This window comes from Streptomyces sp. ISL-43 (genome assembly GCF_018614195.1).
GTDB lineage: Bacteria > Actinomycetota > Actinomycetes > Streptomycetales > Streptomycetaceae > Streptomyces.
Map to the genome: position 1 here is coordinate 1 of NZ_JAGGOT010000008.1, position 55,823 is coordinate 55,823.

Sequence of the window (55,823 nt, forward strand, 5' to 3'; positions counted from 1 at the left end):
GACCGTCACGACGGAGGCGCGGAGAACTCCGGCGCTCCGCGCCTCCGGTCTTAGGATGCGTTTCCCTCCCCAGCCAAAGCAGGGGATACCCACGCAAGATCAGTGATGGTTGGGCGTCGCGCGCCGCTCCATCCGGCAGCCGGGACGGTCGCCCTGGGGCCAGCCCCACCCCGGCACCGGGAGCCGACCGGCGGGCGGGCCACCGGGGCTCGCCGCGAACCCGCCGCGAACCCGCCGCTACACCACCACGAACACGACGGCCGCCGCACCCATGAGTGCGGCGGCGGTGTGGATGGCCGGGTGGCCGTAGTCACCCGACCAGAGGTGGCGGGCCAGGCCGCCTAAGGCCGCCAGGCCGGCGATGATGCCGAACTGGGCGAGCAGGGTGGCGCTGGTGAAGGGGGCCAGGAGCAGCAGGATCGAGTTGAGCCAGAACGGGGCGGCGCCCGTCCAGCCGCGCCACGCCCGCAGTTCCCGCACCCCGCGCGGGTACCAGGGCTCCTGGTACTTCCGGTGCTCCCGGATCACCGTCGCCATTGTGCCGCCACCGGCCCTTCAGTCACCTGTACGAGCACTCAACTCGCAGGCTGTACAGCCTCCTTGGGTGCGGCGGCCGGGACAAGGGCCCGTTCGGCAAGAAATCCGAAAGCCAGGCCGAAAGTGGTCCACATCGCGGCCTGGATGGCCAGCGAGGCGAGCCGGAACTGCCAGACGAGCGCGGCCGGGAAGCCCGCCGGTACCTCGTTGACGCCCGGCAGGAACGCGTAGGCGATGCCGACCGCCGCCACGAAGGCGAGGGAGGCGACGACCGAGGCGTTCCAGTTGCCCATGGCCGGCGCCAGGCGCCGGCCCAGGATCAGCGCGCCCGCGGCGAGCAGCACGCCGAGCACGAGCATCAGGACGTAGAGGGTGGTCCGCTGGACCGCGGTCTCGGGGTCTCCGACGGCCGGCGGGTTCGCGGGGTACTTGAAGAACGGCACCAGGCTGACGGTGACGAACAGACCACCGGAGACCAGCAGCGCCGTGGCCCGGGGGCCGAAGCGCCCGATGCGGCCGAGGGCGTAGCAGAAGACGAGCGCGGCGATACCGCCGAGCGCGATCCCGTAGAGCAGGGTTCCGGTGCCGAGGCCGGCCGTGGCCTGGAGGGCCCGGCTGACCGGGGCGGCCTCGTCGCCGTGGTCGTGGGCGCCGGCCTCCTCGATGGCGATGGCCGCGTCCACCTGGGACTCACCCAGGAGGTACGCGACGAGGAAGGCGGCGACTCCGGCCAGCAGACCGGCGATCATGCCCCGGATGAGGAGCACGCGGGGGGAAATCGGGTTCATGGTGTGACTCGCCCTTGCGGATCGATGGATCAGTGGCAGGGGAAGCCGAGGAGGTGACGGCCGTCGTGCATCCACTCGTGGACGGTGTCGCCTTCGAAGATCGCGGTGGCGCCCTGCTCGGCGCCGACGAGGTAGAGCAGGACCAGCATGAGGACGCCGACGAACAGCGCCCAAGGGGCCAGTGCGGAGAGGGAGATGGGTGCGACGGCCACGGGGGCGGCAGTCGTGGGCACGGCGGAGTGGGTCATGGCAGGAACCTCCAGAGGGAACACGCGTCCCGGTCATTGGTGCTCGCGACGACGGTGGCGGGTCTGACTTGCCTCCCCCTCCGGGAGGTTTCACAGTGGCGCGACCGTGCCGGATTCTCACCGGTGCTTCCGTCATACCGTCGTCTTGTCGTCCGACACCGTACCGCTCTTTACGGCCGTCTTACAGCGCCCGACGTTCACCCCGTGAGACGGCGATGGACCTCGTCTCGAAGCCGGGGCCGGGGCCGGCATCACAAGACGTCCACACGGACCATCCGCGACAATCGAGCGGTGTACGTGGAAGAGCCACCGAGACGGCCACGCGGCCGTGGCAGGAGTCCCGAGCCATTGACCGGGGAGCACGTCAAGAGGACCCCCCTCGTACGAGTCCATCTCGTGAGAGCTCCGCTGGGTGAGGCGGAGCGCCGGCACCGGTTCCCGTACGGGGATTCCCGCCCCGGGTACGAGGGGCTGCGCGGGCAGGATCACGGGGCGTGGGCGGGGCGGACGATCGATGAGGTGGCGGCCGAGGATCCGGTCGCGCTGGGGCGGTGGACGGCCGACACCTCGTACGCGCCCCCGGGCGGCGGGGAGTCGGTGGACGCGCTGATCGCGCGGGTCGGGCTGCAGCTGGCCGGGCTGGCCCCGGGGACGCACCGGGGCGTGGTCGAGCAGGGCGTCGTACGGGCGGCCGTGGTGTGGGCCCTGGAGCTGCCCGCGGCGGCCTTCTGGCGGCTCGACGTGCGCCCGGAGTCGGTGACGACCCTGACGGGGCGCTCGGGGCGCTGGAACCTGCTGGTCGGAGCGCCCGAGTAGGCACGGGTACGGCACGCGGCCCGGACCGCGTGGCGCGGGCCGGGCCGGGGTGTTCAGAGCGGGCGGGAGGTCAGGCGGCGATCCAGTCGGACGTCGCGATCACCGGCTGCACGCCGTCGCGGTGGACGGTGCCCTCGATCAGGCCGTACATGCGGTCCGCCGCGAAGTAGACCTCGTTGTCGTTCTTGAGGCCGAAGGGCTCCAGGTCGACGAGGAAGTGGTGCTTGTTGGGGAGGTTGAGGCGCACCTCGTTGACCTTGGGGCAGTTGTCGAGCACGCGCTCGGCCATCTGGTTCAGGGTCTGCTGCAGCGAGTACGAGTAGGTCTCGGCGAAGGCTTCCAGCATGTGCTTGCGGACCTTCTTGTACGACTGGTCCCAGTCGTACTCCGGGTCGTCGGCGGCGAGCGCCGAGTGCGCCCAGCGCGAGGTGACCTTGGTCGCCAGGATGCGGTCGTACGCCTCCTGCAGGGTCGTGTACTTGTCCTTGATGTAGCCGTGGAACTCGGAGTTGGTCGAGTTCATCACGGTCAGGTCCTTCAGACCCGAGATGACCTGGAGGCCGGTCGTCTCGCTGTACGTGATCTGCGCGGTGCGCACCTCGTTGCCCTTGAGGGCGAAGGAGTGCTGCTCCTTGCGGGTCGGGACCGGGATCCGCTCCCAGGCGTACTCCTCGATGCGGATCTGCGCCTCGCGGATCGGCTGCTGGGAGGAGACGAAGTGCTTGGCGAGCAGGATGCCGAAGGCCTCCGGGGAGGCGATGCCGTGCTCCTTGCCGAAGGCGTACACCGTGTTCTTGGTGGTGTCGGTGGGCAGGCAGTTGGCGTTGTCCCCGGTGAGGTGGACGTCGCGGAACTCGCCGCGCAGTGCGACCGAGACGTTCAGGTCGCGGATCTCGTGCCAGGAACCGTCGCTGCCCTTGCGGGTGACCTTGACGATGCGGTTCTCGGCCTTGCCGTACTGGTTCTGGGCGAGGATGTGCTTGCTCATGCGCTGTCTTCCTTCGGTCTCGGGAACACGGAGTCCGGTCGTCTGGATCCCGTACGCCCGGCGTCCGGCGGACGCGCAGCCCGCCCCCCGCCGTTCGGTCACGTAGTCACGTGATCACGTGGTCACGCCTCATGTGGACCGCCCCGGGACTGACGTGCATCCCGGTCCGTAGGTGCTTGTTGATTCCCGTTGATTCCAGCACGTTTGCATGCTGTTCGGAATGGAGCGGATCCTCCGAGAACAGGCACCCACGGCTTGGGCAACCGTACGATCCGTGCAGGTCAGACGGTGTGCGTGTCGGCGACCGCCAGTGCTTCGTCGAGGATCGCCAGGCCCTTGGCGACGTCCTGCGGCGTGATGTTGCAGGGCGGCGCGACGTGGACGCGGTTCCCGGCGAGCAGCGGCCACAGGCCGCCCTTCTTCAGGGCCGCCCCGAGCTCCGCCATCGGCGCGTTGTCGGCGCCGGCCGCGTTGTACGGGACCAGCGGTTCGCGGGTCTGCCCGTTCCGTACGAGTTCCAGGGCCCAGAAGGTGCCGAGCCCGCGGACCTCGCCGACCGACGGGTGGCGCTCGGCGAGCGCGCGCAGGCCCGGTCCCAGCAGCTCGGCGCCGGTGCGGGCGGACTGCTCGACGATGCCCTCCTCCTCCATGACGTTGACGGTCGCGACGGCGGCGGCGCAGGCCAGCACGTGCCCGGAGTACGTCAGCCCGCCCGGGTAGGGGCGGCGGGCGAAGGTCTCGGCGATGGCGGCCGAGATGGCGACGCCGCCGAGGGGGACGTAGCCGCTGGTGATGCCCTTGGCGAAGCAGATCAGGTCGGGGGTGACGTCCCAGTGCTCGGAGGCGAACCACTTACCCGTGCGCCCGAAGCCGACCATGATCTCGTCGAGGATGAAGACGATCCCGAAGCGGTCGCAGAGCTCGCGGACGCCGGCCAGGTAGCCGTCCGGGTGCACGAGTACGCCCGGGGCGCCGCCGACGGTCTCCAGGATGATCGCGGCGATGGACTGCGGGCCCTCGAAGACGATGGTGTCCTCGAGGTGGCGCAGGGCGCGCTCGCACTCCTCGGCGGGGGTGGCCGCGTAGAAGGGCGAGCGGTAGGCGAACGGGCCCCAGAAGTGGACGACGCCGGCGGTCGCGGTGTCGTTGCCGAAGCGGCGCGCGTCGCCGGTGAGGTTGATCGCGGTGGAGGTGGCGCCGTGGTACGAGCGGTAGGCGGAGAGCACCTTGGGGCGGCCGGTGTGCAGCCGGGCCATGCGGACGGCGTTCTCCACGGCCTCGGCGCCCGCGTTGGTGAAGAAGACCTTGTCGAGGTCGCCGGGGGTGCGCTCGGCGATCAGCCGGGCGGCCTCGGAGCGCACGTCGACGGCGAAGCCGGGGGCGACGGTGCAGAGCTTCGCGGCCTGCTCGGCGATGGCGGCGGCGACCTTCGGGTGCTGGTAGCCGATGTTGGTGTAGACGAGGGCGCTGGAGAAGTCGAGGAAGCGGTTGCCGTCGTAGTCCCAGAAGTAGGAGCCTTCGGCGCCGGCGACGGCGAGCGGGTCGATGAGCTCCTGGGCGGACCAGGAGTGGAAGACGTGCTTGCGGTCGGCTTCTTTCACTGCCGCCTTGGTGGCTGCGGCGGCGCGGGCGTCGGCTTCTGCGTTCATATTCCGAGGGTAGTTGTCCACGATGTGGAATCGGCGGGGGATCTGCGGGGCGGGCGCGGCCGGCGGTCAGACGACGTGCCGGCCGCCGTCGACGGTCAGGACGTCGCCGGTCGTGTAGGCGGCGTTCACGAGGTAGAGCGCGGCCTCGGCCACGTCGTCGGGCGTGCCCACACGGCGCAGCGGGGTGTTCTCGGTGATCCACTCGCGCGAGCTCTCCCAGACCTGGTCCTCGCCCTGGTACCAGGGCGTGTCGATCAGGCCGGGCGCGATGGCGTTCACGCGGACGTCGGGGCCGAGCTGGGAGGCCAGCAGCCGGGTCATGTGGTTGACCGCGGCCTTGCTGACGGCGTAGGGGATCGAGCTGCCGAGGGCGCGCGTGGCGGAGACCGAGGAGATGTTGACGATCGAGGCCGTCGCGGAGCCGTTCGCCGCGGACGCCCGCAGGTGGGGGGTGGCGGCGGTGATCATCTGCCAGGTGCCGACGACGTTGACCTCGAAGATCTCGCGCCAGGCGTCGGCGTCGGCCGCGTCCAGGTCGCCCAGGGGGATGAAGCGGGTGACGCCGGCGTTGTTGACCAGGATGTCGAGCCGCCCGTAGGTGTCGATCGCGGTCCGTACCATCCGTCGCGCGTCGTCGGCGTCGGCGACGTCGCCCTGCACGTAGACGGCGTCCGGCAGCTCGGCGGCGAGGGCCTTGCCCGCGCTCTCGCTGCGCGCGGAGTTCAGGACGACGCGGATGCCGGCCGCGGCCAGCCGGCGGGCGATGCCGGCGCCGATCCCGGAAGAAGAGCCGGTGATCAGGGCTACGCGGGTCTCGGTCATGTCGTTCCTCCTGGGGCCTTCGGGGCCTTCGCGCGGGGCGGGACCGCCGGAGCATAGCGCGAATGTCGCATGCCGGAAATGAATTTCCGGTATCCGGAATATGAGCCCTCAGGGGAGACCCCGAGGGGCTCCGCGTTAGAGACCCGTCAAAGCCGCGCCACCAGGCGTATGGGCCCCGTCAAGGGAGCCTGGAATGCCCCGAAGAGGCGTTCCACTCGGAGGTGTCCGAAAAACACCCTCCGAATCCTCTGGGAGTCACGATGGCCGACCTGGCCTTCGTCTTCGTCACGATCGCGGTCTTCTCTCTGGTGGTCCTCGCAGCCAGAGGGGTGGCCAAGCTGTGAACGCCGAAAACGTCATCGGCCTGCTGGTCGCCGCCGGGCTGCTGGGATACCTCGTCCTCGCCCTTGTGTTCCCGGAGAGGTTCTAGCCCCCGATGACTCCCGTTCTTGCCGGGGTGCTCCAGCTGCTCGCGCTCATCGCGGCCCTGGCCCTCGCCTACCGCCCGCTGGGCGAGTACATGGCCCGCGTCTACTCCTCGAAGAAGCACTACGCCCCCGAGAAGTGGATCTACAAGGCCGTCGGCGCCAACCCGAACGCCGAGATGCGCTGGCCCGCCTACCTGCGCGGCGTCCTCGCCTTCTCGGCGGTGAGCGTCCTGTTCCTCTACCTGCTCCAGCGCCTGCAGGGCCACCTGCCCGGCTCGCTCGGCTTCGCCTCCATCAAGCCGGACCAGGCCTTCAACGCCGGCGCGTCCTTCGTGTCGAACACGAACTGGCAGTCGTACGCCGGCGAGCAGGCCATGGGCCCGCTCGTCCAGACCGGCGGCCTGGCGGTGCAGAACTTCCTCTCGGCCGCCGTGGGCATGGCCGTGGCCGTGGCCCTCGTACGGGGCTTCGCGCGCTCCCGGACCGGCGAGCTCGGCAACTTCTGGTCGGACCTGGTGCGCGGCACCGTCCGCATCCTGCTGCCGCTGGCGACCGTCGCCGCGATCGTGCTGGTGGCCTGCGGGGTCATCCAGAACCTCACCGGGATCCACGAGGTCGGGCAGTTCTCGGGCGGGCAGCAGCAGTGGAACGGCGGGGCGGTCGCCTCGCAGGACGCCATCAAGCAGCTGGGCACCAACGGCGGCGGCTACTTCAACGCCAACGCCGCCCACCCCTTCGAGAACCCGACACCCTTCTCGAACCTCTTCCAGATCTTCCTGATGCTCCTCATCCCCTTCGCGCTGACCCGCACCTTCGGCCGCATGGTCGGCTCGGTGCGGCAGGGCTACGCGATCCTCGCCACGATGGTCACCATCTGGATCGGGTTCACCGCCCTGATGCTGTGGACCGAATTCAGCCACCACGGCCCGGCGCTCCAGGCCGCCGGCGGTGCGATGGAGGGCAAGGAGACCCGCTTCGGCATCGGCGCCTCCGCGATCTTCTCGGTCGCGACCACGCTGACCTCGACCGGCACGGTCAACTCCTTCCACTCCTCGTACACGGGCCTCGGCGGCGGCATCCAGCTGCTGGGCATGCAGCTCGGCGAGGTCGCGCCCGGCGGCGTCGGCTCCGGCCTCTACGGCATGCTGATCATGGCGATCATCGCGGTGTTCATCGCGGGCCTGATGGTCGGCCGGACCCCCGAGTACCTGGGCAAGAAGATCGGCACCCGCGAGATCAAGTTCGCGGCCTGCTACATCCTGATCACCCCGGCGCTCGTCCTCGGCTTCACCGCCCTGGCGATGGCCCTGCCCACGCCCGTCACTTCGATGTCCAACGGCGGCGCGCACGGATTCACCGAGATCCTCTACGCCTACACCTCGGCCGGCAACAACAACGGCTCGGCCTTCGGCGGCCTGAACGCCGACACCCAGTGGTTCAACACGACCACCGGTCTGGCGATGCTCCTCGGCCGCTTCCTGCCGATGGTCTTCGTCCTGGCGCTGGCCGGCTCGCTCGCCGAGCAGCAGCCCGTCCCGGCGACCGCGGGCACCCTGCGCACCGAGAAGCCGCTGTTCACCTTCCTCCTCGTCGGCACGATCCTCATCGTCACCGGCCTCACCTACTTCCCGGCCCTCGCCCTGGGTCCGCTCGCCGAAGGGCTCGCCTCATGAGCACCGTCACCCCCACCCGTGCCCCGCACGGCGATCTGCCCACCGGCCACAAGCCCGAGGAGGCCCGGATCGGCGGCGGTGTCTTCGACCCGAAGCAGCTGCTGAAGTCCTTCCCGGACGCGGTCCGCAAGCTCGACCCCCGGGTGATGGTCAAGTCCCCGGTCATGTTCGTGGTGCTGATCGGTTCCGTACTCACCACCGTGCTGGCGATATCCGACCCGGGCGACCTCTTCGGCTGGGCGATCACCGTCTGGCTCTGGCTCACCACGATCTTCGCGAACCTCGCGGAGGCGGTGGCGGAGGGCCGCGGCAAGGCCCAGGCAGACACCCTGCGCAAGGCCAAGACCGACACCGTCGCGCGCCGCCTGAACGGCGCCGCCGAGGAGCTGGTCCCGGGCACGGAGCTGCGTATCGGCGACCTGGTCGTGTGCGAGGCCGGGGACGTCATCCCCGGTGACGGCGACGTCGTCGAAGGCGTGGCCTCGGTCGACGAGTCGGCGATCACCGGTGAATCGGCCCCGGTCATCCGGGAGTCCGGCGGTGACCGCAGCGCCGTCACGGGCGGCACGAAGGTGCTCTCCGACCGGATCGTCATCAAGATCACGACCAAGCCCGGCGAGACCTTCATCGACCGCATGATCGCCCTGGTCGAGGGCGCGGCCCGGCAGAAGACGCCCAACGAGATCGCGCTGAACATCCTGCTCGCCTCCCTCACCATCGTCTTCCTGCTGGCCGTCGTCACCCTCCAGCCCTTCGCGATGTACGCCCACGCCGAGCAGTCGATGATCGTGCTCACCGCACTGCTGGTCTGCCTGATCCCCACCACCATCGGCGCGCTGCTCTCCGCCATCGGCATCGCGGGCATGGACCGGCTGGTCCAGCGCAACGTCCTGGCCATGTCCGGGCGCGCGGTCGAGGCCGCGGGCGACGTTTCCACCCTCCTCCTCGACAAGACCGGCACCATCACCCTCGGCAACCGCCAGGCCTCGGAGTTCGTCCCCGTGAGCGGCGCCGCCGCCGCCGAACTGGCCGACGCCGCCCAGCTGTCCTCGCTGGCCGACGAGACCCCCGAGGGACGCTCCATCGTGGTCCTCGCGAAGGAGAAGTACGGGCTGCGCGAACGCCACCAGGGCGGGCTGGCGGGCGCCGAGTGGATCCCCTTCACCGCCCAGACCCGGATGTCCGGCGTCGACGTGGACGGCCGCAAGGTCCGCAAGGGCGCCGCCTCCTCGATCACCGCGTGGGTCGGCGAGCAGGGCGGGACCGTGGCCCCGGACGCGAGCGCGAAGGTGGACGAGATCTCGGGCGCCGGCGGTACGCCGCTGCTCGTGGCCGTGGAGGACGGGAAGGGCGCCCGGGTCCTGGGCGTCATCCACCTCAAGGACGTCGTCAAGGAAGGCATGCGCGAACGCTTCGACGAGCTGCGGCGCATGGGCATCAAGACCGTGATGATCACGGGCGACAACCCGCTGACCGCCAAGGCGATCGCACAGGAGGCGGGCGTCGACGACTTCCTCGCCGAGGCCACGCCCGAGGACAAGATGGCCCTCATCAAGCGGGAGCAGGCGGGCGGCAAGCTCGTCGCGATGACGGGCGACGGCACGAACGACGCCCCGGCCCTCGCCCAGGCGGACGTGGGCGTCGCGATGAACACCGGCACCTCGGCCGCCAAGGAGGCCGGGAACATGGTGGACCTGGACTCCAACCCCACCAAGCTCATCGAGATCGTCGAGATCGTCGAGATCGGCAAGCAGTTGCTGATCACCCGAGGTGCGCTGACGACCTTCTCCATCGCCAACGACGTCGCCAAGTACTTCGCGATCATCCCGGCCATGTTCGCGGTGGTCTACCCGGGCCTCGACAAGCTCAACATCATGGGCCTGCACTCGCCGAACTCGGCGATCCTCTCGGCCGTCGTCTTCAACGCGCTGGTCATCATCGCCCTCGTGCCGCTCGCCCTGAAGGGCGTCCGGTACCGGCCGACCAGCGCCGACAAGATGCTCCGCCGGAACCTGGGCATCTACGGACTGGGCGGCCTGATCGCCCCGTTCGTCGGCATCAAGCTCATCGACATGATCATCTCCCTCATCCCCGGGCTGGGCTGACACATGAACAACTCCGTGGGCAACACCGCCCGCCTCCTCGGCGCCGGCCTCCGGGCCCTGCTCGTCCTGACCGTGCTGTGCGGGGTCCTCTACCCCCTCGCCGTCACCGGCGTCGCCCAGGCCGCCTTCGGCCACCAGGCCAACGGCTCCGAGATCGAGGACGCGGGCGGCCGGGTCGTCGGCTCCTCCCTGATCGGCCAGCCGTACGGGGACGACCCGCGCTGGTTCCAGGGCCGCCCGGCGGCGGGACTCTCCGAGAACACCCTCAACACGCGGTACGGACTGCTGGTCTCCGGAGCCACCAACAAGGCGGCCGACAGCCCGGAGCTCCTGAAGGCGGTGCGCGAGGCCAAGGCCGAGGTCGTCCTCGACAACACCGTCCCCGGATACACCCCGCAGCCCTCCCGGATCCCGGCCGACGCGGTCACCTCCTCCGGCTCCGGCCTGGACCCGAACATCTCCCCGGCGTACGCGGAACTCCAGACCCACCGCGTCGCGGCCCGCAACCACCTCCCGGTGGCGGAGGTCACGAAGCTGGTCGAGGCCCACACCGAGGGCCGCACCCTCGGCTTCATGGGCGAGCCGCGCGTCAACGTCCTGGAACTGAACGTGGCCCTGAAGGCGCTCGCGGAGAAGTAGGCGGTCCGGAGGCGGGAGCGGACGGGCGGGCTCCCGCTCCCGCTCCCGCCGACGACCCGTCAGATCGTCCCGCTTGACGGGTTTTCTCACGTGGCAGAACGTGCCGTCGGCCCGACACGCCCGAGTCCCGCCCTTGACGTTCTCACCCGTTCGGGCGCATGGCTTCCACAAGCCGGTCCACCCCGGCCCACCGCCCGCGAGCTGCGAAGACGTACCGGTCGGCGGGTGATACGGCAGTGACGTGCCGTCAGTTCGACGTGTTACACAGGGTGCCCGGCACCGCGGAAGGGTCCACTGCTCTCAGGACCCGGCCGCCCGAGCCGGACCAGGAGGGATTCCCATGCCCCGCGCCAAGTGGGTCGTCGGCGTACTGACGGTGACTCTGCTGTTCACCGGCCTAGGGGTGTTGCGCACCACCGAAGGAGGCCGCCCGGCCGCTCCGACCGCCGGCGACGCCCTGCCCTCGCGCGTGCTGGGCCTGTCCGGCCCGCGCCGGCTGGCCCGGCAGCTGGAGAACTCCGGCGGGCACACCACCGGCAAGGGCGCCCGCCGGCCCGTGCGGTCGAGCGTCACGCCGCTGCCGCGGGCCCTGCCGCTGCGCCTCGTCATCCGGAGCCTGCAGGTGGACGTACCGCTGACGGGCGCCGCACCGGCCGACGGGGCAGACGGCGGGTCGGACGGCGGGCCGCCCTTCACCGGGCCGCCCGAGACCGGGCCGTCCGGCGGCAGCACACCGTCCGCCCGCCAGGACCGCGCGGACGGAGCCGTCTGGGACTCCACCGGCCCCACCCCGGGCTCGGCCGGTACCGCCGTCGTCTCCGGGGACTTCTTCCGCATCTCCGAACTCCGGCGCGGGCAGACGATCGAGATCCCCCGCGCTGACGGGCGTACGGCCGTGTTCACCGTGTACCGGGTCTCGCCCACCGAGGTCTCCGGAGACGGCGGCCCGTCCGGCAAGGCCCAACTGCGGCTGCTCAGCGGTGAGACAGCGCTCCTCGCCCGCCTGACCGGCCACCGCCGCGCACCCCGCTGAGCCGCCCCGGAACGGCCACCCCCAGTGGCCACCTGTCAGCCGTGGGGGGTGACTTCGTCCCCCGGTCGGGGGACGAAGTCACCCCGACCGGGGAGTCGGCCCGCGTGTCGGGGCACACCCTTCGCATGAGCGGGACGCAGCGTGCGCGGACGGCACTGGGCAGGGCCCTGAGGGTGGCCCTGACGGTGCTCTGCGTCGTGCTGCTGTGCGTGCTCGGCACCGGGCAGTCCGGGCCGTCCCCCGCGACGGCCGACGGCGCCCGCCCCTCCCCCACGGCGCCGGCCGAGCCCACCGAGGCACCGGCCGACCCGATCGGCGATCCCGAAGTGCGCCAGGCGGTACGGGTGACCGTGCGCGGCTTCCCCGGCCTGCGGCGACCGGTGTTTCACGTGAAACACCCCGGCTTCGAGGAGCTGGGCCCCCGCCCGGCGGGCACGACCGCCGCAGCGGCGCCCCCGTGGGTGGTCCGGAGTGTGGTCCTGCGCTGCTGAGCGGGCCGAGAGCCGAGCAGCAGCAGTAACGCGCCCCGCGCGCGTCCCCCCACACCCCCGAACACCGTGAGGTTCCGCCATGCCCTTCGACCCGTACCTGGCCCTGAACGCCATGCTCCGAGCCGAGGCCGCGCGCTTCTCCCCGCCGGCACCGCCGGCACCGCCGGTCCGCCAGACCGAGCCCGAACCCGCCCCGGCCGCCGAAGTGCCGGCCGCGGACGGCAAGGCCGAGTAACCGGACCGATCCGCGAGCCGACGCAGCGAAGACGTAGCGATGACGTAGCGAAGACATCAGGAGGCACCGGTTCCCGCGCCCTCGGCAACGGAGGAGTGGTCACGTGAGGTTCGACCACGGAGCACGGGAACCGGCGCCTCCTCCAGTCTCAGCCACCCACCCCCTCATTCACGTAGGTCTTTTGTCCGCGTTCGCCCGGCCGAAAGTACCGATCCGGCGAAACATCCCCGGTGACAGCAGCTCCCCCGGGGAGGGATCATGGGCCGCGTCTATGGGTTCGCGTGTGCCCGACCGTTGCCGGGGGGAACAGCCGTGCACCAGTCGTGTGGCACCGCGCTTCCCGCTCGACCCCATCGCTTCTTCGCCGAAGGAACTCCGCTGGTGCGTCCCACTCGTGCGACGGTCCTGCTCACCGCAGGTCTCGTCACCCTTCTCGGCATACCGGCCGTCGCCGCCGCCGACACCCCGACCGACCTCTACGTGAACAGCCGTGAAGGCTCCCACTGCTCCGATGCCGCAACGGGCACCCCGACCGCCCCGTTCTGCTCGGTCTCGGCGGCGGCCAAGGTGGTCGAGCCGGGCCAGACCGTGCGGATCGCCTCCGACAACAGGTACCCCGAAGCCGTCACGATCGACCGCTCGGGAGAGCCCGGGAAGCCGATCACCTTCGTCTCCGATTCGGAAGCCGTCAACCCCACGGCCCATGTGGACAAGGGCCTGACCATCAGCGGTGCCTCCCACGTGGTGATCCGCCGGCTGGATCTCCGCGGCGGCGTCACGGTCAGCCGTTCCACCGACGTGGTGATCGAGAAGTCCGACATCACGAAGGGCATGCTCAACGGCCTCGTGGTCGGCGACGCGAGCACGGACGTGCGCGTCAGCCAGAGCAGGGTCAGCAGTCCCCGGATCGAAGGCGGTTCCCGGCGCACCGTACTCAGCCGCAACGAGATCACCGGGCCGAAGGCCACGGCGGCGGCCGTCGTGGTGGACGCCCCCGGTACGGCGCTCACCAACAACTCGATCTCCGGCTCGTGCGAGACGACCGTCTCGGTCGGTGGCGGCTCCACCGGCTCGTCCGTGGTCAACAACGTGTTCTTCACCGTGACCCCCAACACCTCGTGCCCGCAGGACAAGCCCCGCAACTCCGTCGCGGTCGCGCAGAGCGCGACGGAGGGCACCCGCGCCGACTACAACGTGTTCGCGAACAGCCCCCTCGCCACCCAGCTCCCGTACACCTGGTCCGGCACGAGCTACAAGGATCTGGCGGCGTTCCAGGCCGCGACGGGCCAGGGCGGCCACGACATCGTCGCCCCGGACGACCGCGTCAGCACGGTGGACGACTCCCTCACCATCGACTCCGGCGACCCGACCGCGCCGGGTGCCCTCCTGACCGCCGACATCGACGGGAACCCGGTCGCGGACGACCCGCGTGTCCCCAACACCGGCGGGAACGGCGGGTTCGTCGACCGCGGCGCCTACGAGACCGGCGACGGCCTGAGCAGCGTCTGGATGTCGGTCGACAACGAGTGGGCACCGCTCGGTACGAAGGTGGTGGTGCAGAGCGTCTCGAACAGCCGCTGGCCCACCGCGATGTCGTTCAGCGTGGACTTCGGCGACGGGACGACCCCCCTTGTCATCCGCCAGGGCACCGCCTCCCAGGCAACCGCGACGCACGTCTACGGTTCCCCCTGCTCCTGCGTGGTCAAGGTGACGGCCTTCAACGGCGTGGGGGCGAAGGTCGTCACGTCGAAGCGGATCACGGTGGGCCCGGCGGCACTGACCGCCGACTTCACCACCGAGCCCGTCATACCGGTCCCCGGCGACGAGGAGGGCGCCGTCCGCCCGCTGACCGTCGAGTTCGACCCGCGGGCCACCAAGGGGCCGTGGCCAGTGGCATCTGTCGATGTCGAATTCGGTGACGGTGGCCGCGGGCTCCTCGGTCTCAGTCCTTTCAGGCACACCTACAGGGAGCCCGGCAACTACCAGGTGACCGTCACCGCTTACGACATCCACGGCGCGCAGTCCACGGTCGTCAAGACCGTGCGGGTCGGCTACACCCCGTCCGGGTACGTGGCGACCGACCCGTTCCGGCTGCTGGACTCCCGCACCACCAACACCACCCTCCGGGGTGGCTTTGCCTTCAACGTGACCCTTCCGGTCGGCGAGGCCGTGCCGGAGCACCCCCTTTCGGGGAGCATGGCCGCGGCGGTCCTGAACGTGACGGTCACCGGTGCGACGGAGGACACCCACCTGAGCGTCTGGCCCTCCGGGCCGACAGGTCCGAACACCTCGACCGTCAACGTCAACGCCGGTGGTACCGCGTCCAACACGGTGACCGTCCCGGTCGGTGCCGACGGACAGATCTCCGTCCTGCTCAACTCGGGCCGGGCCTCACTCATCGTGGACTTCATCGGCTACTACCAGCCGAACATCGGCCAGCGCTTCTCCCCGCTCACCCCGACCCGCGTCGCCGACACCCGTACGGCCGGTGGCGCGCTGGGCGGCGGCAAGACCCGCACGGTCAAGGTCGCCGGCGTCAACGGCATCCCCGCCGACGCCACGGCGGTCGCGCTCAACCTGACCGGCACCGGCGCGACGGAGCAGGCCCACGTCATCGCGTACCCGGACCCGGCGAAGCGTCCGTCGACCTCGAACCTGAACGTGGAGCCCGGCAAGGACAAGTCCAACCAGGCCATCGTCCCGGTCGGCCCCAACGGCACCATCACCCTGTTCGCCAACTCGGGCTCCACCCACCTGGTGCTCGACGCGGTGGGCTACTACGGCAAGGACGGCAAGGCCCTCTTCACCCCGGTCGTGCCCAAGCGCCTCGCCGACACCCGTACGACCGGCAAGGTCGCTCCCGGCGCCACCACGACCGTCGGCGGTCTGCCCGCGGGCGCCCTCGGCGCGGTCCTGAACGTCACCGCGACGGACTCCACCGGTCCCGGCTTCCTGACCGCGTACGGCTACGGCGGCACGCTCCCCGGGGCCAGCAGCCTCAACACGCTGCCGGGCCGCACGGTCCCGAACCACGTGATCAGCCCGGTCGCGTCCGGCAAGGTCAGCATCTTCAACAGCTACGGCGGCGGCAACCACGTGATCACCGACCTCCTCGGCTACTTCACCCAGGGCTGACCCCCACCGCACCGGACGTCCGCACCGGACGACACCGCCGCCCCGGCCGCCCGCGCAGTGCGCGCGGTGGCCGGGGCGGCGGTGTTCGCGGGCGGTGTTCGCGCTGACGGGAGCTATTCCTCGCGGGTGTAGTAGCGGTAGAACGCCGCGATTCCGACGCCCGCGCCGACGGCGAGGCCGAGGGCGCAGCTCTTGAGGACGCTCTCCTCGGCGAGGCTGTAGAGGTAGCCGAAGGCGATGCCCGCGAAGACCCCGTACGCCGCCGCGTGCGCCTCCCGCTTCAGCCGGGGGCCGATGCGGGCCAGGGCGAACATGCAGGCGGCGAAGATCGCGCCGCACAGGATCCCGTAGAAGACGTTGCCGGCGTCGACGGGCCCCGTCTGGCGCTTGATGAAGGCGGCGTAGACGCCGTAGACGAGACCCATGAGCAGGGGGCGGGTCAGGGCGGCCTTGCTCAGGTGGGTCGTGTCGGCCGCCGTCTGCCGGTGCCGCCGGGGGGCGGTGGGTGCCGCATGTGCCATGACGGGCTCCTCTCTCCCATCATCCAGGGCACACCCGCCGCCCCCGACCGGCAACTGGATCACCCAGGCCGGGGCACTCGGCGGGTACCTGGCGGGGCACGCTGAGGGGTACTCGACGGGTCACTCGACGGGTCACTCCGTGGGGGTCGCCCGCACCGCCACCGCGTCGATCTCGAAGAGCATGTCCGGCAGCGCGAGGGCGGCCACCCCGATCAGTGTCTGGGCGGGCAGTCCGGTGCCCCAGGCGGCGTGCAGGTGCTTGAGGAGGACGTGATGCTTCGCGTCATTCCAAACTCCTGAGTCAGTTGTCCGAAGGCTGTGCGGCCGGTGCGGGGGCTCTAGCGAGTGGCGGCGAGCCAGGCGCGGAGCCGGTCGGGGGCCCCGGGGGCCTGCCGTTCGGCCTGCTGCCGGATCTCGTCGAGGTTCTGGCCGGCCAGGGCGTGGCGCCAGGCCAGTTCGGCCCGGCCCATCGCGTGCCCGATGGCGCATTCGGCGGCGGGCGGCCCCTCGCCGCCGCCGGGCCCCTGCTGCCGGATCTCCGCGCACCGGAAGGCCTCGTCCGGCCCCTCGACGGCGGCGACCACGTCCATGAGCGAGATGGCGTCGAGCGGGCGGGCGAGGCGGAAGCCGACACGCGCCACCCGCCCGCAGTACCCCCGCTCGCGCCGCGCGTCCGGCCGCCTTTCCCTGGTGACGTGCGGACCTTCCTCTCGGCGGTACTCATCGCGCTCGTGGCCCTCCTGGTGCCCGCGAGCGCCGTCGCGTACTGGGCCGATCGCGAGCTCGGCAACGCCGACCGGTACACCGCCGCCATGTCCCCGCTCGCCTCTGACCCCGCCGTACAGAACGTCGTCGTCACCCAGGCCGGCCGGGCCCTCTCCGGACAGATCGACGCCGGCCCCTTCCAGGTCGGGATCGACACCCTGCTCGCCGAGGCCCTGCGCTCCTTCGTCGGCACCTCCGCCTACCAGACCGCCTGGGACGCGGCCAACCGCGCCGCCCACGGCGCGTTCCTCGAAGCGCTCACCACCGGCCACGGCAACGCCGTCAGCATCGATCTCGAGCCCGTCATCGCGCAGGTCAAGGGCGATCTCGTGGACAACGGGGTGCCGCTCGCCGACCGCATCCCGGTGACCCACCTCTCGGTGAAGGTCATGGAGTACGACAACCTCGGCGCGCTCCGGAAGGGCTTCCGCATGCTGCAGATCGCCGGGGTCTGGCTCCCCGTCCTCACCGTGCTGCTGGCCGCGACGGCCATCGCCGTCGCCGTCCGGCGGCGCCGCGCCGTACTGGCCACCGGGCTCGGGCTCGCGGCCGGGGCCCTCCTGCTGTGGGCGGCCGTGGCGGTGTGCCGCCGCCTGACCCTGGACGACCTGCCGGCCGACATCGACCGGGCGGCCGCCGAGGCGGTGTACGACGCGCTCACCGCGTTCCTGCGCACCACCACCTGGGTGGTGTTGGCCGTCGGGCTCGCCGCCGCACTGGCCGCCTGGCTGGCGGGCCGACTGCGCCGCACCCCATAAGCTCGGAAGGTACAAAGGCGCGAAAATCCGTAGAACAGCGCAGAAGAACCGATTCGCGAGCGGCGGCACGGAAGCGGGAATGAGTACCGAACGCACCGAAGAGATACCGTCCGGGCGGGCCCGGCACACACGGGGCCGATCCCACCCGCTGACCCCGCCCGCCTGGCTGCTGAAGGGGCTGCGGCCGAGCGCCGCGCCGATCCCCTGGGCCGCCGTGCTCCGTGCGGGCATCGCCCTGGCCGTTCCGCTGGCGGTCGGCTTCGCCATCGACGAGCCCGAGTACGGCGCGCTCGTCTCGATGGGCGCCCTGTCCGGGGTCATCGGTGACACCGCCGACGCCTACCGGATGCGGATCCTGAACATCGCCGTGCCCCAGCTGTTCGGCGCCGTCGGCGTCGCGCTGGGCACCCTGGTCTTCGGGCACGGCTGGCTCGCCGTCGCCGTCCTCACCCTGATCGCCCTGGTCTCCGGGATGATCTCCTCCATCGGCACGGTCGCGTCCGTCTCCGGGCTGATGCTCCTGCTGTACGGCGTGGTCGGCGCCGGCCTGCCGATGCCCGAGCCCTGGTGGACGGCCCCGTTGCTGCTGAGCACGGGCGGGCTGTTCGTCCTCGCGCTGACCCTGCTGGGCTGGCCGCTGCGCGGCCGGCAGCCGGAGCGGGCCGCCGTCGCCGCCGCCTACCGCGCGCTGGCCGACACCCTGGAGGCCGCGGGCGGACCGGGGCCCGCCTACGAGGAGCGGCGCCAGCAGGTCACCCAGGCCCTGAACGAGGCCTACGACCTGGTGCTGGGCCGCCGGGCCCGGGTGCACGGGCGCAGCCCCTCGCTCGTGCGGATGCTGGCCCAGCTCAACGTGCTGATCCCGCTGGTCGAGGCCGCACCCGCCGCGCACCTGCGCCAGAGGCCCCTCGCCCCCGAGATCCCGGCGGCCGTACGGGAGCTGGCGGCCGCCGTCGAGGAGGGCCGCACGGGGACCCCCGTACTGGACCTGCCCCCGCCGGACGGCCAGTCCGAGCGGGCCATCGACGCGGCGCTACGGCACGCGGCGACCATCGTGCTGCTGGCCGATCCCGACCCGTACAACGTCGACGACCGGCTCGGCCGGCCCGCCGCCCTGCGGGTCCGGGTCCGCCGCGCCGTGCGCGACATGATGTTCTCCGAGGCCTCCTGGCGGTACGGGCTGCGGCTCGCGCTGTGCATCGGGCTGGCGCAGGCGCTGGTCTCGGTGGTGGAGATCGAGCGGTCCTACTGGGTCGCGCTGACCGTCACCTTCGTCCTCAAGCCCGACTTCGGCTCGGTGTTCTCCCGGGCCGTGCTGCGCGCGCTGGGCACCGCCGGCGGGCTGGTCGTCGCGGCCGCCGTGCTCGCGGAGGTGCCGCGCGGCTGGTGGGACGTGCCGGTGATGGTGCTCCTCGCCGCGCTGATCCCCGCCTTCTCGGTCAAGGGCTACGCCTTCCAGACCGCCGCGATCACCCCGGTGATCCTGCTCCTCTCGGACCTGCTCAACCACCAGGGCTTCGACCTGGTCCGGCCCCGGCTGCTGGACAGCCTGATCGGCTGCGCCATCACCCTCGTCGCGGGCTATCTCCTCTGGCCCGAAAGCTGGCACACCCGGATCGGGGACCGGCTCGCCGACACGGTGGACGACGCGGCCCGGTACGTGGAGCGGGCGTTCGGCGCCGACCCCGGCACGGAGGCGGGACTGCGCGCGGCGCGCACCGCCCGGCTCCAGGCCCGGCGGCGGATCTACCGGGACCTGTCGGGCGTGCGCAGCGAGTTCCAGCGGGCGCTGACCGAGCCGCCGCCGACCGGCGAGCGGGCCGCCGCGTGGTGGCCGCTGGTCGTCGCCGTCGAGCGGATCGTCGACGCGACGACGGCCGCCCGCGTCCGGGTCAACCACGGCGCGCAGCCCCCGGGGCCCGAGGAGGTCGCGGCGATCGCCGAAGACCTGCGCGGCCTGGCCCGAGGCGTGCGCAGAGCCCACACCCCGGCCCAACTACACCCCCCGACACCCCCGCCGGTGGACGAATCCTCGGTCCTGTCCCCGGTCCGCCAGGAACTGACGGCAGCCCGCGCCATCGCCGACCCGACCGGCAAGGCCCCGTAGGCCGCCCAAGTCCAGCCCGGCCGAACCCAGCCCCGCCGGCGTTCGAGGCGCGGGGGTCCGGGGGCGGGCCCCCGGCAACGGCGCCGCACGCGACCCGCGGGCCCGGCCCGTCCCCCCAATGGCCCTGCCCCCGGGCCCGCCCGGCCGGAGCAGGGGAGCATCGGGACATGAGGCCCCTCCCCCGGCCCGCCCGGCCCTCCGCCCGGCGGGGGCAGTGCATCCTCCTCGCGGCCGCCCTCGCGGCCACCGCGGGGTGCGCCGACGTGGAGGGCCTGCGCGACGACGGCGACCTGGGGACGGTGCGCGCCCCGCGCAGCCTGTGGAAGGACATCCGCCCCGAACCGCCGGGCCCGGGCCAGCAGCCGGGCACGGCCGCCGTCGTCCCCGGCCTCGCCAAGGTCCCCGACCTGTCCATGAAGAGCGTCGACGCGCTGGAGGTCGTACGCGCCGACATCACCGCCGCCACCGCGGGGGACGGCGGCACCGGCCGCCTCGTCGACCCGCGGGCGACCCAGCGGCTCGCGCTCTGTACACAGGCTGTGGACGGCGGTCCGGACTGCCCCGTGCGGCCGGCCGTCCTGGCCGATGTGACGGGCAACGGCCGGGACGAGCTGATCACCGCCCTGGACATCGACGGCCGGGTCACCGAACTGCGCGTCTACACCGTCCAGGACGACGGGACGATCGCCCGCATCCTGTCCCGGCGCGGCGTACTGGAGGGCGTGGAGGTGGCCGCCGAGCACTTGGCGGTGCGCGAGCCGACCTCGAACCCGAAGAAGACCTCCGTCTCCGACTACGTGTGGGACCCGGACGCCGGGATCATGAACCTGTCCCAGCTCACCCTCGACGAGTGCCCCGGCGCCAAGGACGGCTCCGCCCCGTGTCCGGCCCCGAGCACGGGCTGAGGGGGGCGGGGACCCGATGCGGATGACGAGCAGTCTGCGCTGGAAGATCGCCATGACCACCACGGCGGTGTGCTGCGCGGTCGCGGCGGCGCTCGGCATCCTCGTGCACGACGTGGTGGCCCGGCAGATCGTCGGGGAGGTCCGCAAGGACGTGGACCGCGAGCTGGACGACGCCCTGGGCCAGTACGAGTACGGCACCTCGCACGGCGGCGGCAACAGCGCTCTGGACCCGCCCCGGCTGCCCCGGCCGCTGCGCGAGCTGGTCGCGCGCGGACTGACCGGCAGCATGGTCGGCGAACAGGACGGCAAACCCGTCATGTGGGCCGCCGGACCCGCCGACGGCAAGGCCCTCGCCGTCTGGATCCCGTACGAGAGCACCCGCACCCGGCTCCGGGACATCGACGCCGCGATCCTCGTCTCCGCGGTACTCGCCGCCGGGGTCGTGGCGCTCGCCGGCCTTTTCCTCGCGGGCCGGATCAGCCGCCGGCTCGCCACGACCGCCGCCGTGGCCCGCCGGATCAGCGCCGGGGACCTCGACGCGCGCGTCGGCTTCCCGGCCGGCGGGGAGGAGCCGCGCCGGTCCCGCTCCCACGACGAGGTACGGGACGTGGCGCAGGCCCTGGACACGATGGCGGCCTCGCTCCAGGGCCGGCTGGAGGCGGAGAAGCGCTTCACGGCGGACGTCGCGCACGAGCTGCGCACCCCGCTCACGGGCTCACTGGCAGCGGCGGCGCTGCTGCCCGAGGGCCGGCCCAAGGAGATGATCAACGACCGGCTGCGGGCCCTGCACCTTCTCACCGAGGACCTGTTGGAGATCTCCCGGCTGGATTCGGGCGTGGAGCGGGCGGAGCTGGCCCGGGTGGAGCTCGGCCGGGCGGTGGAACGGGCCGTGGCGAGCACCCGGCTGACCGTTTCGGTACGGATCCTGCGCGACGCGGTGGTGCTCACCGACCGGCGCCGCCTGGACCGGATCCTGACCAATCTGCTGGTCAACGCCGACAAGCACGGGCGGCCGCCGCTGGAAGTGAGCGTCGAGGGCCCGGTGGTGACCGTCCGCGACCACGGCCCGGGCTACCCCGCCGAGCTCATCGAGCACGGACCGCAGCGCTTCCGTACCGGAGACCCGGGGCGCGGGCGCGGCCACGGGCTGGGCCTGACCATCGTGGCCGGTCAGGCAGCGGTGCTGGAGATCGCGCTCGGCTTCTCCAACGCCCCGGACGGAGGCGCGGTGACCGCGCTCCGACTGCCGGTGGGGCGTCTGACGGACGGAAGTTGAGTGGCGCGGCCGATGCTCCACGTGGAACATCGGCCGCGCCGGGCGCTCGACTCACCTCTGATCGAACTCTGATCGAACTCGGATCAGAGTCGGATCAGAGTCGGATCAGAGTCGGATCACCATCGGATCAGACGCCGATGTTCTTGCCGTCCTTGCGCCAGACCGAGACGACCGACGGGCGGACGATCTTGCCGGGACCGTCGGGCCACACGGACTGCGGCTTCTCGACGGACGCGCCGTCGATCTCGCCCGGGTGCTGCACGGCCACCAGGACGCGCTTGTCCTGGACGAGCGGGCCGCAGGTCTCCGCGCCGCGCGGGACGGTCAGGAACTGCTTCAGCTCACCGCGGCGCTCACCGGCGGTCGCGACGCCGAACAGGCCGTCGTGCGAGCCGAGCTGGTTGCCGTCCGTGGAGATCCACAGGTTGCCGTGCGGGTCGAACGCCACGTTGTCCGGGCAGGAGATCGGGCTGACCTTGTCCTTCGGGAAGCCCGCGAAGTAGGTCGCCGGGTCGTTCGGGTCGCCCGCGACGAGGAAGAGCCGCCAGGCGAAGCCGTCGCCGGCCGGGTCGTCGAAGTTCTCGGCGAGCTCCAGGATCTGGCCGTGCTTGTTGAGGTTGCGCGGGTTGGCCTCGTCCGCGCCGGCCTTGCCTGCCTTGCCGCGGTCGGTGTTGTTGGTCAGCGCGATGTACACGCGGCCGGTGCGCGGGGACGGCTCGACGTCCTCGGGGCGGTCCATCTTGGTCGCGCCGACCTTGTCGCCGGCCAGGCGCGTGAAGACGGCCACCTCTTCGGCGGTCATGCCCTCGACGTGCGAGACGTTGCCGGAGGGCGACGAGGTGAGGATCTTGATCCACACGCCGGACCCGTCGAACTCGCCGTCGGCGGGCAGCTTGCCCGAACCGTCGAACCCTTCGACCGGGGAGTCGCCGGTGAGCTTGGCGACGTAGAGGGTGCCCTCGTCGAGCAGGGTGAGGTTGTGCTCCTTCGCCGCGCGCGAGTCACCCTTCTTCATCCGCTTCGCGGAGACGAACTTGTAGAAGTAGTCGAAGCGCTCGTCATCGCCCATGTAGACGACCGGACGGCCGTCCTCGGTCAGGCGGGGCTGCGCGGCCTCGTGCTTGAAGCGGCCGAGCGCGGTGCGCTTGCGCGGGACGGAGTTCGGGTCGTGCGGGTCCAGTTCGACGACCCAGCCGAAGCGGTGCGACTCGTTGGGCTCCTGTGCGACGTCGAAGCGCTTGTCGAACCGCTCCCACTTGCGCTCGGTGGCACCGGAGGTCACGCCGTAGCGCTTGAGGCGGGCGGCCTGGGTGGGTTCGGTGACCTGGCCGGCGTTGGCGAAGTACTGGTTGAAGTTCTCCTCGCCGTGGAGGGTGGTGCCCCACGGGGTGGTGCCGCCGGCGCAGTTGTTGAGGGTGCCGAGCACCTTGGTGCCGCCGGCGTCGACCGAGGTCTTGACCAGGTCGGAGCCCGCGGCCGGGCCGGTCAGCTCGAACTCGCTGGTGGCCGTCAGCCGGCGGTTGAGCCGGTGGCGGTTGACGGCGGTCAGCTTGCCGCTGCGGTGGTCCTCCTGGACGACGACCACGGACAGACCGTGCGCGGCCCAGGCGATCTCGACCTGCTCGCGGGTCGGGTTCGCCGGGTCGTACGCCTTGAACATGAGGTTCTCGTCGGTGTACTCGTGGTTGGCTACGAGCAGCTGCCGGCGCTCGTAGTCGTCACCGAGCGGGAGAAGGCTCAGGAAGTCGTTGTTGTAGCCGAACTGACCGGCCTGCGCGGCGGCGGTCTGCTTGTCGGGGTTGAAGGCGGGCGCGCCCTTGACGATCGGGTCGCCCCAGCGGATGACCACGTTCTGCTCGTGGCCCTCGGGGATCGTGACCTGGTCGGCGGTGTTCGGCGCGACGGCCTTGAAGCGCAGGCCGCGGGCACCGTCGGCGTTGCCGCCGGCGCCGCCGGCGCGCTGGGTGTCGGCGGTGGGGTCCGCGGCGGCGGAGGAGCCGTTCCCGCTCAGGGTGAGGGCGGTACCGGCGGCCGAGGCGACCGTGACCACGGCGGCCGAGCGGAGCATCGAGCGGCGCGAGTAGGCGCGGGCTATGACGTCGCCGGCGTACTCGTTGTCGCTGGTGTTCGGCACCTCGTGGAAGCAGGCGTCGCCGCAGCGGTAGCGGCAGGTGAGGGCGGAACGGCCGCCCCCATGCGAGTTGCCGATGAGGGGCAGGAGCTTGCGCACGAGTGTCCTCCGTTGATGCACGGTCCCCGACAACGTGTCGGAACAATCCGTCGGTGACGCTAGGCGCGGGTTGCGCCGAAGCGGCGGCGGAAGGATGAACGCACGGTGAATCCGGCACGTCGGAGCGGCAGTTCGGGTGCGGAACAGGTGTGTTTGGGCAGTGGGCGCCACGAAAGGTGCCCCTGCCGAAGTTCCAGCCAAGGGGCCGATAACCTTACGTGTCCACTCTGGGCAGGGATCTACCGCGCAGCACGGACAAATGACGCACGCACTCATGCGAAAGGCCTGGCCCATGGGTATTCGGAGCTTGTTGCGCAAGGTATTCGGACGGACTTCGGAGCCGCTTCCGGACACTACCGACGCCCCTTCGGCGGCCCTTCCGAGCCAGACCGAACGCACCCCACTGGACGCGGCGGCGGAACTCGTCGCGGCGTCCTTCGACAACCCCACGGTCCCGCCGCAGTCCGCACCGCGCGACCGCGAACCGGGCACCGTCCTCACGGCCCCCGCCCCGGCCCACACCCCGGACCCCACGGTCCCGGAAGCCCGCCGGTCCCCGTCCGGGGGCAGCCCGTCAGCCCCGGCGACCCCGGAGCCGACAGCCCCCGCACCCGCGCCGCAGGCGCAGGCGCAGGCCGAGCCCGAGCCCGAGGCCGGCGTACTCGCCACTGCCCCGTCGGAGGCCGAACAGGCCGACGCTGCCGCCCCGGAGCCGGAAGCCGAGCCGCTCGCGGCTGACGCCGAGCCGCAGGCCCAGGACACCGCTGCGGCGGAGCCGGTCGCGGCCGTCGCCGCCGAGGCCGATGCCGCTGCCGCGCCGGAGGCCGAACCGGCCGCCGAGGCGACCCCGGAGGCCGAACCAGCCGCCGAGGCGACCCCGGAGGCCGAGCCGCTCGCGGCCGCCACCCCCGAGGCCGACGTGGCCACGCCGGAGGCGGCCCCGGCCGCCGAGGCCGTCACCGCGGAAGCACCGGCCGCACCGGCCGAGGCCGAGGCAGTCGCCGCCGAGGCGCCGCAGACCCCGGCCGTCGAGGCCGCCGCGCCGAAGGCGCAGGCTCAGCCGCTCGCGGCTGCCGCCGACGCGGAGGACCCGGCGCCGGTCGCCGAGGCCGAGCCTCTCGCGGCCGTCGCCGTCGAGGCCGATGCCGTCGAGGCCGATGCCGTCGCGCCGCAGGCGCGGGAGGAAGCCGGGGCCGAGGCCCTGGTCGACGCCGCCGCGCCGCAGGCACAGGCACAGGACGAGACCGAGGCCGCCGGCGGCCCCGCTCACGCGCTCGCGGCCGTCAAGCGGCACGCGCCCGCCCTCGCCACCGCGTGCAAGGCCGCCGGCCAGGTGCTGCGGGGCAAGGGGAAGGCCGGGGCGCGGGCCAGGGTGTACCTCGTCCTCGACCGGTCGGGCTCGATGCGGCCGTTCTACAAGGACGGCAGCGCCCAGTACCTCGCCGACCACGCCCTCGCGCTCGCCGCGCACCTCGACGAGAACGCCACCGTGCACACGGTCTTCTTCTCCACGGACGTGGACGGCACCGCCGACCTCGCCCTCGAGGGCCACGACGAGGCCTGGGTCGAGACCCGGCACGCCGAGCTCGGGCACATGGGGCGCACCAGCTACCACCGCGCCGTCGAGCAGATCGTCGAGCGGTACCAGAAGGACGGCGGTGAGGGCCGCGCCCTCGTCGTGTTCCAGACGGACGGCGCCCCCGACAACCGTCAGCCCGCCCGCCAGGCACTCGCCGACGCGGCCGCCCACGACATCCACTGGCAGTTCGTCGCCTTCGGCGACCCCGATGCCAAGGCCTTCGACTTCCTGCGCAAGCTGGACGCCGACAACGCCGGCTTCTTCCACGCCGGCCCCGCTCCGGCCGAACTGACCTCCGCCGCCCTCCTCAAGGGCATTCTCGAACGGTTCTGACCAGGCGCGAGCAGGGAGCGGAACGACGGAAGGGCCCGGGATCCGAAGATCCCGGGCCCTTCCCCTTGGGCTCCTACGCTCAGCGAGCGGCGTCCGGGTGGACGGCCTCGGCGACCGGCTTGGCGTCGGGCGCCTTGGTCTCCACCGGCTTGCGCAGCGCGATGTTCAGCTCGCGCAGGCGGGACTCCTCCAGGATGGTGGGCGCCCCCATCATCAGGTCCTGCGCGTTGCCGTTCAGCGGGAAGGCGATGGTCTCGCGGATGTTCGGCTCGTCGGCGAGCAGCATGACGATGCGGTCGACGCCCGGGGCGATGCCGCCGTGCGGCGGGGCGCCGAGGCGGAAGGCGCGGAGCATGCCCGCGAACTCGCGCTCGACGGTCTCGGCCTCGTAACCGGCGATCTCGAAGGCCTTCAGCATGACCTCGGGCTCGTGGTTGCGGATGGCGCCGGAGGACAGCTCGATGCCGTTGCAGACGATGTCGTACTGCCAGGCCAGGATGTCGAGCGGGTCCTTCTCCTCCAGGTCCTTCATGCCGCCCTGCGGCATGGAGAAGGGGTTGTGGGAGAAGTCGATCTTGCCGGTCTCCTCGTCCTTCTCGTACATCGGGAAGTCGACGATCCAGCAGAACCGGAAGACGTCCTCCTCGAACTGGCCGGCGCGCTTGGCGGCCTCGACGCGGACGCCCGCCATGATCTTGGAGACCTCGTCGAACTCGCCCGCGCCGAAGAACACGGCGTGACCGGCGGCCAGGCCCAGGCGCTCGGTGAGGACCTTGACGTTCTCCTCGGTGAGGAACTTGGCGATCGGGCCGGTCAGCGCGCCGTCCTCGCCCACGCGGACCCAGGCCAGACCCTTGGCGCCCAGCGAGATCGCGTACTCGCCGAGGCCGTCGAAGAACTTGCGCGGCTGGGCGGCGGTGTCCGGGACGGCCAGGGCGCGCACGTGCTTGCCGGCGAACGCCTTGAACTCCGAGCCCTCGAACACGTCGGTGATGTCGACGAGCTCCAGCTTGGCGCGCAGGTCGGGCTTGTCGTTGCCGTACTTCATCATCGACTCGCGGAACGGGATCCGCGGGAAGGGGGAGGTGACCGCGCGGCCCTTGCCGAACTCGGTGAAGATCTCCGTCATCAGCCGCTCGATGGGCTGGAAGACGTCCTCCTGCTCGACGAAGGACATCTCGACGTCGAGCTGGTAGAACTCGCCCGGCGAGCGGTCGGCGCGGGCGTCCTCGTCGCGGAAGCAGGGCGCGATCTGGAAGTACCGGTCGAAGCCGGAGATCATCAGCAGCTGCTTGAACTGCTGCGGCGCCTGCGGGAGCGCGTAGAACTTGCCCGGGTTCAGGCGGGACGGCACGACGAAGTCACGGGCGCCCTCGGGGGAGGTCGCGGTGAGGATCGGGGTCGCCATCTCGTTGAAGCCGAGGGCCACCATCTTGGAGCGGATGGAGGCAATGACGGCCGAGCGCAGCATGATGTTGCGGTGCATGCGCTCGCGGCGCAGGTCGAGGAAGCGGTACTCCAGGCGCCGCTCCTCGTTCACCCCGTCGTCGGTGTTGATGGTGAAGGGCAGCGGGGCGGCCGCGCCGAGCACCTCGACCGCGGTGACCTCGACCTCGACCTCGCCGGTGGCGAGCTCGGAGTTCACGTTGTCCGCGCCGCGGGAGACGACCTTGCCGTCGATGCGGACGACGGTCTCCTTGGTGACGCTGCTGAGGGCCTCGTTGGCGGCGGTGCCGGGACGGGCGACGAGCTGCGTGATGCCGTAGTGGTCACGCAGATCGATGAAGAGGATGCCGCCCAGGTCTCGACGATTGTGCAGCCAGCCGCTCAGCCGGACGTCGGAGGCGACGTCGGAGGCACGAAGCTCGCCGCACGTGTGGGACCTGTACCGATGCATCAGTCATCCAGTTCTACGTGATACCAGGGTGGATTCAACCGTCCCAAGGTTACCGTCCGGGGCGCGAGCCCGTGCGGGCGTGCCCGGGAGGGGGCCCGGGAGGGAGTGGTGAACAGGCACGTCAGGCGTATGACCTGTATAGATGACCGGGTGCGCACAGAGGACGTCCTGGCCGCCATCGCGACCGGATTGTGGCGATGGGACAACGCCTCCGGGACGGTCACCCTCGACAGCGAGGCCGCCCGGCTGCTCGGGCTGCCCGTCGAGCCCGTCGCGCTGCCCGAGGTCGCCGTGCGCTCCCGCTTCCACCCGGTGGACTGGAACGAGATCAACGGCATCGTGAACCTGGCGGTCGCCGAAGGCACCCTCGCCGAGGCCCGGCTGCGGATCATGGACGAGGACGGGCGGGTGCTGCGCACCGTACGGAGCCGCTCGAAGCCTCTGGAGAACCGCGGCCCGGACGGCCGCGTCGACTACGAGCTGATCGGCACGATCCAGGAGATCGCGGAGGCGCAGCCCGGCACCACGGCCGTGCACACCCCGATCACCGGCGACTGGCGCCGCTCGCGCGAGGCGTTCCTGCTCGACGCCGGGCGGGCGCTGGCAGAGGCCCGCTCCACCGCCGAGGTCCTGCGGGTGGCGGCCTCGCTGTCCATGCCCGGTTTCATCCCCGACGGGCTGGCCGTCTTCGGCGTGGCCGGCACCCGGCTGTCGATCATCGGGCACCACGGGCACGATCCCGGCGACGAGAGCCCCTTCGCGGACATGCCGCTGGAGACCGACTACCCGGCCGCGGAGGTCGTCCGTACCGGGCGGGTGATCTACCTCCCCAGCCCCGAGGACTACAAACGGCGCTTCCCGGCCACCTGGCCGCTCGCCCAGCGCTTCGGCCGCCTCTCCTGGGCCTTCCTGCCGCTGGTCGTCACCGGGCGGACCATGGGCGCCTGGATGGCCGCGTTCAAGCACCCGGTGTCCTTCTCCCCCGACGAGCGGTCCGTCCTGACGACGGTGGCCCGGATGCTCGCGCAGGCCCTCCAGCGCGCCGGAGTGGCCGAATCCGAGCGGGAACTCACCACCGGCCTGCAGCGGTCGATGATGCCCCAGCTCGGCCCCGAGATCCCGGGCATGACGATCGCCGCCCGCTACGTGCCCACCGGCGGCGGACTCCAGGTCGGCGGCGACTGGTACGACATGATCCCGCTGCCGTCGGGACGGTTCGCGCTGGTCATCGGCGACGTCCAGGGTCACGACGTCCGTGCGGCCGGGCTCATGGGCCAGCTGCGGATCGCGGTGCGCGCGTACGCCTCCGAGGGCCACCGGCCGGACGCGGTGCTCTCGCGCGCCTCGCGCTTCCTGGCGGGGCTGTGCTCGGCGCAGGACACGGGCACGGACGCGGAGGAGGACGAGTTCCAGAGCCCGCGCTTCGCGACCTGTCTGTACGTGGAGTGCGATCCGCAGACCGGGCTGCTGGAGGTGGCCCGCGCCGGCCATCCCGACCCGGCGATCCGGATGACGGACGGCACGGTCCTGATGCGGCCCACGGCGGGCGGGCTGCCGCTCGGCATCGTGCCGGACACCGACTATCCGACGACGCGTTTCACCCTGGAACCCGGCGAGACGATGATGCTGTGCACCGACGGGCTCATCGAGACGGGCGGGCACGACCTCGACACGGGCTGGGCGCGGCTTCGGGCGATCCTGGAGTCCGAGACGCACGATCCCGAGAGCATGGAGCCCCGCCACCTCGAAGAGCTCGCCGACCTGCTGGTCCAGGCAGTGCACGGCCCCTCCTCGCACCACACCACCGGACCGCTGGCCGACCGGCGCGAGGACGACATAGCCGTGGTCCTGCTGTGCCGCGAGGGCGCGGGCCGCGGCTGCGAGAGCCCGCTGCTGCACCCCTCGCGCCCGGCCCGGCGCACCATGCTCACGGTGGCCCAGGCGGAGCCGGAGCGGGTCGCGGGGGTGCGCCGGCAGATCCGGGAGCTGCTGCACGACTGGGCGGACCCGGAGCAGGTCGACTCGGCGGTGCTGATGGTCTCCGAGATGGTGACGAACGTACTGGTCCACACGGACGGGGACGCCCTGTTGATGGCGGAGGCCGTCGGCGAGCTCGGCTCGCGCCGGCTGCGGCTGGAGGTGGCGGACGCCTCCGACGAGCTGCCGCACAAGCGGCACCCGGGGGAGATGGCCTCCAGCGGGCGGGGCGTCCTGCTGCTGGAGATGCTGGCGGACGACTGGGGCGTCGACCCGCGCGGTGAGGGAAAGTCCACTTGGTTCGAACTGCACGAGCGCTCCAAACCCGACTCCGACCCGCTGGACTGATCCCCGGGCGGTCGGTCCCGGCCGTGCTTGGATGAGCCGTGCCGACTTCCCTGCTGCCCGAGCCCGTGCGGCGACTCGCCGCCTGGTGCGTCGTCGTCCTCCTCGTCACCGCCGTGCTGGCCTTGGTCGTGTGGCTGTGCGCGGTCTTCCGGACAGTCGTCACGCCCGTTCTGCTGGCCGTGCTCGGCACGGCCCTGCTCGGGCCCCTGCACCGGCGGCTGGTCCGCATGAAGGTCAACCGCTCGCTCGCCGCGGCCCTCACCTGCCTCGCCGTGGTCGCCGTCGTCGGCGGGGCCTCGTACGTCGTCGTCCTCGCGCTCATCGAGACGGGCGACCAGATCATCGACGCCCTGCGGCGGGCCGGCAAGGGCCTCGCGGACCACTTCGGGGCGCTCGGGACCTCCGTGGAGGACGTCGCCGAGAACTCCAAGGACCTGCTCGCCAAGTTCGGCGGCACGGCCGCCTCGGGCGTGGTCGCCGGGCTCAGCGTGGTCGGGACGATGATCGCGACGACCCTGCTGGCCCTGGTCCTGATCTTCTTCTTCCTCCGCGACTCCGACCGGGCCGTGGGAACGCTGCGCTCGATGGTGCCGAGCCGCTCGGGCGACCTGATGGAGGCGATGGGGCGGCGCGCCTACGAGGCCGTCGAGGGCTTCATGCGCGGGACCACCTTCGTGGCCCTGGTCGACGCCGTGCTGATCGGCGCGGGTCTGCTGGTCCTGGACGTTCCGGGCGCCGTGGGCCTGGCCGCCCTGGTGTTCGTGACCGCCTACATCCCCTACCTCGGCGCCTTCCTCTCGGGCGCCGTGGCGGTCCTCGTCGCCCTCGCCGACCGGGGCTGGGTGATCGGCCTGTGGGCGCTGGGCCTGGTGCTGGTGGTCCAGATGATCGAGGGGTACGTGCTCCAGCCCCTGGTGCAGAGCCGCACCGTGCAGATGCACCCGGCGGTGGTCATGCTGGCGATCACGGCCGGGGCGAGCGTCGCCGGCATCCTCGGGATGCTGCTGGCCGTACCGCTGACCGCGGCCGCCTTCGGGGTGGTGTCCGAGCTGCGGACCCGGTACGCGGCCGGGCCCGCGCGGACCCCCACGGCGGGCTGAAGTCAGGCCGCGTCCGCGGCTGTGTCCTGGGCCACGTCGGCGGGTGTCACGTTCCCCGGCGCCCACTTGTCCCATGGGCATGACTCACACCAAGAGCGTGCTGCTGGCAGGGGCGAGCGGGGTCTTCGGGCGCCACGTCGCCGAGGAGCTCACCGCGGCGGGCCACACCGTCCTGGGTCTGGGGCGGGGTCCCGGGAACGCGGTGGTCGCGGATCTGATGGACCGGGACGGCCTGCTGCGGGCCGTGGACGGGCTGGAGGTCGACACGGTCGTGCACGCGGCGACCGCCTTGCGCAGGACCCCGATGAGGCACCGGGACATGAGCGCGACCGACGCGCTGCGGGTCGAGGGGACCGCCCACCTGGTCGAAGCGGCCCGGGTCCTCGGAGCGCGGCGGATGATCGCCGAGTCGATGGCGTTCGGCTACGGGTACCGGGACTTCGGGGACCGTGTGATCACGGAGGAGGACGTCTTCGGGCCGGCCGGCCTGGACGCGCGCTCCCAGCGGCACGTGGACGCGATGCGGTCCAAGGAGGGGCAGATGCTCGGGGCCGACGGGATCGAGGGCATCGCGCTGCGATTCGGCCTGTTCTACGGACCCGGTGGCACCGAGGCGCTGGTGGAGCCGCTGCGCAGGCGGGCCCTGCCGGCGGTCGCCGACGGGGGCCGGGTCCTGCCGTGGGTCCAGCTGCGCGACGCGGCGCGCGCGGTCGCGCTGGCGGTCGAAGGCGGGCGGCCGGGGCAGGCGTACAACATCGTGGACGACACGCCGACGGGCTTCGGCGCGCACGTGACCGCGGTCGCCGCGGCCTTCGGCACCCCCCGGCCGGTGTCCGTTCCGGCCTGGCTGACCCGGCCGATGCCGTACGCGCACAAGATGTTCACCACCAGCCTGCGGCTCTCCAACGCCAAGGCCGGGGCCGAGCTCGGCTGGAGGCCCCGCTACGCGGCCTGCGGCGACGGACTCGCCGCCATGGCCGGCTGACGATGGCCGGCCGACGATGGCCGGCCGACGATGAAAACCGGCCACGGGCTTGTGCCGTTTGGCACGATATGCGGATGACGATCACGAGCGAGTCGGAGCACGATCCCTTCACCGAGCACCGGCGGCTGCTGTTCGCCACCGCCTACCGGATGCTGGGGACGGTCACCGACGCGGAGGACATAGTCCAGGACGCCTGGCTGACCTGGAACAGGGCGGACCGGTCCGCGGTGCGCCACCCCAAGGCCTACCTGGTCCGGACGGTGACCAACCTGTCCCTGAACCGGCTGACGTCGGCGCGCGCCACCCGGGAGGAGTACGTCGGGCCGTGGCTGCCCGAGCCGCTGGCCGCCTCGCCCGACATCGCGGAGGGCACCGAGATGGCCGAGAGCGTCTCGACGGCGATGCTGGTCGTGCTGGAGACCCTCTCCCCCGTGGAGCGCGCGGTGTTCGTGCTGCACGAGGTGTTCGGCTACTCGCACGTGGAGATCGGCGGCTTCCTCGACCGTCCGGAGGCGACGGTCCGGCAGATCTCGCACCGGGCGCGCCACCACGTCCAGGACCGCCGCCCGCGGTTCGACACCGACAGCGCCCGGCGCGGGGAGGTCACCGCCCGGTTCATGAAGGCCTGCGCCGGCGGTGACCTGAACGCCGTCATGGAGCTGCTGGCCCCCGAGGTCACCGCGTGGTCGGACGGCGGAGGCAAGGTCACCGCCTCCCACCACCCCCTGCACGGCCCCGACCACGTCGCCCGCTGGCTGCTGCGCGTCACGACCCAGGCCGAGGCGGCGGGCGCCACCGTCACCACGGCCGTCGTCAACGGCGAACTCGGCGCCCTGGTCCTGATGGAGGACGTGCCCGTGGGCGCGCTCACCTTCGACCTGGAGGCCGGCCTCCTGCGCAACCTGCGCTTCCAGGTCAACCCCGACAAGCTGCGCGGCCTGCGAGGGGACCGGAAGCCCACGGCGGGAGCCTGACCCGAGGGCCCGGGGAGGTCAGTCCTCCGATGCCTCGCCGGTGCCGCGGTGGCCGAGTCCGGTGCGGGCCGTGGTGGGGATCCGGCCCAGCCGGCCGGCCTGGAAGTCGTCGAACGCCTGCTGCAGTTCGTGCTTGCTGTTCATCACGAACGGCCCGTAGTGCGCCATCGGCTCCCGGATCGGCTGCCCGCCGAGCAGGACGATCTCCAGGTCCGGGGCGTTGGAGTCCTGGGAGTCGTCCGCCCGCAGGGTCAGCGAGCCGCCCTCGCCGAAGACCACGGTCTGCCCGGTGTGGACCGGCCGCCGGTCCTCGCCGACCGTGCCGCGCCCCGCCATGACGTACGCGAGGGCGTTGAAGTCCTCGCGCCACGGCAGGGTGAGCTGCGCGCCGGGCGTCACCGTCGCGTGGATCATCGTGATCGGGGTGTGGGTGATGCCGGGGCCTTGGTGGCCGTCCAGCTCACCGGCGATGACGCGGAGCAGGGCGCCGCCGTCCGGGGTGGAGAGCAGCTGGACCTGGCCGCCGCCGATGTCCTGGTAGCGCGGGGGCATCATCTTGTCGGAGGCGGGGAGGTTCACCCACAGCTGGAGGCCGTGGAAGAGCCCGCCGGACACGACGAGGGACTCCGGCGGGGCCTCGATGTGCAGGAGGCCGGAGCCGGCGGTCATCCACTGGGTGTCGCCGCCGTTGATGACTCCGCCGCCGCCGTTGCTGTCCTGGTGGACGAAGGTTCCGTCGATCAGGTAGGTGACGGTCTCGAAGCCGCGGTGGGGGTGCCAGGGGGTGCCCTTCACTCTGCCCCCGACGCCTGCCGGACGACCCGTGAACAGGGCGGCGAACGACTCCACTCGTCGGCGCTGACCGACAAAGCCGGCGAAAGATAGCCGACGATCCCCGGTTGGGGAAACCGGGGATTCTCCAGACCATTAATACCTACCCCAACCCCGCCAAGGGGCGCGGCACCCACACGGTGCACTCGGCACACCCACACCACAAGGAGCACTTCCTGAAGGTCCACCCCATCGCTGCAATGTTCCCGCCGCTTACCGACGAGGAGCTCCGCAACCTCACCGAGTCCATCAATGTTCACGGCCTGCGCCACCCGATCGTCCTCGACCCCGACGGAGTCCTCCTCGACGGCCGCCACCGACTCGCCGTCTGCGAAGCCGTCGGAGTCGAGCCCCGCTTCACCACCTACGAAGGCGACGACGCCGGCGGATACGCCCTGTCGGCCAACATCCGCCAGCGCAACCTGACCACGGGGCAGGCGGCGATGATCGCCACCAAGGCCCATGCCCGGCATGAGACGAACGAGCATCTCCCCGCTGAAGTCGCGACGCGCTTCCTCAGCGAGAAGACCGGTGTCACCACCGATCGGCTAGACCTGGCACACATCGTCATGCGACACGCGCCCACACTCGTAGACCCGGTCATCACACGTGCCGTCAGCCTGGACGACGCCTACAAGGTCGCACGCGACAACAAGGCCCGCGCACAAGCCAGCCGGGAGTACCTCGCCCGCCTGCGCACCGAGGCCCCCGACCTCGCCGACCAGGTCAGCACAGGTGAGCTCACCGCGATCCAGGCCTGGCAAAAGCACACAGCCCGCATCAAGGAACAGGAGCGGCAGCGCAGGGTCGCAACCCACCTCCTGTGCGATGTCGTACCGGCCCTGGCACAGACACGGGGCACCAGAACCTTCGCCAAGTACGACCCCCAGTTCCAGGCGCCGGGCCGCCCCATCACCCGCAAGACCATCGCCCACGCGATGACCGCCCTGACCGAAATGGCAGCCACATGGCGGGAACGCGACCTCCCGTGAGCACCACCTGCGACACCCGGCAGCGGAAGATCGCCCAGTAGGAGGCCAAGCACCCCGACCCCGCCGAGCACTTCGAGACGGCCGGCAGCAACCCCGGAGCCGCACCCTCATACAGCTGACGACCCGCACCTGACCCCATAAAGACCTCTGGGGCCAACGCCAACGCGTTGGCCCCAGAGGCGTTTGTACCACCACAGCCGTGACCAGCGGGAAGAGGCTTGGTGTGGGGTCCCCATCGGCGGCAGGAAACCGTCCCGGCCGCCGACCGTCTTGTGGCCTCTGTGACCTCGCTGGCGCAGAAACGGTAGCGGCGACTCCCTCCTGGACTGATCGCACACCAGACGCCATAACGCCAATAGTGCTACGCTCACTAGCATCATGCTGCTGAGACTGGACACCACGGACAGCCGCCCCCTCCACGAGCAGGTGGCGGGGGCGATCCGGCGTGCCATTGCCGAGGGCGAGTGCATGCCAGGGGACCGACTGCCTCCGGCTCGGGATCTCTCCCAGGTGCTGGGCGTGAACGCCAACACAGTCCTGCGCGGGCTGCGCGCCCTGCGAGACGAGGGGGTGCTGGAGTTCCGGCGCGGTCGCGGGGTCACCGTCGCCGAAGGCGCCGACCAGCGGTCGGAACTACTCAGCAATGCAAGGCAGTTGGTGGCCGACGCCGCGCGCCTTGGTTACAGCAAGAACGATCTCATTGAAATGATCAGGGGGCTTTCGTGACTGACCGTACGAAGCGGACGAGCGGCACGCGCTGGGGAGCGGCGGCCTGGGCGGTGGGCGTACTGGCTGTGCTGGCCGGGCTTCCGCCGGCCGCGAGCAGCCGGTTGCCGCAGCGCCTTGCCACGCATTGGGGCGATGGGACCCCTGACGGTTCGATGCCCTTGTGGGCGGCTGCCGTGTTCCCGGCGCTGATCTGGGCGGTTCTGGCGCTCTCCATCGCCATGGCCGGCCGGCGCGGAGGCGCGCCCGCAGGGTCGTGGATCGGGGTGTCCTTGCTGTCTGGCGGTGCCTTCCTGGCCGGCGCCCAGGCTTCGATCGTCCGCGCCAATCTGGACCAGGCCGACTGGCGGGATGCCGGTTCAGTGGGCGCGGGGATGGCCGTCACGGCGGCGGTCGCGGTCGTGGCCGGTGTGCTCGGATGGCTGGCCGGACGGCGCGCGGCGCTCCCGGTCCACGCCGGACAGGACGCGAGCGGCGAGGTCATGGAGATCCCTGAGGGTGAGCGCCGCGTCTGGCTCTCCCGCACCGCGAACCCCTGGCTTCACCTGACCGCCGCCCTCACCGGCCTCGTGGCGGCGGCCGCCGTACTCGCGGCCGCGGGCGGTCTCATCGGTCTGCAGTGGGCGCTTATCGCCCCGTTCGCGATCGCTTCGGTCCTCGTGCTGTTCTGCGCCTCGGTGCAGGCGCGGGTGACGGAGTCCGGGCTGGAGGTGGCCTTCGGTCCGCTCGGCTGGCCGGTGCGTCGCTGGTCGGCACAGGACATCGTCTCGGCGCGTGCCGAGACGCGGACCCCGGCGCAGGTCGGCGGCTGGGGCTACCGGCTCAGCGGCCTGGGCACCACGGTGATGCTCCGGGCCGGCGAGTGCCTGGTCATCCATCCGACCAAGGGAACGGAGTTCGCCGTGAGCGTCGATGACGCCGAACGCGGCGCCGCACTGCTCAACACACTTTCGACCCGACACGCCGGCTAATCAATTAAGTCAGTCTGACCAAATTCATTCGCCCGAGTCGCCCTGATCGACACCCCCTCAGATCCCCCGAGTCAAGCAGGCCCCCCACTACTGGCCGGAAACAAGCGAAGGATCACCGGAAGGCATCTTTCCATCTAGGCCGGCTGTGAGTGCGGTCATATTTGCTCGACCCATGATCATTTCCTATGCGAATATCACGGAGGCAAGTTCACGCATCGGGGGGCGAGTGACCAAGAGCCTGTCCGCTCCCTGATGTTTTTCTAACGAGGGGAATGACGTTGAACATCAAGCAGCGCAGCATCCTGGTAGTCGCGGGCGTTACGGCAGCGGCCCTGTGCGTGGCCGCGGCCCCGTCGGCGATGGCCGACGCGGGTACCAAGTCCGTCGCGACCGTCTCCGTCGCGTCGCCCGCCTCGGCCAAGGCCGATGGCGAGAGGGTTTTCCGGGGCCTGTTCTTCGGCCAGGGTGAGGTCGGCAGCGACCTGTCGAAGCTCGACCTGTTCGCGGAGGCCCGCCAGCACGTCGACAACGAGGACCTCGACGAGGTGCGGGCCTCGAACGCTGTCGTCGACCTGATCAACAAGCGGTCCCCCGCCTTCTTCGCGGAGCTCAGCGCGAAGACCCGCAGCGGCGACCCCCGCCAGGTCGAGAAGGCCGTCACGGACGCCCAGAACATGCTGATGTCCGTGGCGCAGAAGGACGACAAGGCCACTCCCGTCGAGAACGGCCAGCTGTGCGGCGTCACCGTCGCGGTCGGCGCGGCGGTCGTCCATATCGCCGCCGTCGTGACCGCGGCCGGCGCCGTGGTGACGGTCACCGTCGCGGTGGGAGCGAACTTCGTCAAGGGCAAGAACTGGTTCTGGAGCCCGCAGCCCACCACCGGTGACGGCACCCCGCTGTCGAAGGACGAGGCCGTCGCCCAGGTAACGAAGGCACTCAAGGCCGCCTAAGCGAAAGGGGGCTGAGAGGCTGCAGACTCTCCGCCCCCGACGCTGCGTACCCGTCCCAGCGGCAGAGGACCCTCCCTTCCATCATGAACAGCAAAATCCGGACGGCCTGTGCCGCATTCACTCGCAGCGGCAATGGCACCGTCTCCGTATCCCTTAAATCGGTCGTCATCGTATGCGCCATCTGGTCGGTGATCGTGCTCTATGCAGTGCAAGAGCAGGTCCCGAAAAACGTCATCACATTGCCAGCGCAAAATAAGGTGAAGCACACGGTGGTGAATATCGCACCACAAGGCTGGGCCTTTTTCACCAAGTCCCCGCGTGACCCCGAGGTCGTCCCCTACAAGAAGACCCCAGAGGGCTGGCAGGCACTCTCCCTCACCCCGCACGCCTCTCCACACAATGCCTTCGGGCTCAACCGCGAATCACGCGCCCAGGGCGTCGAAATCGCCATGCTGCTCGCGGCCGCCCAGAAGTCGGACTGGCGTGACTGCACCGACAGCGGGCAGACCTGCCTGTCCAGCTCCGGTGACGCCACCCGCCAGCTGAAGAACGACTCCCCCAACCCCACACTGTGCGGAACCGTCGGCCTGCTGCAGGAACGCCCCACGCCCTACGCGTGGCGCGACCTCGTGCCCGAGCCCCACTCCACCGAACGCGTCATGGTGCTGGAGGTGACCTGCTGATGCGAAAGCGCACCATCACCCTCCCCTGGGCCGCCGGCTACAGCCTGGCCCGCACCCTTCTGGCGCTCGGCACCCTGGGCACGCTCGCCTTCAGCGACAGCGCGACCCTCTTCCGGGAAGTCTCCACCGTCGGCCAGTACCCGCTGTGCCGGGGCGTCACCGGAGCAGGAGCCTTCTGCCTGGTGTCCCCAGACCATTTCGAGACGATGCGCTGGGCGTGCTGCCTCGTCCTCGTCATCTCAGCCAGCGGCTGGCGCCCCAGGTTCACCGCCATCCCCCACGCCTACGTCGCCTTCAGCGTGTTCACCGGCATCTCCATCCCCGACGGCGGAGACCAGATCACCTGGATCCTCGCCCTGATCCTCGTCCTGGTGGCCATCGGCGACCCACGACGCTGGCACTGGCAGCCACAGCCGTCCGAGCCCACGGAGAGCACCCGCCGCCCAACCCTGGCCCTGATCGGGGTCAGCGCGATTACCGTGGCCCGGATCCAGATGTCCGTCGTCTACTTCCAGTCCTGCGTGGCCAAACTGCCCCACGCCGAATGGGCAGACGGCAGCGCCCTGTACTACTGGATCAACAACTACGCCTTCGGAGCCCCCGACTGGCTCCGCCCCGCCCTGAACACCGTGGTGGACAACCCCCTCGGCGTCGCCGCGCTCACTTGGGGCCCCCTCGTACTGGAGATCGCTCTCGCCGCCGCGCTCCTGCTGCCGCAGAAGGTGCGGTGGGCCCTCCTGCCCGCAGGCATCCTCTTCCACCTCGGCATCGCGATCGTCATGGGCCTGTGGAGCTTCGCCTTCGCCATGTGGGCCGGCCTGCTGCTCCTCCTCGCCCCCTACGGACACGACCCCCATCTCGCACGCCTGTGGCGCAAGCGGGCCCAGCCCGCCGAACCCGAACGCCCGGCCACCGAGAAGCCCGCCGATGAGCCCGTCCACGCCGGCTCGAAAAGGGCAGGCAGCATCCTGACCTCGACAGCCGCCACCAAGTAGCCGAGCACCGGCCACGGACGCGGCAGGCAGGGTCACCAGGCTCTCGCACCCGCCGCCGGTGCAGGCGGCACTGGCGCCGACACCAGTACCGTCTGCCCCTGAGGCGTGCCGATCCGGACCGACACTCGAACACGCACCAAGGAGCGAACGGCATGTCTCCGGACGCGGTGATCGTCGGCACCGGCCCCAATGGGCTGGCCGCCGGCGTCACCTTGGCACGCGCAGGGCTCTCCGTCGCACTGTACGAAGCGCGGGACACCATCGGAGGAGGGCTACGCACTGAGGCCCTCTTCGACAGCGACATCGCGCACGACATCTGCGCAGCCTCCACCCGATGGCCCTGGCCTCCCCCTTCTTCCGGGAGTTCGGCCTCACGGAACGGGGGGTGCACATGCTGCATGCCCCGGCCAGCTACGCGCACCCCTTGCCCCACGGAGCCGCAGGCATCGCCTACCGCGACCTCGACGCCACGTGCGCCGGTCTGGGGATCGACGGCCGGCGCTGGCGCAGCCTCATGCAGCCTCTCCTCGACCACTCCGAGGGCATCGTCAGCCTCCTCCTGTCCGGTCACCGCAGTGTCCTCCGTGACCCGATCGCACCGCTGTTGCTGGCCGGGGGTGTCCTCGGCCACGGAACGCGCCTGTCCCCAGCGAGGTTCACGACGGAAGAGGCACGCGCATTGCTGACCGGCGTCGCCGCGCATGCCGTCGGCCGGCTCCCTTCGCTCGCCTCCGCCGCGGTCGCCATGCTGCTGGGCCACTTGGCGCACGGGGGCGGATGGCCAGTTGTCGGCGGCGGCAGCGCTCGTATCGCTGATGCCCTGGCAGCAGAAATCACCGCGTGTGGGGGAACGTTTCACACCGGCCATCTGATTTCGGACCTGGCCGAGCTGCCCCGAGCGACGGCCGTCCTCCTGGACGTCAGCCCAAAAACACTGGCCCGTATCACGGCAGGCCACCTGCCCACCACGTATGAGCGCGCGATCACCCGCTACCAGTACGGTCCCGGCGCGGCCAAGGCGGACTTCCTCGTCACCGAACCCATCCCCTGGACCAACAGCGCCGTCGGCCAGGCCACCACCGTCCATCTCGGCGGCACTCAGGCCCACATGTTCCGCACCGAGACCGCCACGGCGGCCGGCACCCTCGCCAACGAACCGTTCGTCCTCGTCGTCGACCCCGTCGTCGCCGACCCAGGAAGGGCACGCCCGGGCAAACGCCCGATCTGGGCATACGCCCACGTCCCCAACGGCGACACCACCGATCCGGTCGAGCTGATCACCGCACGCATCGAGCAATACGCCCCCGGATTCCGCGACACCGTCATCGCAAGCCGAGGCATCCCAGCCGCCCAGTACGAGACCTACAACCCGAACTACGTGGGCGGAGACATCGGCACCGGCGCCATAACCATTCGCCAATCCCTTCTGCGGCCCGCTCCACGCCTCAACCCCTACCGCGTCCCCATCCCCGGCGTGTACCTGTGCTCCGCCGCAACACCACCAGGACCCGGCGTGCACGGAATGTCCGGCTACTACGCCGCCCGCGCAGCACTACGCCGCGAATTCGGCATCCACGCACCACCTCTTCTCAACCCCGAACCTCACAACCCGTAGCAGGGGCCGCAGCCGACCGCTGCCTCTCCAAGAGTCAGCAGAAACAGTCGATGCAGGTGGGCAGGCCAGTGATCTCAACGGGTACCACGTTGGTGTAGCGCTGCCAGTCGGCCGCCTCTATGACCTCCTCGTGGACATCGTGGGGGTGGCCGTCGACGGCGATGCGATGGACGCCGTTGGGGCGGTAGCCGAACTTGCGGGATACCGCCCGGGAGGCGGCGTTGTCGGCGAAGGCGGTGGAGGTGACGCGAGCCGCACCGAGGCCGTCGAAGGCGAGGGCCAAGGCGGCGGCGCGCATCTGGGTGCCGAAGCCCTGACCCTGAAAGCGGCGGCCGAGCCAGAAGCCGGTACGGGCCTCGCCGGTGGTGGCGAAGTCGCGGGCGGAGAGGTTCTGCTGGCCAATGACCTGGCCGTCGCGGAAGACGGCCAGGAGGAGACGCCAGTTCTCGCTGGTCCAGTCGCCTCGCGCCCACCAGTGGTTCTGCAGGACGCTCCTGGCCCGCTCGGCCGGCGGAGCGGAGGCCCAAGGCTGCGGGAAGTACACGGCGCCGTCGGGGACGACTCCGTCGGCGGCCACCTGGGCGAGGCTGTCGAGCTCCCCGTCCGAGGGGAGGCGCAGGACGAGCTCGGCGGTGGTGAGTTGGAGGGCGGTGAGGGGCCAGTGGCGCATTGGGGCTCCGAGGGGTCAGGGCCCGTCGAGTCCGAAGACGGTGCCGAACGGGTCGATGAGCTGGCAGATGCGCCGGCCGGGCTCCACATCGAGGGGGCCGCGGTGGTGGGTGCATCCCGCTTCCAGGAGCCGCTTGCGATCGGTGTCGAGGTCCTCGACGGACCAGTACGGGACGGTGCTTCGCCCATGGACGTTGGCCTTGGGTGAGGCGGGGTGGAAACCGAACTCGAGTCCGTCGAGGTCGAGCCAGGCGTAGACGGAGGTGCCGTTGACGTCGAGCTTGACCTCGGCTTCGAAGATCTCGCCCCACCAGCGAGCAGCGGCTTCGGGGTCGTCGACGAAGACCATGACGGTGCGGATACCGCGCACTTGGGATTCTCCTTGCGTCGGGAAATGGCACGGTACCGCCGGGGTGGTCACTCGTGGACACCGTGCAGGGAACGGAGGCCGGTGGCAGCGGCGAACGCCACCAGTGCGCGTATGAGGTCGCCGTCGTTCCACTGGGCGCCGAGTTCGCGTACGTGGTGCAGGTAGGCGTGACGTACCCAGCGCGGGGACGGGTGTCCTTGCTGGTGCGCCATGTGGGCAAGGGTGATCAGATCGGGCAGCCCGGTGATGTCCGGGCGGAGAGTTTCTGCGTCGATGAGGGCGAGGCGCCCGTCGGCACGGCGGCGGACGTGTTCCGGCTTAAGGTCGAGGTGTCCGAGCGGTACGTGGCCGGGGCCGTGGGCGTCGGTGACGAGCTGGAGGAGCCGGCGCCAGTCGTCGGGGCGGCAGATCCAGTCCGGAGGTGGCGCATCGAGGGCGGTTCTGGTGTGCCAGCCGGCCATGGTTTCGGCGACCGCGGGGTGCCAGCGGGCGGAGGCGGTGTGGATGAGGGCGACCGTCCGGACCAGCTCGTCCAAGGCGTCGGTGCCCGTGAGCGTGACGGCCTCGTCGAGGTGGTCGACCAGCAGGGTGCGGGAGGTGTCGCAGGCGCGGTGAAGTACCGGCAGGACGTGCTCGTCGGCCAGGAGTTCGTAGGCGAGGACTTCGCCGAGGTAGCCGGCCTCGTCCGCGTGCCGCTTCAGGATCCGGCGGGGAGGCGTACCGAGGGCGAAGACGGCTGTGCGGTGGCGGGCGGTCAGGCAGCGCACCGGTCCCGGCTCGCCCGCGTGGTGGCGGGCGAGGATCACGTACGCCTGACGTTCGGCGGTGGCGGGGTCGGTGGTGAGCGGGTCGGCCAGCCACCCGTCGGGCCGCGTGCGGGCGGCGCCGTCCAGCGGCCCGACGGGGGCGGTGGTCATGCCGGGGTCTCCTGGTGGACGCCGAGCGTGGCCAGGCTGTGGGCGTAGCAGCGTGCGGCGAGGTCGGGCCGCTGGTGCTCGCCGTAGATCGCGAAGAGGGCATAGACAGGGGAGTCGAGGTTCTCGCCGATGTGCCATCCCTGGTACGAGCCGCCGACGACGTCCCAGATCTGGGCGCGGCCGAGGAAGATGGCGGCCAGGTCCTGGAAGTAGATCTCGATGCCGAAGGGGTAGGCGGCCATGGCCTCCTCCCGGCTGGTCGTGGCGGCCTTGTCCCAGGTGGGGCCGGTGATGTTCCAGGCGTAGGAGTCGACGGCTCCGGGCCTGCCGGGCGGGTCGAGGAGGCGGAGGACGGCCCGGTGGGCGCCGAGGGGGCCTGCGAGGTAGTCGTGGATGCTGGTGGCCAGGGCGCCGGTGCGGGTGGCGATCAGCTCGCGGGCGAGCCGGGGCAGCTCGTCCACGAACAAGGCCGCGGCCTGCTCCCACTCCTCCTTCTTCAGGGGCGGTGTGATCGGGCTGGGATCGACCTGCCGTGGGGCGTCGAGGAAGTCGGTCAGCGCGGAAAGCGCGGACTTCTCCGCCACGGGGTCCGGGGTGACCCAGGGGACGCGGGAGGTGGTGACCGGGCCGGCGCCGGCCGGGACGGTCAGGCGGTCGCCGGGGCGGGGTCCGTGGACGCGGAAGATGTGCTGGAGCTCGTTGGCGGTGGCGGCCAGGGCCTTGTGGTCGGCGTAGAGGAAGGGGCCGTGGGGGCTGCGCGGGGCGGTGAAGCCGTTGCCGCACAGGGCAACGTCCCGTACGCCGTCGAGCGGCTTGAGGTAGTCGATGAGCAGGCCGTTGAGGATCTGGATGCCCGTGGTGCGGTTGCGGGGTCCGTCCATGCCGGGCAGCAGGTTGTTGTCCGCGCCGAGGGCGCCGTACGGAACGGTCTGGGCGTTGTTGGAGACCACCGCGAGCCGGGGCGGGGCGAGGACGCCCTGGGCCAGCTGCTCGATGTAGAGGTCGGAGACGTCCGCGTCGACGCCGATGAAGACGTCGTTGCCGGTAGTGCCGGCCAGACGGACCAGGGGCTGGGCGACGCGCTTCTCCCAGAAGAGGGTGCGAGCGCCGGCCGGGTAGAGGGTGATCTCGATGTCGCCGACGTTCAGCGGTTGGGTGTGGTCCGCGCGGTGGACGGTGAACCCCAGCGCCTCGATGGCGTCGGTGACGGCGGCCGGGGTGGCGATGCCGGTGTAGACGGGCACGGTGCGGGCGAGGAGGTCGAGGGACGGGAGATGGAAGTGGTCCAGGTGCTCGTGGCTGAGGATCACGGCGTTCGGAGCGGGCATGCCCTGGGTGTCCACGGTGCGGGGCGGCCAGATCTCGAACTCCAGGCTCCCGGCGCCGAACGCCGGCGCGAGGATCGGGTCGAGGAGTACGGAGGTGAGACCGTCGGTGATGTGCCAGGTCTGGTGGCCCAGGAAGGTCAGTTCCAGGCCGACGGGGGCGGCTGCCATGACGAACTCCTTTGCGGGTGGCGCGGAGGGGGACAGCGGACGTCCCCCTCCACGCCTGTTGCGGACCGGCAGGACCTACCGGTGGTAGGTGGTCGGGGCGTTGTTGGTGGTGCCGGTGGCGGCGAACGCCGTCACGCGCTGCTGGAGCCGGCGGACCGCCTCCGGGGTAACGGCCGCACTCGGCTTCGTCTGGGGCTTCGGTCGGTTCATGACGTGCCTCCATCACTTCGGTTTCTCGGCGGTGCGGATGCAGCCGCCGTTCCCCGCCGCCGCAAGCGGCGGGTGGTCAGTGGTCGGTGGCGAGCAGGAGACTGCCGATGACGGCGCAGCAGAGGATCACGTAGACGATCACGGCGATCCGCTGCCTCACTGTGTTGCCACCACGTTCGTGTCGTGCTGCGCATGACCGGCTTCGCTGGCGCGCTTCCGCCTCACCTGGCGTTCGATCAACAGGACGCGGCAGACACGGGCGAGGGCCCGCATGTGGATCCAGGCCCCGAGCCGCCCCTCGCCGGGCCCGTGCGACAGGAGCAGCTCGGCATCCGTACGGGCTTGGGTGCCATCGCCCGGCTCGCGGAGCAGCAGTCGTACGTGGCCGTAGAGCAGGTTCGTGGTCTCCCGTACCTCGCTGCCGGGTATCCGGTACGTGTCGGGCGTGAGGACTCGGGCGCACAGGGCACGGACGCTGTCTGCGACTTCCGGCGCTTGGGGGGCGGGCGACGTCATGTCGGGTGCCCCGCAGTCGCCTCCCGCATTCCGATCGCCCGGTCCAACTGCGCGTGCAGGACCTCCAGCTGGGCTGGGTCGAGGACGAGGGTCGTGGTCTCGGTGGTGCCGTCAAGGCGGTGCAGCGCGATCGGCAGGGTGGCCTGCTGGTCGTCGTGGTTGTACGTGATGTCGCGCCGGACCGGAGTTGCGTGGGTGATCACGGGGCTCTCCCGGGGCTGTCTGAGCGGGGGCAGGAGTTCAGTCAACTCCGCTGCCAGATCCCCGAACAGGGCATTCCACTAGGCACGTTGTAGGCACGGACAAGGCAGAATCCCGCTAGGCTTCCGGGCGCCCAACTCGACCAGCGGACGGCGGGATGATGGCGAACGAGACCCTGCGCCGGCTCAGGCGCAAGGAACGGTGGACGCAGGCACAGGCGGCGGCGCGGGTCTGCGCCCAGGTCCAGGCAGCCACGGGCCGCGACCCCGAGCTCGATGCGAACTGGATCTCCCGGCTGGAACGCGGAGCGATCACCTGGCCCTCCAGCGACTACCGGGCGGCGCTGTGCGTGGTGTTCCAGGTCGGCAGCGAGGCGGAACTGGGCCTGCACCCGAAGGGTGATCCGGCAGCGGTTCCTCCCACACAGGATGCGTCTTCGGCACCCGCCGATGAGACAACCAGCCTCCACGCCGACACGGAGCTGTCGGCCCGGCTCGCCCGGCTCGCTGCCGCGACCAACGTCAACGGCTTGGTGCTGGAGCAGTTCGACGCCGACGTGGAGCGGCTCGCCAGGGATTTCGTCAGCCGCCCACTGTCCCTGCTGGTCCCGGAGATCCGCACCCTGCGCACGGACGTGTTCCAGTTACTCGAGGGCCGCCAGCACCCCGGTCAGACGCGGCACCTGTACGTGCTCGCGGGATGGCTGTCCGGCCTCGCGGCACACGTGTCTCTCGACCTCGGCCACCAGCCCTCCGCCTCCACCCATGCGCGGACCGTGGTGCAGTGCGCGGAGATCGCGGAGCACCCGAGGCTTCGAGCCTGGGCCCGCTCGTTCCAGTCGCTGTCTGCCTACTGGACGGGCGACTACCGGCGGGCCGCAGACCTGGCGCGGGCCGGATGTGCGGACGGCCGAGGGCCGGGCTCAGGAACGATCACAGCGCGACTGCTGAGTCTGGAGGCGCGGGCCCTCGCAGCCGGCGGGGACGAGCGCAGCGCGTTGCGCTCCCTCGCACTGGCCCATGAGGCCCGCAGCAGCGCGGAACCAGACGAGCTGCCTGGTGTCTTCTCCTTCCCCGAGGCGAAGCAATGGGCCTACACGGGCACCACGCTGCTGGCCGTCGGCGGCGATGAGAAGATCCAGCGGGCGATTGCGGCGTCCAACCGCGCGGTGGAGCTGTACCAGTCCGGGCCGGAAGGCGACCGGTCTTCCGGAGACCTGCACGCCGCGCATCTCGACCTGGCCACCGCATACCTGGCAAGCGGCGAGGTCGAAGGCGCCGGTACGGAACTCGACGCGGTCCTCGGCACGGATCAGTACACCGCGAGCATCACCATCAGGCTTCGCAAACTGGACACGCTCATCGGCACCGGGCCGTACCGTGACTCGCGGCCGGTGGTCGATCTCCGGGAGCACATGCACGAGGTGACCGCCCGGCCCGCTCTCGCCAGCACACCCACGGAGCCGCGATGACCACCCAGCCCACGAACGACCCTTCCGTGACCGACCGGCGCCTGCTCTCCACACAGGCGTACGGCAACGGCCAGCACCTCGCAGCCCGCCAGTCCCTCTACCAGTGGCAGACCCCGCGACACGACCTCCCCGGCATCGTCGTCAACGAGCTGGCCGGCATACGCGGGGCAGTAGCGGACGTGGGTTGCGGAAACGGGAAATTCGTGCAGCGGGTACGCGCCGAACGGCCGGACCTGACCGTGCTCCCCATGGACATCTCCCCCGGCATCCTGGCGGGCATCGCAGGAGCCGTGGCCGCGGACGTCCAGCGGCTCCCGGTCGCGGACGGAGCGCTGGGCGCGGTCCTGGCCATGCACATGCTCTACCACGTTGAGGACCAGGCCCGAGCCGCCCAGGAACTGGGCCGCGTCCTGGCCAGGGGCGGCATCGCCATCGCCTCCACCAACAGCAGGACCGACAAACGTGAACTGGAGGACCTCTGGCGACGAGCCGCCGGCGACGTCCTCGGCATCCCGCAGGGCCCGGCACGAGTACAGCTCTCCGCCCGCTTCACCCTGGAAGACGCCCCCGCCGTCCTCGGCAACATCTTCGCGGATGTGCAGACGATCCCCCTACCGGGAGTGATCGAAGTGACCGACCCCGGACCAGTGGTCGCTCACCTGGCCTCCTACGAGGCGTGGGCCGACCAAATGGGCGTCCCGTTCAAGGAGACGATCGACCGGTCCCGAGAACTGGTGGATGAAACCATCCGAGCGGAGGGCGCGTTCCGGGTCACCTGCCTTGGCGGAATCCTGGTCTGCCAAGCAGCGCACGTTTAGGCCGCGACCTTCTGGAAGTTGCAGTCAAGTCACGAGGACACGCTCAGACCCGCCAGCGCCCAGGACACCCGGACACCGCGGCTGGCTCTCGGGGTTGGAGAGGCATCCTGCCCGCGTTGTCAGTGCCATCCGGCACGATGGACGTGGTACCGATCGAGACCTGTGGGGATGCAATGAGTGGGATGGACCCGCGTTCAGGACTTCCTGTCGAGTTCCTTCGCGCCGTCGTTTCGGAGGCTGGACCCGACTCTCCTCCGGCGCGCGCCGCCCTGGAGCGCGTCCGCACCATGCCCCAGGACGCCGCGCACGATGACCTTGTGTTGGCCCTCTTGCAAGGGGCGCTCCGCGATGCAGCACCCGAGTGGCTGATCCAGACCGCGATCGAGAAAGACCTGGAGCGGAGCGCCAAGCCCTACGGCGGTCCATCCGTGGACCTGGTGTCCGCTGCCCTTTCGCACCCCTCCTGCATGCATGAACGGCGAGTAGAGGCTCTGCGTCGTTGTTCCGTCTCCCAACTTGCAGCGCTGGGCCAAGCCGAATATGGGGAGCCGGTCGCCCACGGTGTGGCTTCCGAGCTGCGGGACAGAGGGGCCCACAGCCGGCCCATGACACCGGAGCAGCTGGCGGAACCAGGTGACGCCCAACTGATCTTGCGGCAATCGGCGCTGCATGACGTGGTCTTCGCGGCAGCCCTCGATCTCCTGCCGACGTTCCCCCGTCCCGCGAAGCGAGGGGATGGAGAAGACTTCGACGCCTGGTACGACGCGCATACAGCCGCCCTGGATGCCTGGCGCGCAATGTGGGAACAGGTGGTCTCCACCCATACCCACCGCCACCGGCAGCTCGTCGAGTGGGCTGCGGAATCCCGCGCCGACGGCACCATTCGTCGGCATCTCCTCAGCACCCTCCCGTGGCAAGTCGAGCCGAGCCTCCTGGAGGAGATCGCCAACGATGACCTCGCACGCTTCGGGGACAGCCTGCTGATCACACGGCTGTGCCGGATGTTCAGGGACGGCGCCTCCGAACAGGAGGTGCGTTCCCACTTCTCTGATGAGATCGAACCTCTGACACCCAAGCGCAGGCGCCATGTCGAGGAGTACCTCTCCGACGTGGTGGGCATCCGAGAGTACGGCGAACACGCTGCCACCTCGTGGATGGAAAGTTCAGCGGAGGACGGCTGGCGGTACATCCTCAACCCCACGGACGCGAAGCATCGGTACGGCGAGCCTCACACCTGGCGCTCTCCGGACGATCTCCTGCGCACCCTGGGCGAGCGATTCGCGAGGGCCGGCGTGGAAGCACTAATGCTGTGGGAACCTCATAAGGACACGGTGTTCCCCAGCCCGCGCGACCTGCGCTGGGTGCACTCCACCCTGGTCCACCTGCCCAGCGTCTCGGGCGATGTGGAGGAGCGGGTGCGCGCGGTACTCAAGGCGTCCCGCCCGGATCCACACGCCCGGCTACGGACACATGACTACGCAGCCCTCGACAACGAGCGAAAGCTGTCCGAGCTCCGGACCGCAATCGAGCGGATCATCGGCGATCCTGCGGCAGCGGCCCGCAAAGCAGCACTTGGTGATCCGAAGAGCGTTACCGTACGGGATCTCGCGGGCGCGTCCGAAGAAGTACTGGAGGACTACCTGGAGCGCCACGCTGGAAACAGCGACCTTGTCGAGAAGGCGCTCCTCGCCTTCGCTTCACGCTCCTACCGGTCAAAGCCCACATTCAGAGAGGTGCTGGCCCGCCACGCCACTCCCCAGAGCGCTCTGCTGGACATCACCACCGACCTCCGCCGCCGTCTCGGCGGCTCGCCCAACTACCGGGAGGCATGGACGCGGGAAGTGCTCGCCTTGCCGGACAGCAGCCCAGAGCTGATCCGGGCGCTTCCGGCATGGACGGCGCTCACCATCGGAGGAGGCTCACGCTACGGGGCCGCGCACAAGGCCGTCACCGCAGTCGTGATGCACTCCCTCGGCGACAGCAACGAGGCCTGGGCCCGATTCGCCTCAAGCCCAGCCTCCTATTCAGGGCCCACGGCCTGGCTCCGGCTCGGGGACATCCTGGACGCCTCCATCAACGGCACCCCATGGCCCACTCCGCCGACCGCCAAGTAGGACCGCATAGTATTCCGGACTCGATCGCCCGGAGACCGTGCGAGTTGGTCGCGGTTCCGGTCGCATTGGCTCCCGTCCGGACGCGCGTTGACGGCGAGGGACGCGCCTGCGGCGAGTTGGGCGTGGAACTCGGCGGGGCAAGTGCTTGGTTGTCCCTGACCAAGAAGCCAGCGATGCGTGAGCGGACGTGATGGCAAGGCTGAGTCCGGGACGGATTGAGCGGTACGCCGAACCGGTCTGACCAGGCGTTTCCGGACATCGCCCGACCGAACGGCACGGCCCGGCATGATCTTGCCGGGACTTTTAGTCCGATGGTTGTCGGTTCGAGTCCGACATGGCCTACTGCTCGCGGGCGAGGGTTGACCCCTCGAATGCGCTGCTCCCAGGCCCGCTGACCTGCGCAACCTCATTACGCCGACCCGGCGCCCCGGTGGCCGAGGCCGGTGTGCTCGGCGGCCGGGATCGTTCCCAGGCGGCCCGCCTGGAAGTCGTCGAACGCCTGCTGGAGTTCGTGCTTGCTATTCATGACGAACGGGCCGTAGTGCGCCATCGGCTCGCGGATGGGCAGGCCGCCGAGCAGGACCACCTCGAAGTTCTCGCTGCGCGAGTCCTGCGACTCGTCGGCACGGATCGTGAGCGAGTCGCCGTCGCCGAAGACGACCGACTGACCCATACGGAACGGGCGGCGCTCGGCGCCGGCCGCGCCACTGCCCGCGAGGCCGTACGCGAGGGCGTTGAAGTCGGGCCGCCAGGGCAGCGTGACCTCGGCGCCCGGGTTCACCGTCGCGTGGATCATCGTGATCGGGGTGTGGGTGGCGCCGGGGCCGTCGTGGCCCGCGACGTCGCCCGCGATCAGGCGGATCAGGGCGCCGCCGTCCTGCGAGGCGAGCAGCTTCACCGTGCCACCACGGATGTCCTGGTACTTCGGCGCGATCATCTTGTCCTTGGCGGGCAGGTTCACCCACAGCTGGAGCCCGTGGAAGAGGCCACCGGACATGACCAGTTCCTCCGGCGGGGTCTCGATGTGCAGGAGGCCGGAGCCCGCCGTCATCCACTGGGTGTCGCCGTTGGTGATGACGCCACCGCCGCCGTGCGAGTCACGGTGGATGAAGGTGCCGTCGATGATGTACGTGACGGTCTCGAAGCCGCGGTGCGGGTGCCACGGGGTCCCCTTCGGTTCCCCGGCTCCATAGTCCACCTCGCCCATCTGGTCCATCATGATGAACGGGTCGAGGTACTGGTAGTCGATCCCGGCGAACGCGCGACGTACCGGGAATCCCTCGCCCTCGAAACCACCCGGGGCGGTCGTGACGGCCAGCACCTTGCGGGCGGTCGTCTCCTGGGCGGGCTCGGCGACGCGGGGGAGCGCCAACGGGTTCTCCACAGTCACTGCAGGCATGGTCGGAACCTCCTTCTGGCGTCGAGTTTAGTTGAAACCCGAACTTTCTGCCACCCGACAGAACAGAGGAGGCCCCGGGGGAATTCCCCGGGGCCGGTGGCTCCGCGCTACGCCTGGGACTCAGCCGCTGCAGGACGGGTTCGCGTAGCGGCACAGGCTGGCCGTAGCGGCCTCGGCCGGGGCCGCGGCGAGGGCGCCCACGCCCACGGCCAGCGCCACCGTGGCCAGCACGGCGGCCGCCTTCGCGCGAAGCTGCGTACGCGTGGTGGAAGTCCTACGAGTACGAGTCATTGCTGTCTCCTCATGTCGACATCGAGATCGAGATCGAGTGCGGTGGGTTGCGGGGGACCCCCCGTCCGGCCCCCGCACCACCGCTGTTCGGGACTCGCGGCCGCCGCCGCGATCCCTTCGGCCAGGCCCGAAAACCCCTACGGCTCGATCGAGACCGAGTTGAACGGGGTCATGTTGAGCACCAGCGCAGGGCCCGGCCAGACCGCGTAGTCACAGTTGGTGCCGTTGGAGTACCGGCACAGCCAGATCTTCCAGCCGTCGGTCTGGTTGTTCTTGACCAGGTGGTTGCCCTCGTAGCCGTAGATCTTGTAGGCGCCCGCGTTCCTCCACATGTCGCGGATCCCGCTGTCCGCGGTGGTGCCCCAGTAGATGCAGGCGTACCCGCTCGGGCAGTAGGTCGCGGCCTCGGCGGGGGTCGCCGCCAGGACCCCCGTACCCAGCGCCATCACCCCCGTGGCCGCCACTGCCGCGAGCTTCGTGCGGAACGACGTACGTGACATCACAGTCCCCCTGTCAGTAGGAGCGGGGTTGCCCCGCAACACCGATCTTCGGGAGTCGCGGCCGCCGCCGCGATGGTTTCGGTGGTGGCCGAAAGGTCAGCCGCCGCTGCGCAGCAGGTCCACGCCCAGGCCGGTGGCCGAGTGCAGGACCGCCCTGCCGTCGCGCTCCGTGGTGATGAGCCCGGCCGCGCGCAGGGTGCGGGTGTGCTCCGAGACCGAGGGGAGGCTGATGTCGAGGTCCCGGGCCAGCTCGGACGTGGTGCGCTGCTGGACCAGGAGCTGGAGCACCGCCGCCCGGGTCCGCCCGAGCAGCGCGTCCAGCGCGCCCTCCGCCCGCTCCGAGGACACCAGCGGCAGCGGGGTCAGCGCCGGGTAGAGGAGTACGTACGTCCCGTCCGGGTGGTCGTCCAGCAGCGGGCGGCCCGTCCAGAACGGCGACGGCATCAGCACCAGCCCGCGCCCGCCGAGCCGGACCTCGTAGTCCGGCTGCCGGTCAACCTCGAAGACGAGGCCCGACCAGTCGGCCGCCTGGTGGGTGCTCGCCAGGCAGGCCTTGATCCCGTGGGCGGCCAGCAGCCGGGTCCGCCAGGCAACGTCCGCCTGGAAGGACTGCCGGATCCGCGGCCACTGCGGGGCGATGAGCACCTCGTACGCCGACCGGATCGCGGAGTCCAGCTGGTCCCAGGCCTCGCGGTCGCTGCCCCACAGCGCGCGCAGCCAGGACGCGGAGCCGGGCGCACGGGCGGCGGCGCGCAGCAGGCCCTCGGGGGTGAGCAGCGGCGCGCGGTCCCGTATGACGACGAGCCCCTCCTCGAGGCTGCGCGCGTACGGTTCGACGAAGTGCGGGTTGTCGCCGTCCGGACGCAGCAGGTCGAACAGGGGCCGCACCCGGTCCGGCAGCTCACGGGCGGCCGTGTTGCGCCAGCGGCCGAAAACCGCCTGCTCGTCCGTGCGCTGCGCGGCGACGAGCGCCAGGGCCAGCTCCACCAGCGGCAGCGGCTCGCTCGCGAAGGTGACGTTGAAGAGGTCCTCGGCCTCGAAGTGCACTCTGAGCATGGTCCGCCCCCCGGCAGAGTCCCCCGTGCCGGCCCGCCCGGCCCGGCCCGCGACGGCCGTGGGTCAGCCGCCCGCGCAGCGCTGTCGTTCAGCCGTACATGCGGCGCATCGCGAAATCGACCATCTGCTCGACGGCCTTCGCGTCGAAGACCATCCGGTGGTCGCCCTCCATGTCGAGGACGAAGCCGTAGCCGGTGGGCAGCAGGTCGATCACCTCGGCACCGGTGATCACGAAGTACTTGGACTCCTTGCCGGCGTACCGGCGGAGCTCCTTGAGCGTGGTGAACATGGGGATGACCGGCTGCTGCGTGTTGTGCAGCGCCAGGAAACCCGGGGTCTCACCGCGCGGGCAGTACACCTTCGAGCCGGCGAAGATCTGCTGGAAGTCCTCGGCGGACAGCGACCCGGTCGTGAAGGCGCGCACCGCGTCCGCGAGGGACGGCGGCGAGGGCTCGGGGTACAGCGGCTGCTGCGGCTGCGCATAGCCCTGCTGGGGCTGCCCGTACTGCTGCTGCCCCGCGCTCACGTTCTGGTCATAGCCGTACATGAGGCGAAGCCTACCGAGACGGCTGGCCGCCGGGACGACGAGTTCCGGTCAGTGGGACTTCAGCCCGGCGACGAAGGGGGCCCAGGCCGCAGCCGAGACCACGAGAACGGGCCCGGAGCGCCGCTTGGAGTCCCGAACCGGCACCAGCCCGATCACGCCGTCCGCGACCTCGACGCAGTCGCCCCCCTCGCCGTTGGTATAGGTGCTCGTCCTCCAGACGGCGTTGCTCAAGTCAGTCCCGCTGTATGCCATTTCGGAGTTCCTCGGCTGTCGATTCGATCAGGTCGAGGGACGCCTCGGACGGCAGTGCGGCGGCCCTGAGCCGATCGTATGCCTTGCGATATCGCTTCACGATTGCCGGATCATCAATGACTTGCCCGAAGTACGGGCCTTCGGTGTACATGATCGGCGGCTCGTCGTCGAACTCCATGAGCTTGATCGAATGCGCCATGAACGGGCTCACTGGTGCGTTCCACGGGAGGATCTGTGGAACGACCCGGCGACGCCGGGCCAGCGCCGCCACGTGGTCCAGCTGTTCCGCCATCTCCCGAGGCGGAAGCAACGGACTACGCAGCAACGGCTCATGCAGGATCACCCAGTACTCCGGTCGTTGGGGATCCTCAAAGAGCCGACCCCGAAGCAGCCGATCCCGGACCCTCGCGTCCACCACCTCCGGCAGATCCAGCGGGTGCGTGGTGTTCGCGATCGCGCGGGTGTAAGGCCCCGTGTGCAGCAGTCCGGGGATGAGCGCGTTGGCCCAGTCCTCGATGGACCGCGCCCGCTTCTCGGCTTCGGCGACCGGCGCGAAGTACTCGGCATGCCCACCCAGGCGGGCCCTGCGGACGTCCTCGCAACTCCGTGAGAAGTAGCCATCCGTCTTCAGGAGCTGGTCGACATGACGCGCCAGGTCCTCCGGCATGCGCCGCTGGCCCCGCTCGATCTCGCTCAGGTAGCTGATCCCGTAGAAACTGCCCTCGACGGCTTGCTCGAGCGTGAGCCCCGCCGCCTCCCGCTTCCAGCGCAACTCTTTGCCGTAAAAGGCTGGCACGCTCGCCGAACCGTCGATGTCCTTACGTGCGGCCACAGCTGCCCCGCCTTCCACACTTCGCACTGTGGACTGAAAACCCTTCCCACGCTACGCCGCCCCGCGTCAGCCTGTGAGCAGTTCGTCACAGTCCGCATCCGCAGGAGCGGAAGGCACCCCCCATGAGCGACCACCCCCACGACCGCGAGGCCACCGAGGCCCTGGACAACCTCCGCGCCGCACTCCTGGCGCACGGGATCACGCTGCCCTCCCTCGACCTCCACCTCCTCTCCTACTCGGGCCGGTACACGACCCCGCCCCTGATCGCCCTCGGCAACTGCAACCCCGCCACCGCGCAGCGACTGGCCGCCGCCCTGGCCGGGGACCGGTGAACGCCCTCACCATCCGGCTGCTCGCCGCCCCCGGGGCCGTGCCCCTGCTCCGGCACGCCGTGCGCGAGCACCTCGGGGGCGACAGCAGCTCCCCCGACGCGGAGCTGTGCGTAAGCGAGCTGCTGACCAACGTGGTCGCCCACCTGGGGGAAGGCACCCCCGTCACGCTGCGGATCACCGGAAGGGCAGCCCGTACGCGGGTCGAGCTCACCGACCCCGACCCGCGCGCATGGCCCGTACTCCGGCAGGCGACGGACGCCGAGGAGTCGGGGCGGGGCCTGGCCCTGCTGGCCGCCGTCGCGCTGCGCTGGGGCGTGTACCAAGAAGGGGCCGGAAAGACCGTCTGGTGCGAGCTTCCGAGAGAGTCGTCACACTCCCGGCGCTAGGGGTTGCGCCTTATTACCGACGGGTAGCATCATTACGTTACCGATTGGTATGCACGTCGAACCACTCTCACCGAGCCTTAACGGAGCCGTCGCCATGGGGCACTACAAGTCGAATCTCCGCGACATCGAGTTCAACCTCTTCGAGGTGCTCGGCCGCGACAAGCTGTACGGCACCGGCCCGTTCGGTGAGATGGACACCGAGACCGCCAAGACCATCCTCAGCGAGATCGCCAAGCTCTCCGAGAACGAGCTGGCCGAATCCTTCGAGGACGCCGACCGCAACCCGCCGGTCTTCGACCCGGCCACCAACACCGCGCCCGTCCCGGCGTCCTTCAAGAAGA

The 55,823-nt window shown here is 70.9% G+C and carries 56 protein-coding genes and 3 pseudogenes (1 of these 59 running past the window's edge); 33 read left to right on the forward strand and 26 right to left on the reverse strand.

Annotated features, from left to right (window positions below; translation table 11 throughout):
* Positions 1–237: 237 nt before the first annotated feature.
* From J7F03_RS03830 to J7F03_RS03840, 3 genes are read right to left on the reverse strand one after another with little or no spacing between them, the layout of a single operon-like run.
* Entirely contained in the window at positions 238–528 is a 291-nt protein-coding gene (locus J7F03_RS03830) for a hypothetical protein (protein WP_308379021.1), read from the reverse strand.
* Between the two features lie 47 nt (positions 529–575).
* On the reverse strand, positions 576–1,325 hold the full coding sequence (locus tag J7F03_RS03835; protein ID WP_214947203.1) for a CbtA family protein: 750 nt from the start codon (positions 1,323–1,325) through the stop codon (positions 576–578).
* Positions 1,326–1,354: 29 nt separating this feature from the next.
* Positions 1,355–1,573: a CbtB-domain containing protein gene (locus J7F03_RS03840; protein ID WP_214947204.1), complete on the reverse strand. Its 219-nt coding sequence runs from the start codon at positions 1,571–1,573 to the stop codon at positions 1,355–1,357.
* 396 nt (positions 1,574–1,969) lie between these two features.
* Here J7F03_RS03840 and J7F03_RS03845 point away from each other — a divergent pair, with 396 nt between their 5' ends.
* Entirely contained in the window at positions 1,970–2,389 is a 420-nt protein-coding gene (locus tag J7F03_RS03845; RefSeq protein ID WP_308379023.1) for a histidine phosphatase family protein, read from the forward strand.
* Between the two features lie 70 nt (positions 2,390–2,459).
* Here J7F03_RS03845 and pucL read toward each other — a convergent pair whose 3' ends face one another.
* From pucL to J7F03_RS03860, 3 genes are all read right to left on the reverse strand, one after another.
* On the reverse strand, positions 2,460–3,377 hold the full coding sequence (gene pucL / locus J7F03_RS03850; protein ID WP_214947205.1) for a factor-independent urate hydroxylase: 918 nt from the start codon (positions 3,375–3,377) through the stop codon (positions 2,460–2,462).
* Between the two features lie 281 nt (positions 3,378–3,658).
* Positions 3,659–5,026, reverse strand: a complete 1,368-nt coding sequence (locus J7F03_RS03855) for an aspartate aminotransferase family protein (protein WP_214947206.1) — start codon at positions 5,024–5,026, stop codon at positions 3,659–3,661.
* A 66-nt stretch (positions 5,027–5,092) separates the two neighbouring features.
* Positions 5,093–5,848, reverse strand: coding sequence for an SDR family NAD(P)-dependent oxidoreductase (locus tag J7F03_RS03860; RefSeq protein WP_214947207.1), 756 nt, complete (start codon positions 5,846–5,848; stop codon positions 5,093–5,095).
* Between the two features lie 221 nt (positions 5,849–6,069).
* On the opposite strand from J7F03_RS03860, the gene J7F03_RS41890 reads away from it, so the two are divergent.
* From J7F03_RS41890 to J7F03_RS03900, 9 genes are all read left to right on the forward strand, one after another.
* Entirely contained in the window at positions 6,070–6,192 is a 123-nt protein-coding gene (locus J7F03_RS41890) for a hypothetical protein (protein WP_285440398.1), read from the forward strand.
* The gene (gene kdpF / locus J7F03_RS40790; protein WP_214947208.1) at positions 6,189–6,278 is read left to right on the forward strand and encodes a K(+)-transporting ATPase subunit F; all 90 of its coding nucleotides are present in this window, start codon (positions 6,189–6,191) and stop codon (positions 6,276–6,278) included. The genes J7F03_RS41890 and kdpF overlap by 4 nt, the downstream gene beginning before the upstream one ends.
* A gap of 6 nt (positions 6,279–6,284) precedes the next feature.
* Positions 6,285–7,949 (forward strand): potassium-transporting ATPase subunit KdpA, encoded by a 1,665-nt coding sequence (kdpA, locus tag J7F03_RS03870; RefSeq protein ID WP_214947209.1) that lies wholly within the window; start codon positions 6,285–6,287, stop codon positions 7,947–7,949.
* A complete protein-coding gene (gene kdpB / locus J7F03_RS03875; protein WP_214947210.1) occupies positions 7,946–10,054 on the forward strand; it encodes a potassium-transporting ATPase subunit KdpB in 2,109 nt (702 codons plus the stop codon). Before kdpA ends, kdpB begins: the two co-directional genes overlap by 4 nt.
* Before the next feature lie 3 nt (positions 10,055–10,057).
* Positions 10,058–10,693: a potassium-transporting ATPase subunit KdpC gene (gene kdpC / locus J7F03_RS03880; RefSeq protein ID WP_214947211.1), complete on the forward strand. Its 636-nt coding sequence runs from the start codon at positions 10,058–10,060 to the stop codon at positions 10,691–10,693.
* 340 nt (positions 10,694–11,033) lie between these two features.
* Positions 11,034–11,726: a class F sortase gene (locus J7F03_RS03885; protein WP_214947212.1), complete on the forward strand. Its 693-nt coding sequence runs from the start codon at positions 11,034–11,036 to the stop codon at positions 11,724–11,726.
* Positions 11,727–11,851: 125 nt separating this feature from the next.
* Complete coding sequence (locus J7F03_RS03890; protein ID WP_214947213.1) at positions 11,852–12,217, forward strand: hypothetical protein; 366 nt, start codon at positions 11,852–11,854, stop codon at positions 12,215–12,217.
* Between the two features lie 79 nt (positions 12,218–12,296).
* Positions 12,297–12,452, forward strand: a complete 156-nt coding sequence (locus J7F03_RS03895; protein ID WP_214947214.1) for a hypothetical protein — start codon at positions 12,297–12,299, stop codon at positions 12,450–12,452.
* A 381-nt stretch (positions 12,453–12,833) separates the two neighbouring features.
* A complete protein-coding gene (locus tag J7F03_RS03900) occupies positions 12,834–15,587 on the forward strand; it encodes a PKD domain-containing protein (RefSeq protein ID WP_214947215.1) in 2,754 nt (917 codons plus the stop codon).
* A 113-nt stretch (positions 15,588–15,700) separates the two neighbouring features.
* On the opposite strand, the gene J7F03_RS03905 is transcribed toward J7F03_RS03900, so the two are convergent.
* The 3 genes and pseudogenes from J7F03_RS03905 to J7F03_RS03910 form a co-directional block, all read right to left on the reverse strand.
* On the reverse strand, positions 15,701–16,108 hold the full coding sequence (locus J7F03_RS03905) for a hypothetical protein (protein WP_214947216.1): 408 nt from the start codon (positions 16,106–16,108) through the stop codon (positions 15,701–15,703).
* A gap of 132 nt (positions 16,109–16,240) precedes the next feature.
* A pseudogene (locus J7F03_RS40795) lies at positions 16,241–16,375 on the reverse strand (RidA family protein); the annotation flags it as partial.
* A 71-nt stretch (positions 16,376–16,446) separates the two neighbouring features.
* A complete protein-coding gene (locus tag J7F03_RS03910; protein WP_308379030.1) occupies positions 16,447–16,749 on the reverse strand; it encodes an Rrf2 family transcriptional regulator in 303 nt (100 codons plus the stop codon).
* Between the two features lie 54 nt (positions 16,750–16,803).
* Here J7F03_RS03910 and J7F03_RS03915 point away from each other — a divergent pair, with 54 nt between their 5' ends.
* The 4 genes from J7F03_RS03915 to J7F03_RS03930 all read left to right on the forward strand — a co-directional run bounded on the left by J7F03_RS03915 (position 16,804) and on the right by J7F03_RS03930 (position 21,919).
* The gene (locus tag J7F03_RS03915; protein WP_214947217.1) at positions 16,804–17,631 is read left to right on the forward strand and encodes a hypothetical protein; all 828 of its coding nucleotides are present in this window, start codon (positions 16,804–16,806) and stop codon (positions 17,629–17,631) included.
* A 79-nt stretch (positions 17,632–17,710) separates the two neighbouring features.
* Positions 17,711–19,738 carry an FUSC family protein gene (locus tag J7F03_RS03920; RefSeq protein WP_214947218.1) on the forward strand — a complete coding sequence of 676 codons (2,028 nt, stop codon included), beginning with the start codon at positions 17,711–17,713 and terminating at the stop codon, positions 19,736–19,738.
* A 167-nt stretch (positions 19,739–19,905) separates the two neighbouring features.
* Positions 19,906–20,643 (forward strand): hypothetical protein, encoded by a 738-nt coding sequence (locus tag J7F03_RS03925; RefSeq protein ID WP_251071398.1) that lies wholly within the window; start codon positions 19,906–19,908, stop codon positions 20,641–20,643.
* Positions 20,644–20,659: 16 nt separating this feature from the next.
* Positions 20,660–21,919: a HAMP domain-containing sensor histidine kinase gene (locus tag J7F03_RS03930; protein ID WP_214947219.1), complete on the forward strand. Its 1,260-nt coding sequence runs from the start codon at positions 20,660–20,662 to the stop codon at positions 21,917–21,919.
* Between the two features lie 127 nt (positions 21,920–22,046).
* On the opposite strand, the gene J7F03_RS03935 is transcribed toward J7F03_RS03930, so the two are convergent.
* Complete coding sequence (locus tag J7F03_RS03935; RefSeq protein WP_214947220.1) at positions 22,047–24,149, reverse strand: PhoX family phosphatase; 2,103 nt, start codon at positions 24,147–24,149, stop codon at positions 22,047–22,049.
* Positions 24,150–24,459: 310 nt separating this feature from the next.
* Between J7F03_RS03935 and J7F03_RS03940 the strand changes: the two genes are divergently transcribed.
* Positions 24,460–26,061: a VWA domain-containing protein gene (locus tag J7F03_RS03940; RefSeq protein ID WP_308379034.1), complete on the forward strand. Its 1,602-nt coding sequence runs from the start codon at positions 24,460–24,462 to the stop codon at positions 26,059–26,061.
* Between the two features lie 79 nt (positions 26,062–26,140).
* Here J7F03_RS03940 and aspS read toward each other — a convergent pair whose 3' ends face one another.
* Positions 26,141–27,958 carry an aspartate--tRNA ligase gene (aspS, locus tag J7F03_RS03945; protein WP_214947222.1) on the reverse strand — a complete coding sequence of 606 codons (1,818 nt, stop codon included), beginning with the start codon at positions 27,956–27,958 and terminating at the stop codon, positions 26,141–26,143.
* A 150-nt stretch (positions 27,959–28,108) separates the two neighbouring features.
* Between aspS and J7F03_RS03950 the strand changes: the two genes are divergently transcribed.
* The 4 genes from J7F03_RS03950 to J7F03_RS03965 all read left to right on the forward strand — a co-directional run bounded on the left by J7F03_RS03950 (position 28,109) and on the right by J7F03_RS03965 (position 33,342).
* Entirely contained in the window at positions 28,109–30,283 is a 2,175-nt protein-coding gene (locus tag J7F03_RS03950) for a SpoIIE family protein phosphatase (RefSeq protein ID WP_214947223.1), read from the forward strand.
* A 38-nt stretch (positions 30,284–30,321) separates the two neighbouring features.
* A complete protein-coding gene (locus J7F03_RS03955; protein WP_214947224.1) occupies positions 30,322–31,383 on the forward strand; it encodes an AI-2E family transporter in 1,062 nt (353 codons plus the stop codon).
* Between the two features lie 73 nt (positions 31,384–31,456).
* The gene (locus J7F03_RS03960) at positions 31,457–32,368 is read left to right on the forward strand and encodes an NAD(P)-dependent oxidoreductase (protein WP_214947225.1); all 912 of its coding nucleotides are present in this window, start codon (positions 31,457–31,459) and stop codon (positions 32,366–32,368) included.
* 74 nt (positions 32,369–32,442) lie between these two features.
* Entirely contained in the window at positions 32,443–33,342 is a 900-nt protein-coding gene (locus J7F03_RS03965) for an RNA polymerase sigma-70 factor (RefSeq protein WP_214947226.1), read from the forward strand.
* A gap of 18 nt (positions 33,343–33,360) precedes the next feature.
* On the opposite strand, the pseudogene J7F03_RS03970 reads toward J7F03_RS03965, so the two are convergent.
* Positions 33,361–34,143: pseudogene (locus J7F03_RS03970) on the reverse strand (pirin family protein); the annotation flags it as partial.
* 98 nt (positions 34,144–34,241) lie between these two features.
* Between J7F03_RS03970 and J7F03_RS03975 the strand changes: the two are divergent.
* The 8 genes and pseudogenes from J7F03_RS03975 (at position 34,242) to J7F03_RS04005 (ending at position 41,105) form a co-directional block, all read left to right on the forward strand.
* On the forward strand, positions 34,242–35,165 hold the full coding sequence (locus J7F03_RS03975) for a ParB N-terminal domain-containing protein (RefSeq protein ID WP_251071399.1): 924 nt from the start codon (positions 34,242–34,244) through the stop codon (positions 35,163–35,165).
* A 378-nt stretch (positions 35,166–35,543) separates the two neighbouring features.
* Entirely contained in the window at positions 35,544–35,891 is a 348-nt protein-coding gene (locus J7F03_RS03980) for a GntR family transcriptional regulator (protein WP_214947227.1), read from the forward strand.
* Positions 35,888–36,862 carry a DUF1648 domain-containing protein gene (locus tag J7F03_RS03985; RefSeq protein WP_214947228.1) on the forward strand — a complete coding sequence of 325 codons (975 nt, stop codon included), beginning with the start codon at positions 35,888–35,890 and terminating at the stop codon, positions 36,860–36,862. Before J7F03_RS03980 ends, J7F03_RS03985 begins: the two co-directional genes overlap by 4 nt.
* A gap of 272 nt (positions 36,863–37,134) precedes the next feature.
* Entirely contained in the window at positions 37,135–37,812 is a 678-nt protein-coding gene (locus J7F03_RS03990; RefSeq protein WP_214947229.1) for a sporulation delaying protein family toxin, read from the forward strand.
* Between the two features lie 83 nt (positions 37,813–37,895).
* Complete coding sequence (locus tag J7F03_RS03995; protein ID WP_214947230.1) at positions 37,896–38,495, forward strand: SdpA family antimicrobial peptide system protein; 600 nt, start codon at positions 37,896–37,898, stop codon at positions 38,493–38,495.
* Positions 38,495–39,490: a sporulation-delaying protein SdpB family protein gene (locus tag J7F03_RS04000; protein WP_214947231.1), complete on the forward strand. Its 996-nt coding sequence runs from the start codon at positions 38,495–38,497 to the stop codon at positions 39,488–39,490. Before J7F03_RS03995 ends, J7F03_RS04000 begins: the two co-directional genes overlap by 1 nt.
* Before the next feature lie 152 nt (positions 39,491–39,642).
* Positions 39,643–39,753 (forward strand): annotated as a pseudogene (locus tag J7F03_RS42260) (NAD(P)-binding protein); the annotation flags it as partial.
* A gap of 71 nt (positions 39,754–39,824) precedes the next feature.
* Positions 39,825–41,105, forward strand: a complete 1,281-nt coding sequence (locus J7F03_RS04005; protein ID WP_308379100.1) for an NAD(P)/FAD-dependent oxidoreductase — start codon at positions 39,825–39,827, stop codon at positions 41,103–41,105.
* 34 nt (positions 41,106–41,139) lie between these two features.
* On the opposite strand, the gene J7F03_RS04010 is transcribed toward J7F03_RS04005, so the two are convergent.
* The 7 genes from J7F03_RS04010 to J7F03_RS04035 form a co-directional block, all read right to left on the reverse strand.
* On the reverse strand, positions 41,140–41,775 hold the full coding sequence (locus J7F03_RS04010) for a GNAT family N-acetyltransferase (protein WP_214947232.1): 636 nt from the start codon (positions 41,773–41,775) through the stop codon (positions 41,140–41,142).
* Between the two features lie 15 nt (positions 41,776–41,790).
* Positions 41,791–42,144, reverse strand: coding sequence for a VOC family protein (locus J7F03_RS04015; RefSeq protein ID WP_308379041.1), 354 nt, complete (start codon positions 42,142–42,144; stop codon positions 41,791–41,793).
* Between the two features lie 47 nt (positions 42,145–42,191).
* Positions 42,192–43,061, reverse strand: a complete 870-nt coding sequence (locus J7F03_RS04020) for a hypothetical protein (protein WP_214947233.1) — start codon at positions 43,059–43,061, stop codon at positions 42,192–42,194.
* Entirely contained in the window at positions 43,058–44,557 is a 1,500-nt protein-coding gene (locus J7F03_RS04025; RefSeq protein WP_214947234.1) for an MBL fold metallo-hydrolase, read from the reverse strand. Before J7F03_RS04025 ends, J7F03_RS04020 begins: the two co-directional genes overlap by 4 nt.
* Positions 44,558–44,632: 75 nt before the next feature.
* A complete protein-coding gene (locus J7F03_RS41895; protein WP_285440388.1) occupies positions 44,633–44,767 on the reverse strand; it encodes a hypothetical protein in 135 nt (44 codons plus the stop codon).
* Between the two features lie 156 nt (positions 44,768–44,923).
* The gene (locus tag J7F03_RS04030; RefSeq protein WP_214947235.1) at positions 44,924–45,283 is read right to left on the reverse strand and encodes a DUF6415 family natural product biosynthesis protein; all 360 of its coding nucleotides are present in this window, start codon (positions 45,281–45,283) and stop codon (positions 44,924–44,926) included.
* Entirely contained in the window at positions 45,280–45,486 is a 207-nt protein-coding gene (locus J7F03_RS04035) for a hypothetical protein (RefSeq protein WP_214947236.1), read from the reverse strand. Before J7F03_RS04035 ends, J7F03_RS04030 begins: the two co-directional genes overlap by 4 nt.
* A 158-nt stretch (positions 45,487–45,644) precedes the next feature.
* Between J7F03_RS04035 and J7F03_RS04040 the strand changes: the two genes are divergently transcribed.
* From J7F03_RS04040 to J7F03_RS04050, 3 genes are all read left to right on the forward strand, one after another.
* Positions 45,645–46,955, forward strand: coding sequence for a helix-turn-helix transcriptional regulator (locus J7F03_RS04040; protein WP_251071400.1), 1,311 nt, complete (start codon positions 45,645–45,647; stop codon positions 46,953–46,955).
* Positions 46,952–47,773, forward strand: a complete 822-nt coding sequence (locus tag J7F03_RS04045) for a class I SAM-dependent methyltransferase (RefSeq protein WP_214947238.1) — start codon at positions 46,952–46,954, stop codon at positions 47,771–47,773. The genes J7F03_RS04040 and J7F03_RS04045 overlap by 4 nt, the downstream gene beginning before the upstream one ends.
* Positions 47,774–48,060: 287 nt before the next feature.
* Positions 48,061–49,887, forward strand: a complete 1,827-nt coding sequence (locus J7F03_RS04050; RefSeq protein WP_214947239.1) for a hypothetical protein — start codon at positions 48,061–48,063, stop codon at positions 49,885–49,887.
* 409 nt (positions 49,888–50,296) lie between these two features.
* On the opposite strand, the gene J7F03_RS04055 is transcribed toward J7F03_RS04050, so the two are convergent.
* The 7 genes from J7F03_RS04055 to J7F03_RS04085 form a co-directional block, all read right to left on the reverse strand.
* Positions 50,297–51,286, reverse strand: a complete 990-nt coding sequence (locus J7F03_RS04055) for a pirin family protein (protein WP_214947240.1) — start codon at positions 51,284–51,286, stop codon at positions 50,297–50,299.
* Positions 51,287–51,406: 120 nt separating this feature from the next.
* Entirely contained in the window at positions 51,407–51,577 is a 171-nt protein-coding gene (locus tag J7F03_RS04060; RefSeq protein ID WP_214947241.1) for a hypothetical protein, read from the reverse strand.
* Between the two features lie 137 nt (positions 51,578–51,714).
* The gene (locus J7F03_RS04065) at positions 51,715–52,077 is read right to left on the reverse strand and encodes a hypothetical protein (protein ID WP_214947242.1); all 363 of its coding nucleotides are present in this window, start codon (positions 52,075–52,077) and stop codon (positions 51,715–51,717) included.
* Between the two features lie 96 nt (positions 52,078–52,173).
* Complete coding sequence (locus J7F03_RS04070; RefSeq protein ID WP_214947243.1) at positions 52,174–53,133, reverse strand: helix-turn-helix domain-containing protein; 960 nt, start codon at positions 53,131–53,133, stop codon at positions 52,174–52,176.
* An 88-nt stretch (positions 53,134–53,221) separates the two neighbouring features.
* Complete coding sequence (locus tag J7F03_RS04075; protein ID WP_214947244.1) at positions 53,222–53,680, reverse strand: SseB family protein; 459 nt, start codon at positions 53,678–53,680, stop codon at positions 53,222–53,224.
* A gap of 48 nt (positions 53,681–53,728) precedes the next feature.
* On the reverse strand, positions 53,729–53,932 hold the full coding sequence (locus J7F03_RS04080) for a DUF397 domain-containing protein (RefSeq protein WP_214947245.1): 204 nt from the start codon (positions 53,930–53,932) through the stop codon (positions 53,729–53,731).
* Positions 53,913–54,764: a helix-turn-helix transcriptional regulator gene (locus J7F03_RS04085; protein WP_214947246.1), complete on the reverse strand. Its 852-nt coding sequence runs from the start codon at positions 54,762–54,764 to the stop codon at positions 53,913–53,915. The genes J7F03_RS04080 and J7F03_RS04085 overlap by 20 nt, the downstream gene beginning before the upstream one ends.
* Positions 54,765–54,886: 122 nt before the next feature.
* Between J7F03_RS04085 and J7F03_RS04090 the strand changes: the two genes are divergently transcribed.
* The 3 genes from J7F03_RS04090 to J7F03_RS04100 all read left to right on the forward strand — a co-directional run.
* Positions 54,887–55,096, forward strand: a complete 210-nt coding sequence (locus J7F03_RS04090) for a hypothetical protein (RefSeq protein WP_214947247.1) — start codon at positions 54,887–54,889, stop codon at positions 55,094–55,096.
* The gene (locus J7F03_RS04095) at positions 55,093–55,482 is read left to right on the forward strand and encodes an ATP-binding protein (RefSeq protein WP_214947248.1); all 390 of its coding nucleotides are present in this window, start codon (positions 55,093–55,095) and stop codon (positions 55,480–55,482) included. Before J7F03_RS04090 ends, J7F03_RS04095 begins: the two co-directional genes overlap by 4 nt.
* Before the next feature lie 94 nt (positions 55,483–55,576).
* Positions 55,577–55,823, forward strand: partial view of an acyl-CoA dehydrogenase gene (locus J7F03_RS04100; RefSeq protein ID WP_214947444.1) — the start only. 1,580 nt of this gene lie beyond the right edge of the window; the window shows 247 of its 1,827 coding nt (coding positions 1–247); the start codon lies at positions 55,577–55,579; its stop codon lies off the right edge, out of view.

Coding starts and splice junctions, on each gene's coding strand:
- J7F03_RS03835 (WP_214947203.1), bottom strand. CDS start 1,325: ATGAACCCGATTTCCCCCCGCGTGCTCCTCATCCGGGGCATGATCGCC.
- J7F03_RS03840 (WP_214947204.1), bottom strand. CDS start 1,573: ATGACCCACTCCGCCGTGCCCACGACTGCCGCCCCCGTGGCCGTCGCA.
- pucL (WP_214947205.1), bottom strand. CDS start 3,377: ATGAGCAAGCACATCCTCGCCCAGAACCAGTACGGCAAGGCCGAGAAC.
- J7F03_RS03855 (WP_214947206.1), bottom strand. CDS start 5,026: ATGAACGCAGAAGCCGACGCCCGCGCCGCCGCAGCCACCAAGGCGGCA.
- J7F03_RS03860 (WP_214947207.1), bottom strand. CDS start 5,848: ATGACCGAGACCCGCGTAGCCCTGATCACCGGCTCTTCTTCCGGGATC.
- kdpA (WP_214947209.1), top strand. CDS start 6,285: ATGACTCCCGTTCTTGCCGGGGTGCTCCAGCTGCTCGCGCTCATCGCG.
- kdpB (WP_214947210.1), top strand. CDS start 7,946: ATGAGCACCGTCACCCCCACCCGTGCCCCGCACGGCGATCTGCCCACC.
- kdpC (WP_214947211.1), top strand. CDS start 10,058: ATGAACAACTCCGTGGGCAACACCGCCCGCCTCCTCGGCGCCGGCCTC.
- J7F03_RS03885 (WP_214947212.1), top strand. CDS start 11,034: ATGCCCCGCGCCAAGTGGGTCGTCGGCGTACTGACGGTGACTCTGCTG.
- J7F03_RS03890 (WP_214947213.1), top strand. CDS start 11,852: ATGAGCGGGACGCAGCGTGCGCGGACGGCACTGGGCAGGGCCCTGAGG.
- J7F03_RS03895 (WP_214947214.1), top strand. CDS start 12,297: ATGCCCTTCGACCCGTACCTGGCCCTGAACGCCATGCTCCGAGCCGAG.
- J7F03_RS03905 (WP_214947216.1), bottom strand. CDS start 16,108: ATGGCACATGCGGCACCCACCGCCCCCCGGCGGCACCGGCAGACGGCG.
- J7F03_RS03920 (WP_214947218.1), top strand. CDS start 17,711: ATGAGTACCGAACGCACCGAAGAGATACCGTCCGGGCGGGCCCGGCAC.
- J7F03_RS03925 (WP_251071398.1), top strand. CDS start 19,906: ATGAGGCCCCTCCCCCGGCCCGCCCGGCCCTCCGCCCGGCGGGGGCAG.
- J7F03_RS03930 (WP_214947219.1), top strand. CDS start 20,660: ATGCGGATGACGAGCAGTCTGCGCTGGAAGATCGCCATGACCACCACG.
- aspS (WP_214947222.1), bottom strand. CDS start 27,958: ATGCATCGGTACAGGTCCCACACGTGCGGCGAGCTTCGTGCCTCCGAC.
- J7F03_RS03960 (WP_214947225.1), top strand. CDS start 31,457: ATGGGCATGACTCACACCAAGAGCGTGCTGCTGGCAGGGGCGAGCGGG.
- J7F03_RS03965 (WP_214947226.1), top strand. CDS start 32,443: ATGACGATCACGAGCGAGTCGGAGCACGATCCCTTCACCGAGCACCGG.
- J7F03_RS03980 (WP_214947227.1), top strand. CDS start 35,544: ATGCTGCTGAGACTGGACACCACGGACAGCCGCCCCCTCCACGAGCAG.
- J7F03_RS03990 (WP_214947229.1), top strand. CDS start 37,135: ATGACGTTGAACATCAAGCAGCGCAGCATCCTGGTAGTCGCGGGCGTT.
- J7F03_RS03995 (WP_214947230.1), top strand. CDS start 37,896: ATGAACAGCAAAATCCGGACGGCCTGTGCCGCATTCACTCGCAGCGGC.
- J7F03_RS04000 (WP_214947231.1), top strand. CDS start 38,495: ATGCGAAAGCGCACCATCACCCTCCCCTGGGCCGCCGGCTACAGCCTG.
- J7F03_RS04005 (WP_308379100.1), top strand. CDS start 39,825: ATGGCCCTGGCCTCCCCCTTCTTCCGGGAGTTCGGCCTCACGGAACGG.
- J7F03_RS04010 (WP_214947232.1), bottom strand. CDS start 41,775: ATGCGCCACTGGCCCCTCACCGCCCTCCAACTCACCACCGCCGAGCTC.
- J7F03_RS04020 (WP_214947233.1), bottom strand. CDS start 43,061: ATGACCACCGCCCCCGTCGGGCCGCTGGACGGCGCCGCCCGCACGCGG.
- J7F03_RS04025 (WP_214947234.1), bottom strand. CDS start 44,557: ATGGCAGCCGCCCCCGTCGGCCTGGAACTGACCTTCCTGGGCCACCAG.
- J7F03_RS41895 (WP_285440388.1), bottom strand. CDS start 44,767: ATGAACCGACCGAAGCCCCAGACGAAGCCGAGTGCGGCCGTTACCCCG.
- J7F03_RS04030 (WP_214947235.1), bottom strand. CDS start 45,283: ATGACGTCGCCCGCCCCCCAAGCGCCGGAAGTCGCAGACAGCGTCCGT.
- J7F03_RS04040 (WP_251071400.1), top strand. CDS start 45,645: ATGGCGAACGAGACCCTGCGCCGGCTCAGGCGCAAGGAACGGTGGACG.
- J7F03_RS04045 (WP_214947238.1), top strand. CDS start 46,952: ATGACCACCCAGCCCACGAACGACCCTTCCGTGACCGACCGGCGCCTG.
- J7F03_RS04050 (WP_214947239.1), top strand. CDS start 48,061: ATGCCCCAGGACGCCGCGCACGATGACCTTGTGTTGGCCCTCTTGCAA.
- J7F03_RS04055 (WP_214947240.1), bottom strand. CDS start 51,286: ATGCCTGCAGTGACTGTGGAGAACCCGTTGGCGCTCCCCCGCGTCGCC.
- J7F03_RS04060 (WP_214947241.1), bottom strand. CDS start 51,577: ATGACTCGTACTCGTAGGACTTCCACCACGCGTACGCAGCTTCGCGCG.
- J7F03_RS04065 (WP_214947242.1), bottom strand. CDS start 52,077: ATGTCACGTACGTCGTTCCGCACGAAGCTCGCGGCAGTGGCGGCCACG.
- J7F03_RS04070 (WP_214947243.1), bottom strand. CDS start 53,133: ATGCTCAGAGTGCACTTCGAGGCCGAGGACCTCTTCAACGTCACCTTC.
- J7F03_RS04075 (WP_214947244.1), bottom strand. CDS start 53,680: ATGTACGGCTATGACCAGAACGTGAGCGCGGGGCAGCAGCAGTACGGG.
- J7F03_RS04080 (WP_214947245.1), bottom strand. CDS start 53,932: ATGGCATACAGCGGGACTGACTTGAGCAACGCCGTCTGGAGGACGAGC.
- J7F03_RS04090 (WP_214947247.1), top strand. CDS start 54,887: ATGAGCGACCACCCCCACGACCGCGAGGCCACCGAGGCCCTGGACAAC.